This is a genomic window from Mesorhizobium sp. M0048 (assembly GCF_040323405.1).
In the GTDB taxonomy this organism is placed as follows: Bacteria; Pseudomonadota; Alphaproteobacteria; order Rhizobiales; family Rhizobiaceae; genus Mesorhizobium.
In genome coordinates this window covers 227,519-285,189 of the sequence record NZ_JAMYUV010000002.1, presented here as the reverse complement: position 1 = coordinate 285,189, position 57,671 = coordinate 227,519, and the positions used below count along the sequence as shown (strand labels likewise).

Sequence of the window (57,671 nt, the reverse complement as noted above, 5' to 3'; positions counted from 1 at the left end):
CTTGCGCATCGCACCGACTAGCGTCGCGGCGGCTTGCTCATCCAGATCGCGTACAGCATACGGAAGCGCGATCGCACCTTCGACGATCAGCCGCTCCATGAGACCGGACAGCCGGTTCGTCTCCGTTTTGCGGGCCTCGCCGTAACGGATGATGTCGGCGAGGGGCGGCACAGACGCCAGGATCTCCAGGCATTCGCTGCTGCGCGCCGCTCGCGCCTCCAACGCCGCAAGGCCGGCAGTCGATGCTTCCGACAGGCTTGCCGTGATCGCGTTCTCCACCAATGCCGCAAGCGTATCGAGCGTCGCCGCCGTTTCGATCATCTGGATCAGGCGGGCATTGGCAGCCTTTTCGATGGTCGGCCCGTAGATCAGGTTCTCGACCAGACGAACGGCATATTCCGGTTCCCACGCCAGGGTCCACCGCTCGCGGAAGGTGCCACGGCTGCGACCGGCATCGGTCAGTCTGCCCCAATGCACACCAAGCACGCTCAGCCGATGCAGCAATGTCGAGCGAAACAGTCCGCTTTCGCTGCGCAGGTCGACGGACAGTTCGCGCTCCAGCGCCTCGGGCTTCAGCCGCGCCGCCTTCTGGTTGCGCTGCAGATCCTCGATCAATGGCGCCAGCGGCGTGTCGGGCGGAATTTCACCGACGTCCGCACCCAGAAGCAACTCGGCCTCGACCAGCCCCCACAGCAACGCTTCGCCATTGAACAGGGCCGCGATCGCGGCGTCGCGCAATTCCTCGAACCCGGGCTTCGGCCGTTCGCGAATGGCGGCGAGCGCGCGGGCGAGCCGCTCCGCTTCGATCAGCGAAGCGGTCGAGACCAGATGGCCCTTCGCCCGCAGCAGCGCCGCGATCATGGCAAGCCACAGGGTTGCCGCATCGCGCCGACCGCGCGTGCGCCAAAGATGCTTGCACCAGCCGGGCGCGACGACGCCCGCGCCATAGCCGTATCCCAGCGCCAGGCGCGGTCCGGTCCACGGTGCCCATGTCATTGTGCTCTTGCGCCGGGCAATTCCCTTGATCAGGACCTGATCGTTTTTCTGAGTGTGGGTGGCCTGCAGCGCCGGCACATGCCATGCTCCGCAGACGACGGCGATCGGCCCCTCGAACTGCTTACGCGCCTTGGCGATTTCGAGCCGCATATGCGCCTCGCGCTTGGCTTCGAACTGCGCGATCGGACCCTCACCATTCCGCAGTGTCGTCATCGCATCGGCGATGGCCGCAAATATCGGGCCGGGTTCCGGGTTCTGTTCAATGATGTCCGACCACCAGCTTTCGCCGTCCTCATAACCGGCGGCGTGCGCCAGCATGGCAATCGGATCACGCGGAAGCGCAGCCGCGTCACCATCCTCGGGGGCTTGGGTAGCTTCGGTCACATCGGTGTCCTCCGCGCCACCGATCGCAGCAGTGGTGAACCGTGCCGACGATGGCAGGTCGATAAACTGCAACGTCGCCTTATTGCCCACAGCCCAAAGCGCCGCCTGGTATTCGGGCGAGAACTCGGCAAAAGGCCAGAAGCTTGTCGAAGCCGGATCGTCTTCCGGATAGCAAAGGAGCGCCACCGGCGGCTGCATTTCGGGGCGGGCCAGCATGGGCAGAAGCTCAGAGGCGTCGATCGGCCCCTCGATCAGCACGGCGACCGGGTTCAAATCCTGCAGTGCCTGCACCAGGCTGTCGGCGGAACCCGGCCCGTGATGGCGTATCCCGAAATAGGCAATGTCGCCGTGGCTCATGGCGTCAGATCGCTGCGTTCAGCGCCGCGTAATAGCCGGCATAGTCGGGGCGCTTCTTGAGCACCGTTTCCAGATATTCCTCGAGCACCACCTTATCCTGCACCGGATCCTTCACGATCGCGCCGACAAGGCTGGCGGCGAGACCTTCGGCGCCGAGCTTGCCACTGTCGAACCACGCCGCCTGGCTGAGCCCGCCAACCATCGTGGCGATCGCTTCTGCGGTCGACAGCGAGCCGGAAGGAGTCTTCAGCGTCACCTTGCCGTCGGCAGTCGCGCCGGAGCGCAATTCGCGAAAGATGGTCAGCACACGGGCGATCTCCTCGCCGACATTTTTTGGCACCGGCAGGTCGAGTCCGCCAGCCATCTCATCGACCCGTTTGGAGACGATCGCCACCTCTTCGGCCATGTCTTCCGGCAATGGCAGCACCACGACATTGAAGCGACGCTTGAGCGCCGAGGAGAGCTCGTTGACACCTTTGTCGCGGTTGTTTGCCGTGGCGATAATGTTGAAGCCGCGCTGGGCGTAGATCGAGGTGTTCAATTCCGGAATCGGCATCATCTTTTCGGAAAGCACGGTGATCAGCGTGTCCTGCACGTCCGAGCCCATGCGGGTCAGTTCCTCCAGCCGGCAGAGCTTGCCGTTCTGCATGGCTCGGTAGAGCGGCGTCGGCACCAACGCTTCCTGGCTCGGGCCTTTTGCCAGCAGCTGCGCATAGTTCCAGCCATAGCGGATCTGGTTCTCGTCGGTGCCGGCCGTGCACTGCACGATCAGCGTCGAGTCGCCCATGATGGCGGCGGCAAGATGTTCAGATACCCAGGACTTGGCGGTTCCGGGAACGCCGAGCAGCAAGAGTGCACGGTCGGTAGCGAGCGTCGCTACCGCGGTTTCCATCAACCGGCGGCGACCGACATATTTCGGGGTTATCAGTGTGCCGTCGCTAGCCTTGCCGCCGAGCAGATAGGTCAGCACAGACTGTGGCGACAGGCTCCAGCCGGCAGGTTTTTGCCTGTCGTCACCGCGCGCCAGCGCCTGCAATTCAGAGGCATAGGCCTGCTCGACCGGGAGACGGATGGCAGCGTTCATATGAATTCTCCGGATTGATCATGTGTCGGTTCGAGACTGATGTTCGGCCAGCGCCGCGTTGAGACGCAGGACACTGAGTGATGGGGCGGCGGGCGGCATACCGGCAGCGACGACCTCGTCGATCAATTTGGCTGCTGTGGTCGCTGTGGCAAGGTAGCCGATCGTTTCCAGTATATCGTCAGCGCCCCGCCGCACGGCTTCGTCGTTTCCCGCAACGGCGGAACGCAAAGCGGGAAGAGCTGACCCGTTCGAAAGATCGTCCCATTCCAGCCAGCCAGCATCAATGCCTTCCGCCAGATTGATCGCGCTGAGGTAATTTGCTTGCTTGAGGATCAGCCGGACGAGAGCCCGTTTCCTGCGGCTGTCCAGACGCGGCACAAGGTGCAACACGAACAGCGCCGGTTTGCCGCCTTCGGTGACAAGCATGTCCGCCATATGCGTCACCGCCGCGTCGCTCCCAGAAGCGGCGACCATTCGGGCGATCAGGATATCAGCGTTGTTGTCGGCGCCGAACTGCCAGGCTCCGATGAATTCGGGTTCCGTGATGCCGAACCGTCTGGCGAGGTCGACCAGATTGCAGGTCTCGAACAATTCGGCGCGGCGCTTTTCCTGCGCCGGGGATTTGAGTTTCGCCGGCGTGTAGGTGGTCCGGCGGCGGATGAAGCCGGATTTGCCTTCGCCGATGAAGACGGCGAGTTCGACTGCTGGATCCTCCGCCCCGCCTTCGCTCGAATGGCCGTGCTCGCCCAACCTTGCCAGCAACCGGCCAGCCAGGTCCTGCACCTTGCCGGAACGGTCGGTGGCAAGGCTTTTCAGGAACGGCGCGTCCTCGGCATTGAGGCCGAAGCGCATAAGTTCGATGAGCGCAAGCCTGACCTCCGCAGGTTCGCCCGAGGCCTTGGCCTCGATCAGCATTCGCGCCGCGGCCGGTTCGCGCCGGCGCATATCGGCCAGCGCGATGCGGCGCGCGGCGGGATAGAACTCATCCCAATTTTCCGCCGTGAGTTTCTCTTGCGGGGTATGTCTTTCTCCATCCACGCTGGCTTGCCAGTCGATCCATGGAGCGTAGACATCCGGGCTGTTCTGATCCGACGAGGGCATCCAGTCCATTGGGTGGAGCACGAAGCCGCGGCTGGCGACAAGCGTCACCACGCGCGTCTTGCGCCTTGCGTCGGCGGCTTGTTTCAGGGCGGCGCGCAAAAGCGGCCGCAACCGCTCCGGCAGCAGTGGCAAGGCAAGCCCGGGCAGCGGCGGCCGCCGCTTGAGCGTCTTCGGCGCCGCCGGCCGCAAGGCGACGCCGAGCGCTTGCGCTGCAATTGCCAGGAGCCGGCGCTCCTGCTCGTCGGGACTTGCGCCGCCTGCGATTGCCTTCCAGGCGGCCGGAGCCAGATCGAAGGTGGCTCCGCCGGTGATCCAGCAATCGCGCATGGTCGCCAGGCCTGTTTGCTCGCCCTCATTCACGACAGGTCAAGCCTCCCGAACCCGCTTTGAGCCGCCAGAAGGTCAAGCCGAGCGCCGTCCCAGAGCGCTGCCGTGGCGGCAAGGTCGAGGCCGAGCAATGTCTGATTGACGGCGCCACTGATCGGCAAGGCGAGCCCTTGCGGATCATCGGCGGCCTGCCACCAGGCTGCGCCCCGATCGTCGACCAGGATCGCACCAGGCGGCAGCATGAGAGGGCTATCTGTGAGCCAGGGAGCGGCATCCTGATGGCACACATGCGCAGCCAGCGGATCCTTGGCGACGCCCAGGGTAAAATCGGGCCACGGGCCCGATGCGACGTCGCCCATGCGTTCTGCCACCAGCGCCCGGAGTGGCCGGCGTGATGGATAAAAGACCAACCGGGCATTGAAGCGATCGCCTGGCGAGAAGGCGTTGGATCGGCGTCCGGCCGAGGCGGGAAAATAATCGAGCAGCAGGGCAAATTGTGGTGTGGAGCTTTTCAGATCGAGCAGCCATGTCGAATGGCTGACCAAACCATCGCGCCGGGTCTCGATCTTCTCGCCGACAACCTCCCAGAGACTTTCGACTTGCATTGCATCGGGATTGGCCAGCACCTGTTCGCGGGTTTCGGATGTCGATACAAGCCGCTTCAGCTCGGGATCGTCGGGCGCCGACCGCCAGGCCTTGGCCAGCAGCACGAGCTTGCCGAGTTCGCGGATCGCCGCATCCGGTCGTTCTTCGCTGCGCAGCGCCATCAGCCGCGACGGAATCTCGTCGATACGGCCGGCGAGCGCCGCTGCCTTCATATCGACCAGCCGCGCAGCAATCCGCCGGCAACGGTCGCTGCTGGCGTCGACAAACCCGGAAAGACCGAGCCGCAACTGGTCGGCAATCCACTGGTCGAGTTCATCGAGCGCCGCCGACACTGTTTCTCGTGTGCTTTCCGCCCGCTTGCGCTGCGCCGCCTCGCGACGCTCGACCGTTGCGTTATCTTCAACGGCGGCGCTCTCGTCCGCCCGTGCGGCTTCGCCAATGCTCTTGGCTTCCGCGCCCGGTGCCGGTTGCTGCACCGGCTGTGACGCCGTCTTCCGGCGCCGGCCAAGCCAGTCATTCACCCATTCCGGCGTGGTATCGGCAGCGGCAAAACTGGCTGGCGCGGTGGCGGCGATCCACATCAGGGCCAGCGTGTGCTTGCATGGGAATTTGCGCGAAGGGCAGGTGCATTTGTAGCCGTGATCACCCGTGTCGACCACCACTCGATAAGGATTGGAGCCGGAACCCTGGCATTCGCCCCAGATGAGCGCCTGCTGCTCATGCTTTTCGAGCCGCGGCCAGTTCGTTCGTTTGGTGAGCTTGGAGGCGGCGCTCAGCGACGCCTGATCGGGAGCAAGCGCCTCAATGGTCTTCAGATCGAATTCCAAGCCGCGCTTCTCCCCGCCCCGACGCAGTATAGATAGCGGTTTGTGACGAATTATTATAGCTCTGGCATGGTGAAGATTGGGCATGCCTTGGCCCTGTTTGATGGGCCAGGACATGCCTCAGACGCAAATGGGGTCGACTGTTATTCGGCAGACAGAACGGGCTTTGGTAGCCGGCGGCCTAGGCGGAAGCGTTCAGGCTCTGCCCTTCAGGAACTCGATCACCATCGCCGCGGTCCAGGTAAAGCGATTGCCGCCGAGCGGCTCGCCGCTGAGGGGATCGTAATATTCGGCAAAACCGCTCTCGGCGATCAGGTCGAGACTGGATTGCGTGATCCGTTGTGCGATTTGGCTGTGGCCGGCGGCGGCAAGGCCGTCGGCGATCATGTAATTGACCACCAGCCAGACCGGGCCGCGCCAGTAGCGCTTTGGGTCGAAGCGTCCATCGCCAGGATCGTGCGAGGGGACGATGTAACGCGCTTTGCCAGCGATGCGCTCGATCGTTGCAGCGATGGCGGCTGCCCGGCTTTCCGGAATGGCCGAAAACACCGGCAGGATGCCGCCGACCGACGCGCTGTTAACGAGCTTTCCGGCCACTCGGTCGAAACAAATGTACTGGCCATGTGTGTCGCTCCACAGCCGTTCCATCGTCGAAAGCCCCTTTTCGGCACGGGCGCGATTGGCTTCTGCGATTTCAGTTTCGCCAAGTGTATCGGCGAGATCGGCAAGGTCGGCGGCGGAACGGATCAGGATGGCGTTGAAGCCGGGATCGACGACCTGGAAGGGCGAGGCATCGTGCAGCCGGGTGTTGTCCCAACCAAGTTCGCGGAAATGCTGCAGCAGCCAGATATAGCGATCGTACTGGGCCCTGGTCGGTCGATGCGCAGGGTCGGCGTGCAGGATGTCGCGGCGGGTGTAGGGCTCGACGCCTTCGGTCGGCACGCGCTCGAACGCCTCGTCCCAGTCGATCGAGTTGTCGCGGCCGGACTCCCATGGGTGAATTATGGCGACCAGCCCTTCGCCGTTCGGGTCGCGATTTTCGTAGAACCAGCGGTGCCAGGCGTCGATCTTCGGCAGCAGCGCGCGGGCGCGCTCGGCCGCCAGTTTCTTGTCCTTGGCCTGGTCGAACAGGCGGCGCACGGCAAAGCCGGCGACTGCCGGCTGGGTGATGCCCGAGGTGGCGGTCGGGCGGTCCGTTCGCCAGACCCCCGGCCCGGGGAAATAGCCGTCGTTCCAGACGTGGAAGACGATGTGCGGCACCATGCCGTCCGGCCACTGGTGAGCGAACAGCGTGTCGATCTCGGTCCAGGCTCGGGCCTCGTCATAGTGGGCAAGACCGAGGGCGGTCAGGCAGGAATCCCAATTCCACTGGAACGGGTAGAGGCCCTTGGTCGGTATGGTATAGGTGCCTTGGTCATTTTCCCTGAGCACCTCGACGGCGCGGGCGATAGTTTCGTCAATGGCAAGAGATATCATCGGGGCGTTCGTACTTTCAGGATCGAAGGGAGGATCAAAGGGCGTTCGTGGTTTCGGGATCGAACCAGCGGATGCGATCGGGTTTGGGCGAAAGCCGCAAGTGATCGCCGACGGCGACCGTGGCGTTCGATTCGAGAATGGCGCGAAACAGGCCGCCCTCGACATCGCAGGTGACCAGCGTGTGCGGTCCGAGCGGCTCGACGACGCGCACGGTGGCGTTAATGCCTTCGTTACCGGCGTCCACATCCTCGGGGCGAATGGCGAATTCTATCGTCTGCTTGTCCGATTTGGGGCCAGGTAGCGTCAGGCCGGCGACGATCCAGCTGCCGTTCGCAGTCTTCGTCGCCGGGATGAAATTCATCGGCGGGTTGCCGATGAAGGAGCCGACGAAGCGGGCCGCCGGATTGCGGTAGACCTCTACCGGTGAGGCGGCCTGGACGATACGGCCCTGATGCATGACGGCGATGCGGTCGGCAAGGCTCATCGCCTCGACCTGGTCGTGGGTAACGTAGATGGTGGTGGTCTTGGACGCCGCCAGCACGCCCTTGAGCTCGGCGCGCATTTCGAGCCTGAGCAGCGCGTCGAGGTTCGACAGCGGCTCGTCCATCAGGATCACATCGGGCTCCATGGCGAGCGCGCGGGCGACGGCCACACGCTGGCGCTGGCCGCCGGAAAGCTGGCCCGAATAGCGCTTCAAAAGTTGCTCGATATGCATGAGCTCCGCGGTGCGGTTGACGCGCCCGTCGACCTCCTGCTGCGGCAGCTTCTTCATGCGCAGGCCGAAGGCGATGTTCTCGAATACCGTCAGGTGCGGAAAGACCGCGTAATTCTGGAACACCATGGCGATGCCGCGGGCGCGCGGCGGCAGATGGTCGACGCGACGGCCGCCGATCCAGACCTCGCCCTGGCTTGGCGTTTCCAGCCCGGCGACGATCCTCAGCAGCGTGGTCTTGCCGCAACCTGAGGCGCCAAGCAGCACCATGAATTCCTGGTCGGCGATGGTCAGGTCGATCGAATGCAGCGCGGTGAAGCCGCCGAAACGTTTTGCCACCTGCTTGATGACGATCTCAGCCATCGGCGTTCTCTTTTGTGCGCGTCATCGGTTGGCGATCCCCCACATGGCGAACAGATATTTGCGGACGGCGAAGATGAAGATCAGCGCCGGGATAACCAAGGCAGCACCGCCGGCGAATTTGAGGTAGAGCGGCGATTCGCCAAGGCTCTGCAGCAGGAAGGCGGTCAGCGTCCGGTTCTCGATGGTGAGCACGGCGGCGGCAAACACCTCGTTCCAGGAGATGGTGAAGGCAAACACCGCCGACGCCGCGATGCCCGGCAGCGCCAGCGGCAGAATGACTTTTCGGAATGCCTGCAATCTCGTGCAGCCGAGTGTCCAGGCAGCTTCCTCCAGCTCGACTGGGATGCCGGAGAACAGCGAGAAGGTAATCAGCACGGCAAACGGCAGCGCCAGCGTGGTGTGGACCAGCGCCAGCCCGATCGCGGTATCGTCGAGGCCGGTGCGGATGAACATCACCGCCAGCGGTAGCGCCAGCAGCGGCAGCGGGAAGGCGCGGGTCATCAGCACGAGGAAACGGAACGTTTCCTTGCCCCGAAATTCGAAGCGCGACAGCGCGTAGCCCGCGGGTGCGCCGAAGCCGATCGAGAGGAGCATCGTCAGCGTGGCGACGAGAACGGAGTTCCACAGCGCCTTGGCGACGCCGGCGAAATTGATGAAGAAAGAAAGGCTGCCGAAATCGAATGACGGGAAGAAGCGCTTGGGAAAGGCGGTCACCTCTTCCGGCGACGACAGCGCGTTGACGATCAACAGATAGATCGGCAGCAGCACCCAGACGCAAAGCAGGATGACGGTGGCGACCAGCAACCAGTTACCGGCTTTGCGGGCCTCAGGCGCGGCGATCGAGAGTTCCGCGACCGTGCTCATATCCGCGCCTCCTTCGGCACACGCAGCACCCGCAGGAAGAACAGCGTGAAACCGATCGAGATGGCGAGGATGAACAGCGCCATGGCGGCGGCGACATTGCGGTCCTGCAGCGTGAACTGCCAATTGTAGGTCTCGCCCATCAGCACCGGCAGATTGGTGCCGCCGAGTGCTGCAACCACGGCAAAGACTTCAAAGGCAAGGATGACGCGCAGGATGATCGCCGTCTGCAGGCTTGGGCGCAGCAGAGGCAGCGTGATCTTGATGAAGCGCTTCCACGGGCTAGCGCCAAAAACCTCCGCCGCCTCGTAGTATTCCCGGGGGATCAGCCCCATGCCGGCGACCAGAATGACCATCATGATGGCGGTCGCGCGCCAGATCTCGGCCAGCGCCACGGCGATGAAGATCGTCAGCTTGCTCTGATAGCCGAGGAACATAACCGGCCTGTGGATGACGCCGAGATTGGAGAGCAAGGTGTTCAGGAAGCCGGACTGGTCGAAGATGGCGAGCCAGATCAGCCCGGCGGCGAGATCGGAGATGCCGAGCGGAATAGCGAAGATGTAAAGCGCAGCGCTGCGCCCGGTTTCAAGCCGCGACACCACCGTTGCCATCAGCAGCGCCATCACCAGTTGGATCGGCACGACGATGGCGCTCAGCAGCAGCGTATTGCGGACAGTGACCGGAAACTTCCAGCTGCCCGCCATGGTGCGGAAATTGTCGAGCGTAAAACCGCCGTCGCGGGTGAACGCCTCGAAGGCGACCAGCGCGAACGGGTAGAGGAAGAAGACGCAGAGGAACAGCGTCGCCGGCATCAGCAGGAGATAGGGAAGGGCCTTGCCGTGCATGGAGCGCTCTCTATTCGACGCTTGTAAACGGGTGGGCGCCCGGCGCGCTGGAAATCCGGACGCCCAGGGAGGATTCCTAATCGACCGGGCAGGCGCCTTGCGATGGTTTGTCGGGCGCCCAGCACGGCGCCTTCGCCTGTTCGATGATCGCTTTCAGCGCCGTCGCCTGTTCGTCGAGCACGCCGTGCACATCCTCGCCGCCGAGCACGATGCGCTCGAAGCTGTCGGTGTAGATCTGATTGAACTTGCCGCTGAGGCCGCCAAGTCCCATCGGCAGCAGCGCCGGCAACGCATCGGGAGCTGCTGTCATGGTGGCGATCACTGGGCTGAAAGCCTTCACCGAGGCCGGCATGTCGTCGGGCAGCTTGACGTTGACGATGGGGAAGAAGTTTGTCGCCTTCAGCGTCGCGATCTGGGTTTCCGGTTTCAGCATATAGGCGACCAGCGCCTTGGCCTTGTCCATGTCAGGGGAGGTCTTCGGGATAGCGACACCGGCCACCACCGGCATGTAGCCGCGGCCTGCCGGGCCAGCCGGCGCCGGAAAGGCGACGAAGTCATTGGGTTTCTGGTTAAAGGCGTCGGCAAGCCGCGCCACGTGGTCGAATGCCACCCAGACTTCGCCGGTCAGCAGCGGCTCCTGCATGAAGGCATAGTTGGTCGAATTCGGGTTGGTGTACTGCCACAACTCCTTGAATTTGTTCCACGCCGTCTCGGCCTCCGCCGAGCGGAACTTGGTCACCATCGAACCGGTATAAGACGGAAGGAGAAAACCCTCGAAGAAACGATGCTTCAGCCCTTTCGGGCCGGCCGGAAAACCGAACTTGGGTGAACCAGTCTTTTCCGCGATGTTTTTCGCCCACTCGATCAGTTGGTCATAAGTGATGGTGTTGAGATCGGTGCCGGCCGGCAGATATTGCAGCGCCTGTTTGTTGGCCGCCATCAGAAAGGTGGCCTGCATCCATGGCAGGTACTTCTGCTCGCCGGTGCCGAGCATGCCGAGCTTCTTGTAGGTCTCGTTGACCTTGACGCCACCGAGATCGACGCCGGACAGATCGACAAGGTTCGCGCCGACGGTGGAGAAGTCTCCGTGCAGGCCGCCGAGCACGCCTATGGTGCCGGAGCCGGCCTGCAGTTCGGCCTGAAGGCGGGTGAGCCAGGGCCCGTCCTCGGCGACCTGATAGTCGACCTGGCCGTCAAACCCCTTCAGCACTTCGCTGCGCATCTTCTGTGTCTCTTCCACTGGTCGCGCCTGTGTCGACCAGAACAACACTTGCTGGGCTTGTGCTGCGCCAGCAGCAAGCGACAACGCCAGCACCGCACCTGCCAATGTCCTCAACGCATTCATCGTCATCTTCCTCCCTGGTTGTGCGCCGCTAAGGCGTCAGTTCCGTCCTGTAGGTGTCGGGCCATGGCTTGCCCGCGAGACAAGTATCGGCCGCACCAGCCGCGTCAGCGGCTTGGTCGGCCTGTCGCCGATGACGGTCAGCAGCATCTCGCCGATCTCGCGCGCGCACTGGCGGATCGAGGCGTCGAAAGTGGTCAGCCCCGGCGGCGCATAGGCGGAGGCGGCTATGTTGTCGAAGCCGATCACCGACAGGTCGTGAGGAATGGCAAGTCCGGCGCGCCCTGCCTCTTCCATGACCGTCAGCGCCAGCTCGTCGAACAGCGCGACAATGGCCGTCGGCCGCTCGGCAGCGTGCAGCAGCCGGTTGATCGCCTGGATGCGGGCACCGCGATCGAAACGCGGCGCCGTCGCCACATCGAGCCTGACCGACGGATCGCCCCGGCGGGCGATCGCGGCGGCGAGCCCATCCTGCCTAAGATGGCGAAACGTCATCGGCTCGGAAATCGTCACCAGGCCGAAATGGCGGTGTCCGAGGTTGTAGAGCATGTCGAAGGCTTCGCCGAAAGCATGCGCGCCATCGGTATCGAGCCAATGGTAGGCAAAGTCGCCGTCGAGCAGCCTGCCATGCGCGACGAACGGGAAATTGCGTTGGCGCAAATAGGCAAGCCGCTCGTCGACCTCGGCGATACGGGTGACGATGACCCCGTCGGCGCGGCCCGATTCGACGACATGGCGAAGCACGGAAAGTTCCGACTGGCCCTGCGCCGCTGCGGCCAGGATCAGGTCGGAGCCGTGCGAAACCAGCCCTTCGCCGAGCCCTGTGACGAATTCGCCGAGGAAGGAATCGACCAGATTGGGGCCGCGGATCGGCAGCACCATGCCGACAAAGCCGCTGCGGCCGGAGACCAGCGTGCGGGCTGCGGTATTCGGCACATAGCCGGCCAGGCGCGCGGCCTCGGTGACACGTTGGCGCGTTTTCAAGGCGATCTGCTCGTGGCCGGCAAGGGCCCGCGAAACGGTGGTGATTGACAGGCCGAGCTGCGCAGCAAGTTCCTTGAGGGTCGTAACGCGGGCCGGCATCGTTCCTCCCGAACGAAGTTTGAAACGTTTGTAATCACTTCAAGCGAAATTGCAAACGTTTTAAATGGTGCGCGGTCGATGTGATTTCTTGCCCGTTGGGTAGCGCGGCCCTATCGACCCCGGCCCGCAAGCTCCTAGTCGGCGATTTAAACGCAGCGGTTGCTTGACTCGGGCGACGCCTTGTGAAAAATTTTGCAGCAACTGATAAAAATATCAAAGGGCGGAAATGGTTGGTTTTGGCAACGGCCTGCTGCGCGACGATGAGACAGGTATGGCAGCCCGTGCCGCCTGGCTTCACTATGCCGGCGGCCTGACCCAGTCGGAGGTCGCCAAGCGGCTCGGCCTGACCAGCCTCAAGGCGCATCGCCTGATCACCAAGGCCAATCAGGAAGGCCTGGTCAAAGTCTATATCGACGGCGAAGTCTCCGAATGCGTGGAGCTTGAGGACGAGTTGTCCGGCTGCTACGGCCTCGACTATTGCGAGGTAGTTCCGGACTTCGATGCCGAAGACCTGCCGCTCAAGGCGCTCGGCATCGCAGGCGCGCAGTTTCTCAAGCGCGAGATCGAACGCGGCGAAGAGGCGCTGATCGGCGTCGGCCACGGCCGCACGCTTGCCGCCTGCGTGGAGTATCTGCCGCGCATATCGGCCGGCCGGATCCGTTTCGTCTCGCTGCTTGGCGGCCTGACGCGCAAGTTCTCGGCCAATCCGCATGACGTCATCCACCGCGTCGCGGAACGGACCGGTGCGGAGGCCTATGTGATGCCCGTACCGATGTTCGCCAACACGGTCGAGGATCGAACCGTGTTGCTCGGGCAGAAGGGCGTCAGCGATGTCTTCGACCTCGCCAAGTCCGCCGACTTGCTTATCGCCGGCATCGGCACCGCCGAACGTGAGGCCTCGCTTGTCGCCACCGGTATGATCGAGAAGGGCGAGATGGAGGAGATCCGCCGCAATGGCGGCGTCGGCGAACTGCTCGGGCATTTCTTCGACAACGCCGGAAAGGCCGTTGCGACGACGCTTTCCGACCGGGCGCTGGCGCTGGCGCGCGAAGACATCAGCAACCGCAGGATTGTCGCCGTTGCCGGCGGCAAGGTGAAGGTTCGCGCCATCAAGTCAGTGCTGGAGGGCCGCTATCTCAAAGGCTTGATAACCGACGAGCGGACGGCGCGATCGCTCGTGGAACAGACGCCGGTCGGGTAGCCGGCAACCATTTCGTTGAAACTACCCTGTGGAGGAGAAGAGAAATGCGTGAGAAAGAGAAAGACCTCATCGACGCGTTCCTGCGTGGACAAGTCGACCGCCGTGGGCTGATCAAGGGCCTCGGTACAATGGGCCTTGCCGCCAGCACCGCCGGCACACTGCTCAATTTCGGGCAGACCCGCGCCCTGGCGGCTGATTTCGACTGGCAGGCGCATAAGGGCAAGACCATCAAGCTGTTGCTCAACAAGCATCCTTACGCCGATGCGATGATCGCCAACCTCGACAATTTCAAGCAGTTGACCGGCATGAATGTCGTCTATGACGTGTTCCCCGAAGACGTCTATTTCGACAAGGTTACCGCCGCGCTGTCGGCCAGCTCGCCCGAATACGATGCTTTCATGACGGGCGCCTACATGACCTGGACCTACGGCCCGGCCGGCTGGATCACCGACCTCAACGAATGGATCAAGGATCCGGCCAAGACCAACCCGAAATATGCCTGGGACGACTTCCTGCCCGGCGTCAGGAAGTCCTGCGCCTGGAACGGCCAGCCTGGCGGAGTGCTCGGTTCCGACGACGCCAAGCAGTGGTGCATTCCGTGGGGTTTCGAACAGAACAACATCACCTACAACAAGGGCATGTTCGACAAGGTCGGCGTCAGCGTTCCCGGCAATATGGATGAGATGGTCGCTACGGCGGCGAAGCTCACCAAGGACGTCGGCGGTGGCGTCTACGGCATCGGCGTGCGCGGCTCGCGCTCCTGGGCGACGATCCACCCGGGCTTCCTGTCGGCCTACGCCAATTTCGACCAGAAGGACCTGAACGTCTCGGCTGACGGCAAGCTGTCGGCCGCGATGAGCACCGCCGAATCCAAGGCTTTCCACAAACAGTGGGTCCAGATGATTCAGGAGAGCGGCCCGAAGGACTGGTCGACCTACACCTGGTACCAGGTCGGCACCGATCTCGGTGCAGGCGCCTCGGCGATGATCTACGATGCCGACATTCTCGGCTACTTCATGAATGGCGGCGATAACAAGATGGCCGGCAAGCTCGCCTTCGCGGCGTTCAAGGCCAATCCCGCCGCCAAGGCACCGACGCCCAATATCTGGATCTGGTCGCTGTCGATGTCCAACTTCTCCAAAGACAAGGACGCCACCTGGTACTTCATGCAATGGGCATCCGGACCCGAGCATGCACTGTTCGGTGCGACCAAGATGGACTTCGTCAATCCGGTCCGCCAGTCGGTCTGGAACGACCAGATGTTCCGGGACAAGTTGAACAAGAGCTATCCCGGTTATGTCGAGATGTTCGACGTCTCGGCGCCGGGCGCCAGCATCAAGTTCACTCCGCAGCCGCTGTTCTTCGATCTCACCACCGAATGGGCGGCGACGCTGCAGAAGATGGTGGCCAAGGAAGTGCCGGTCGACGAGGGCCTCGACAAGCTGGCCGAGAGCATCAACGGCCAGCTCAAGGAAGCCGGGCTCGGCTAAGGGGCGGCAAAGGCTGGCCCGTCGCGGGCCAGCCTTTGAGATGTGATACGTTTGCGACGCGGTCCCGAAAGGTGCCGCCTGCTCGCCCGCCCGGCCGCCTTGCTCCCTTGGGCGGCCGGGACGGCGAAGCAACAGGATGACGGAGCAGCAGATGACTGCGGCGACAATACAAAGAAACACGCCGTCGGGCTTCAGGATCAGCAAGCGTGTGCTGCCTTACCTCCTCAGCCTGCCGGCCCTGCTGGTCTGCATCGGAATCCTGATCCCGTTCCTGACCTCGGTGGTCTATTCGTTCCAGCGCTACCGGTTGAGCCAACCCTGGGCGCGGCAGTTCAACTGGGGCGACAACTATATCTCCTTCTTCACCGACCCGAAGTTCTGGAACACGCTGGAGATTTCGCTGCTCTACGCCGGCATCACCGTCGTGCTCGAGCTGCTTCTCGGTCTCGGCATCGCCATGCTGCTGCAGAAGCGCTCGACGCTAAACAACTTCATCTCGATAATGCTGTTGATGCCGCTGATGACGGCGCCGGCGCTCGCCGCGCTGATGTGGAAGCTGATGACCAATCCCGGCTTCGGTGTGCTCAGCTATCTCGCTAGCCTGATCGGGCTGCAGGATTTCCGCTGGGCCTCGTCTCCGTCGACGGCATTGCTCACCGTCGTCCTTGTCGACATCTGGGTCTACACGCCTTTCATCATGATCCTGCTGCTTGCCGGACTGCGCAGCCTGCCGACGCAGCCCTTCGAGGCGGCAGCACTCGACGGCGTGCCGCGCAGCTTCGTCTTCTTCCGCATCACCCTGCCGATGCTGACCCCCTACATCCTGACAGCGACGCTGTTCCGCCTGCTCGATTCAATCCAGCAGTTCGACATCATCTACGCCATGACCCAAGGCGGGCCGGGCGATACGCTGACCGTCTTCCAGGTGGAGGCCTATCTCAACTTCTTCCAGTCGACCAATGTCGGCCGCTCGGCAGCACTGATGATCATCCTGTGGGCGATTACCTATTTCCTCTCGAACATTTTCATCAAGAACTGGCTGCGGCTGCGCGAACGCGCCCGCGGCCATGCATAGGAGGCTGGCATGGAACACACCTCCCTTCTCGAACGCATCCTGCGTGGCATAGCCCTGGCACTGGTCGTGATCTTCTTCATGTTCCCGATCGTCTGGATCCTGATGATGTCGTTCCAGACCAACGAGACAATCCTGCGGATCCCGCCGCAGCTTGTCTTCGAGCCGACGCTCGCCAACTACACCGCCTTGATCACAGGCAAGCTGATGACGGCAGCCGGCACGCTCGACATCGCCTTCATGCGCAATCTCTGGAATTCCGTCTTCCTGTCGGTCACCTCGGTTGCCGTCGCGCTGCTGCTCGGCGTTCCCGCAGCCTATGCCTTTGCCCGGCACAAATTCCGCGGCTCGGAGGACATCGCCTTCACGCTGCTGTCGTTCCGGTTCGCGCCGGCGCTGCTGGTGCTTTTGCCGCTCACCCTTTATTTCCAGAAGCTCGGGCTGGCCAACACCTATATCGGGCTGATCTGGGTCTACCAGCTGATCTGCCTGCCGCTGATCCTGTGGATCGTGCGCGGCTATTTCGAGGATATTCCGGCCGACATCGAATACGCCTACCGCATCGCCGGCCATTCCTGGTTTGCCACCTTCCGCAAGATCGCGCTGCCGCTCGCCGGGCCGGGCATTGCCGCTGCCGGCCTGCTCGCCTTCATCTTCGCCTGGAACAATTTCGTCTTTGCGCTGGTGCTCGCTTCGGCCGACAAGCAGCCGGTGACGGTCGGCGCGCTGGCGTTCATCACCTCCTCCGGCATCCAGTACGGCCAGATCTCAGCCGCGATCGTGCTGTCGATCACGCCGACGCTGGCGCTCGCGCTTTATGCGCAGCGCTATCTCGTCGAAGGCCTGTCGCTTGGCGCGGTGAAAGGATAGTCCGATGGCAAGCCTCGAACTGCGAAACATCGTCAAGCGCTACAAAAGCCAGACCGTTCTCGACAATCTGTCGCTGACCGTCGCCGACGGCGAAACGCTGGTCCTGTTCGGGCCGTCCGGCGCCGGCAAGACGGTGCTATTGCGGCTGGTCGCCGGCGTCATCGACCCCGACGAGGGAAAGATCCTCATCGGCGGCGAGGACATGACCGACGTCGACGCCGAGTTCCGCGGCGTCGGCATGGCGTTCCAGAACTTCGCGCTGTTCCCGCATATGACGGCGTTCGACAACATCGCCACGCCGCTGCAGGCGAAGCATTCGTCGCAGGGCGCGATCAAGGCCGGCGTCGAGAGCGTCGGCAAGCTGTTGAAGATCGGCCATGTGCTCAGCCACAAGCCGCGGGCGCTGTCCAACGGCCAGAAGCAGCGCACCGCGCTTGCCCGCGCCCTGGTCGGCTCGCCGCCGCTTCTGCTGCTCGACGATCCCTTGCGCAACGTCGATGCCAAATTGCGCTTCGAAATGCGGCTCGAACTGCCAAGGCTGCTCGCCGATCGTGGCGCAACCGTTGTCTACGTCACCCAGGACTACAAGGAAGCGATGGCGCTTGGCGATCGCATCGCAGTGATGTCGCAAGGCGTCGTGAAACAGCTCGGCACGCCCGAACAGATCTATCGCGAGCCGGCCAACGTCGAGATCGCCCGACTGTTCGGCGACCCGACCATCAACCTGCTCGACGTCAAGCCGTCCCGGGATGCCAAGGGCGTCTATGTCGGCCTGTCCAATGTCCAGGTCCATCTGGCCGGCGCGCATGAGGCGGCGGTCGGCCGTGACTGCGTGATAGGCTTGCGGCCGGAGGCGCTGGCCTTTGTTGACGAAGGCACGTCCGGCGCCATCCCGGTGACGGTCGAGGCCGAGACGCCGCTCAACGAGAAGATCGTCACCCTGGTGCGCACCGTGCGCGGCCGTGAAATCCTGGTTTCGCGTCCGTCCGGGATACCGGGTCAATCCGAGGGTAGGGCGCATATCGCTGTCGACAGCAAAAGCGCCCTGCTGTTCGATCGTGCAAGCGGCGAGCGCATCGGCTCGAAAAATGTCGTCAATTTGCGCAGTGGAGAAGCGGCATGAGCCCGAGCGCAATCACCATTTCGGGCGTCGACAAGTTCTACGGTCCGATCGACCGCGGCGTGCACGCCGTCAAGAACCTGACGATGGAAATCGCCAAGGGCGAGATCGTGGCACTGCTCGGCTCATCCGGCTGCGGCAAGACCTCGACATTGCGCATGATCGCAGGCTTCGAAGAGGTCTCGCGCGGCACAATCTCGGTTGCCGGCCGCAAGGTGCACACGTTGCCGCCGGTCAGGCGCAACGTCGCAATGGCCTTCGAGGGCTATTCGCTCTACCCGCCGCTGACCGTGCGCGAGAACATGGCCTTCGCCCTCAAGGCCGCCAGGCTGGCGAAGAGTGCGGTCGATGCAAAGGTTGCCAACATCGCCAAGCTGCTCGAGATCGAGGACATTCTCGAGCGCTATCCGAGCTCGATCTCCGGCGGCCAGCAGCAGCGCGCCAGCCTCGGCCGGGCGCTGATCCGCGAGGCCGACCTGCATCTGCTGGACGAGCCGATGGGCCAGCTCGAGCCGCAGCTTCGCGCCGTGCTGCGCGGCCGCATCAAGCATTTCATCAAGGAGCGTGGCCTGACCGCGATTCTGGTCACCCACGACCAGACCGAGGCCAATGCGCTGGCCGATCGCATCGCTGTCATGGAGGGCGGCGTGCTGCAGCAGTTCGATACGCCTGACAGGCTCAAGGAGCGGCCGGCAAACCTGTTCACCGGCACCTTCGTTGGCGAGCCGCCGATGAATGTCTTCGAGGCCTATGTCGGCACGGCTGCCGGCAAGATCAGTCTCAAGCTGCCCGACGGGCTTTCGCTCGACTACGACAAGGATGCGTTCAGCGGCCCGGTTCGCGACGAATTGCTCAACCGGCAGCGCGTCGTCATCGGCGTCAGGCCCTATGCGGTCCGCCGCTCGAAGGATGGTGTGCCGGCGACGGTTTCGGCCAATCAATGGCTCGGCGACCAGACCCATATCGCCGCCGATTTCGCCGGCGGTTCGCTGGTCCTGGTCGAACATGACCGAACCCGCTTGGAGCTTGGCGCGCCGATCAAGATCAGCATCGATCCGAAAAACCTTCACGTCTTCGATCAGGCGAGCGGCAATGCCATTTCGCACGGCACGGAGCTTGCTTGATGCAGGATGTGCTGATCGGCATCGACGCCGGCACGTCTGTCATAAAATCCGTCGCCTTTGACACGGCGGGCAGGCAGATCGCGTCCGCCGCGCTGCCCAATAAATACGAGACACTGCCGGGCGGCGGCGCCGAGCAGGACCTGACACGCACCTGGGCCGATACCGCGACGACCTTGCGCGAGCTTGCCGACAAGGTGCCGGATCTCGCCAGCCGGACCATTGCCATCGCCGTGACCGGGCAGGGCGACGGTACCTGGCTGATCGACAAGGATGGCGAGCCGGTTGCCAAGGGCTGGCTGTGGCTCGACGCGCGCGCTGCCGCGGTCGTCGAGGAGATCCGCGCGCGGCCGGAGGACCGGCTGCGCTTCGAAAAGACCGGCAGCGGACTCGCTGCCTGCCAGCAGGGATCGCAGTTCGTGTTCATGAAGCGCCACATGCCCGCGATGCTTGCCAATGCAGCGACGGCGTTCCACTGCAAGGACTGGCTCTATTTCAAGTTGACCGGCCATCGCGCCACCGACCCGTCCGAGGGCACCTTCACCTTCGGCGACTTCCGCACGCGCGGCTATTGCGATGATGTGCTCGAGGTACTCGGCGTCACCGATCTCCGGCATCTGTTGCCGCCCATCGTCGATGGCACCAGGCAAAGCACCTCGCTGTCGGTGGCAGCAGCCGATGCGACTGGCCTGCTCGCCGGCACACCGGTCGTTCTGGCCTATGTCGATGTCGCCTGCACGGCGCTCGGCGCCGGCCTGTTCGATCGCGAACGCAAGCCGGGATGCTCGATCATCGGCTCCACCGGAATGCATATGCGGCTTGCCGAAACGCCGGACGAGGTTCTGCTCAACGAGGCTGCAACCGGCTACACGATGACGATGCCGGCACCCGGCGTCTTTGCGCAGATGCAGTCGAACATGGCGGCAACGCTCAATATCGACTGGGTCCTTGGCCTCGCCTCCGGCATTCTCGCCTCGCAAGGTATTACGCGGACCAATGGCGAGATGATCGCGCTGGTCGACCAGTGGATATCGTCGTCCGAGCCAGGCTCGCTGCTCTACCAGCCCTATGTCTCGGAGGCCGGCGAGCGCGGCCCGTTCGTCGATGCCAATGCCAGGGCCGGCTTCATCGGCATTTCGTCCAGGCACGGCTATGCCGACATGGTCCGCGCGGTGTTCGAGGGGCTGGCTTTCGCGGCACGCGATTGCTACGCCGCCATGGGGCCACTGCCCAAGGAAATCCGCCTGACCGGCGGAGCGGCCAGGAGCCCGGCTCTGCGCAAGATCCTGGGTGCTGCGGTCGGCGCCGACATTCGCACCAGCGAGCGCGAGGAGGCCGGTGCTGCGGGCGCCGCAATGATTGCTGCGGTCTGCGTCGGCCAGTACGCATCGATGGACGATTGCGTCAGTGAATGGGTCACTCCTTTGCTCCGTGCGGCCGAGCCCAGCGACCGGAAACTTGCCGGTGCCTATGAGGCGATGGCTCCGTCCTACACATTGGCGCATGAGGCGCTGCGGCCGGTCTGGCGTTCGATGGCCGCGTCCAGGCAAACCGACTTGAATTGAGAAGAGCATGCCCAAGAAAATTGCGATCATCGGCGACCGCTTCATGCTTCCGGAAGTGTTTCGCGAGAAAATCGAGGCGGCCTGCGGCGACAACCTCGACATCCGCAGCATTGAGACCGCTTGGCCCGACGAGCCGATGCAATTCGGCAATGCCGCGCTTGGTCTGGGCAAGGTCAAGGAGTATTTCGGCGATCCCGACGAGGTGGTGGACTTCATCGGCGACGCCGAAATCTTCGTCACCCAGCTTGCGCCGCTCTCTGAAAGCATGATGCAGCGCCTGCCCACGCTCGAGCTGGTTGCGGTATCGCGCGGCGGGCCGATCAACATCGACATGGCGGCCGCCAAGGCCCATGGCATTACCGTTGTCAATGTGCCCGGCCGCAACGCCAGCGCCGTGGCCGAGTTCACCATCGGCGCCATTCTCGCTGAAACGCGGCTGATCCGCGTCGGCCACGAAGCCTTGCGCAAGGCCGAGTGGCGCGGCGATCTCTACCGCGCCGACCGCACCGGCCGCGAGCTCAACGAAATGACCGTGGGCGTCATCGGCTATGGCAATATCGGCACCAGGCTGGTTCGGCTGCTGCGTGCTTTCGGCTGTCGCATCCTGGTCTGCGATCCCTATGTGCAGTTGAGCGTCGAGGACCGCAATGCCGGCGTCGAGCTGGTAGCGCTGGACGATCTGCTGTCGCGCTCCGATGTGGTCACGCTGCATTCCCGGGTCACCGAAGAGACGCGCGGTCTCATCGGCAAGGACGCCATTGCCCGGATGAAGCCAGGCGTAATCTTCGTCAATACAGCGCGCGGACCGCTGGTCGACTACGATGCACTCTACGAGGCGCTCGTCTCGGGACAGATCGGCAGTGCCATGTTGGAGACGTTCGCCGTCGAGCCGGTGCCTGCCGACTGGCCCTTGCTGCAGCTGCCGAACGTGACACTGACGCCGCATATCGCCGGCGCGTCGGTGCGCACGGTGACTTATGCGGCCGAGCAGGCGGCCGAGGAAGTGCGCCGCTTCATCGCCGGTCTGCCTCCGGTCAATCCATGCTGACGACAGGGCATAGAGCGAGATGAACGGTGAAACCGAAATCGTCGACCTCTTCGTCATCGGCGGTGGCGTCAATGGCGCCGGAATCGCGCGCGATGCGGCGGGCCGGGGCCTGTCGGTCATTCTTTGCGAAAAAGACGATCTCGCCGAGGGCACCAGTTCGCGATCGGGAAAGCTCGTTCATGGCGGTTTGCGCTATCTCGAATATTACGAGTTCCGCCTGGTGCGGGAGGCGCTGATCGAGCGCGAGGTGCTGCTCGAATCCGCGCCGCACATCATCTGGCCTATGCGCTTCGTGCTGCCGCACAGCCCCGATGACAGGCCGGCTTGGCTGGTCCGGCTCGGCCTGTTCCTCTACGATCATCTTGGCGGCCGCAAGCGGCTGCCGGCCACCCGCACGCTCGACCTGCGCACCGCACCCGAAGGCGCGCCGATCAAGGACGCCTTCAAGCGCGGCTTCGAATATTCCGACTGCTGGGTCGACGACGCCCGCCTGGTCGTCATCAACGCGCTCGACGCCGCGGAGCGTGGGGCCAGGATATTCACCCGAACCGCCTGCATTGCCGCCCGTCGCGAAAGCGGCCTGTGGTCGGTGGAGATGCGCGACGGTCGAACCGGCGTCAGGACCACAGTCCGGGCACGGGCGCTGATCAACGCCGGCGGTCCCTGGGTCAACGACATCGTCAACCGCGTGGCCGGCCAGAACTCCAAGCGGAACGTGCGCCTGGTCAAGGGCAGCCACATTGTCGTGCCAAAATTCTGGGAAGGGCGACAGGCCTATCTCGTCCAAAACAGCGACAAGCGCGTGATCTTCATCAATCCCTACCAGAACGATCTGGCGCTGATCGGCACCACCGACATCCCCTATGACGGGCGGCCGGAAGACGTGACCGCGGATGCCGGCGAGATCGATTATCTGATCAAGGTGGTCAACCGCTACTTCAAGCGCCAGCTTGCGCGCGGCGACGTCGTTCATTCGTTTTCCGGCGTCAGGCCGCTCTATGACGACAATGCCGACAATCCGAGTGCGGTGACCCGCGATTATATTTTCGAACTCGACGCTTCGGCAGGGCAGGCGCCGCTGCTTTCCGTCTTCGGCGGCAAGATCACCACCTTCCGCAAATTGGCCGAGCACGCGCTGGACCGCATCGCCCCGTTCTTTCCGAAGATGGGCAAGCCGTGGACCTCGAAAGGGCATCTGCCGGGCGGCGATATCGCCAATGCCGATTTCGAGCAGTTCCTCGGTGACCTCGGCCACGAATATCCTTGGATGCCCGCCTCCCTGGTCAAGCATTATGGCCGGCTCTATGGCACAAGGACGCGTGATCTGGTCGGCGCGGCCGGTTCGCTCGCCGAACTGGGCCGGCGCTTCGGCAAGGATTTTTTCGAGCGCGAAGCTAACTACCTGCTCGAGCACGAATGGGCCGAGACCGCGGCCGATATTCTCGAACGACGCACCAAGCACGGCCTGCATCTGTCCAGCGCGGAAAGAGAAGCGTTCGAGGACTGGTGTTCGAATCGGCTGGCGAAGGCCGGCTGATGGCCTTTACGCTGTCCCTCAACACCAATCCGCTGGTCAACCGTTTTGCCGAACCGGACGACCTGATCGATACGATCGCCTACGACATCGGCATCCGCGACGTGCAGCTCACGCATGAGTTCATCAATCCCGGCTGGCCGGCGGCAACGATCGCTAAATTCACCCGCCTGTTCCGCTCCGCTCTCAACCGCACCGGGGTGCGCGTGACCTCGGCGATGACCGGCCCTTACGGCCGGCTCAATCATTTCGGCCATCCCGATGCCGACGTGCGACGCTACTACGTCGACTGGTTCAAGACCTTTGCCGAAATTTCGGCCGAGCTCGGCGCCGGCGGCATGGGTACGCAGTTCGCGATCTTCACCCATCGGGATTACGACGATCCTGAACGTCGCGCGCGGCTTTTCGACATCGCGCTGGCGTGCTGGCGTGAGGTTGCCGAGCATGCCCAGGCCGCCGGCTTGATCTACCTGTTCTGGGAGCCGATGTCGGTCGGCCGCGAGTTCGGCCATACGATCGAGAGCTGCCGGACGCTGCAGCGCGAGATCGATGCCGCCGGCATGGCGATCCCGCTCAAGATGATGGTCGACATCGACCATGGCGACGTGACGTCGAGCAATCCGGACGACATCGACCCTTATGCCTGGGCCGAAGCCTTTCCAAAGCAATCGCCGATCATCCACGTCAAGCAGTCGTCGATGAACAAGGGTGGCCATTGGCCGTTCATTGCCGCCCACAACAAGGACGGCCGCATCACACCGGAAAAGCTGCTGGAGACGATTCGCCGTGGCGGCGGCGTCGACAACGAGATCTGCCTCGAATTGTCGTTCCGCGAGCGCGAGCCCGTCGACCACCAGGTCATCGCCATGATCCGCGAGTCGGTCGGCTATTGGGCGCCCTTCATCGAGGCCGGCAGGGCCGATCTTTTGCCGCGAGCATGATGGATGAGCAGGAGCCGATGCGGCCCCTGCTCATCCAGAACACATCAGCCGAATTTAGGGTCGAGGCTGCCGGATTTATAGCGCCTGGCCATTTCCGATAGCGGCAGCGGCTTGATCTTCGGTGCGTTGCCGGCGGTGCCGAATTGCTCGAAACGCTCCTTGCAGAGCTTTCGCATGGCGGCCATCGCCGGCGTCAGATATTTGCGCGGGTCGAATTCGCTCGGGTTCTCGGTCAGCACCTTGCGAATGGCGCCGGTCAGCGCCATGCGGTTGTCGGTATCGATGTTGATCTTGCGCACGCCGTGCTTGATGCCGCGCTGGATCTCCTCGACCGGCACCCCCCATGTCGGCTTCATCTGGCCGCCATATTTGTTGATGATCTCCTGCAGCTCTTCCGGCACCGAGGACGAGCCGTGCATGACGAGATGCATGTTCGGCAGGCGGCGGTGAATTTCCTCGATGACGTTCATGGCGAGCACAGCGCCGTCCGGCTTGCGGCTGAACTTGTAGGCGCCGTGGCTGGTGCCCATGGCGACGGCCAGCGCATCGACACGGGTGTCGCGCACGAATTGTTCGGCCTGCACGGGATCGGTCAGCAGTTGGTCGTGGCTGATGACGCCCTCGACGCCATGGCCGTCCTCCTGCTCGCCGCCACCCATCTCCAGCGATCCGAGAACGCCGATCTCGCCTTCCACCGAGACGCCGCCCCAATGCGCCATGTCGACGACGCGGCGGGTGATGCCGGAATTATAGGCGTAGTCGGCCGGCGTCTTGCCGTCTTCCTTCAGCGATCCGTCCATCATCACCGAAGTGAAGCCGTGCTGGATCGCAGTGACGCAAGTGGCTTCGTTGTTGCCATGGTCGAGATGCATGCAGACCGGGATATCGGGATGGATTTCGACCAGCGCGTCGATCAGCTTGGCCAACACCACATCGTTGGCGTAGGCTCGCGCGCCGCGGCTCGCCTGCAGGATAACCGGCGATTTGGTCTCCTCGGCTGCCTCCATGATGGCGAGACCCTGTTCCATATTGTTCATGTTGAAGGCAGGCACGCCATAGCCGTATTCGGCGGCATGGTCGAGCAATTGTCTCAGTGTGATGCGAGCCACTCAGTAGTCTCCCGTATCCGGTTTCGGGCCAGTGTTTGCGGGCTGTTCGGTTGTCGTCGAGCCCCTGATGCTTCTGGCCGGATTTCCGCGGCACCGCAACCGCTGGGCGCTCGGCCGGCAGCAATTCTTGTTACAGCACGCGACCAGAAGCGTCATGATATCCCATAGAGATATAACATTATCACAAAAAATTTGGTGGCTTGTGCGACGTTTGCTGTTATATCTCGGACGCGGGGTGTACGAGGAAACCGCGGAAATGAAGAGCGACGGCCGTCGGCAAGGCATCATGGATTTTCTGATGGACATCGGCACCGCCAGTGTCGACGATCTTGCCTCACGTTTCGGCGTGTCGAAGATGACCGTCCACCGCGACCTCGACGAGCTCGAGGAAAGCGGTTTTCTGCGCAAGGTGCGCGGCGGCGCCTCGATCCAGCCGAGCAGCCTTTTCGAGAGCGATTTCCGTTACCGCCAGAGATTGGCTGGCGACGAGAAAAAGCGCATCGCCGTCGCCGCCGTGAGGATGATCGAGCCGGGCCAGACGGTGATTATCGACGACGGCTCGACTGCGGGCGGCGTTGCTCGGCACCTTGCCGATCTGCGTCCGCTGACGGTGATCTCGAACAACCTGGCTGTCATCCAGGATTTGGCGGGCGTTGCCGGCATCAACCTGATTGCGCTTGGCGGCCAATACAGCAAGAAGTTCCACGGCTTCTTCGGCCTGCTCGCCGAAGACACGCTGAAATCTTTGCGCGCAGATGTCGCCTTCCTGTCTTCATCGGCCATCCATGGTGCCTCAGCCTTTCACCAAGATCAGGAAGTGGTCCAGACCAAACGGCTGATGATGGCTGCAGCAGCGCGCAAATATCTGCTGGCCGATCACGGCAAGTTTGGCCGCACCGCCTTGCACTTCCTGACCGATCTTAAGGCCTTCGACATGGTCTTCACCGGCCGCGAGCCGCAGCCGCAGATGCGCGCCGCGCTGGATGGCGCTGGCGTTTCGCTGACCGTGATCGCAGAGTAGGAGGGCGCGTATGGTTTATTGGGTTGGCACCAGCTGGAAAATGAACAAGACGCTCGCCGAGGCGATGGCCTTCGCCGAGGCGCTGGCGAAGTTCGTCCCCGGTTTCGACGAGCGCATTCAGCCTTTCGTCATCCCGCCCTTCACGGCGGTCCGCGAGGTCAAGAAAGCGCTGTCGCCGACACGCATCAAGGTTGGCGCGCAGAACATGCATTGGGCCGACGCCGGTGCCTGGACCGGCGAGATCTCGCCGGTAATGCTGAAAGACTGCGAACTTGATATGGTAGAGTTGGGCCACAGCGAACGGCGCGAGCATTTCGGCGAGACCGACAAGGCTGTCGGGCTGAAGACTGCAGCGGCGGTGAAGCACGGTCTCGTGCCACTCATCTGCGTCGGCGAGACCTTGGCTCAACGCAACAGCGGGCAGGCCGCTGCGGTACTGGCCCTGCAGGTGCACGGCGCACTGCAGTTTCTCGAAGGGGCGGCGAAGGCGGCGACGATCCTGTTCGCCTATGAGCCGGTCTGGGCGATCGGCGACAAGGGCGTGCCGGCAAGTTCTGCTTATGCCGACAAGCAGCAGGCGCTGATCAAGAAAATCGCCCGCGACCTGCTGCCCGTGGTGCCGCCGGTGCTTTATGGCGGCAGCGTCAATCCGCAAAATGCCGCCGAATTGGTCGGCCAGCCCAATATAGACGGCTTGTTCATCGGCCGTTCCGCCTGGCAGGCGGAAGGCTATATCGACATCCTCAAACGCGCCTCGGCGGCGATCTGAAGCATCGACCAGGAAGGAAACCGAACATGAAAATAGCCATTGGAGCCGACAGCGCCGGCAAGCCGCTGCTCGACGTCATTGCCGCTCACCTTGCCACCAAGCCCGGCCTCACGGTCAACGATCTCAGCCAGGCGGGCTACTATGCCGACCTGTCGCAGAAGCTCGCCCAGACCATCCTGGACGGCGAGAACGATCGCGGCATCCTGTTTTGCGGCACCGGCATCGGCGTATCCATTTCCGCCAACAAGGTCCCCGGCATTCGCGCCGCACTCACCCACGACACCTATTCGGCCGAGCGCGCGGCGAAATCCAACAACGCCCAGATCATCACCATGGGCGCGCGCGTCATCGGCCCGGAACTGGCCAAGTCGATCGTCGACGCCTGGCTCGCATCGGAATTCGATGAGAAGGGACCATCGGCCGGCAATGTCCAGGCCATCGACAGGCTCGACGCGGCGAAGCGGGGCTAAGCCAGACTGTTCCGCATCGCCCTGACGATCGTCACGGCCGACGCGGCGCCAGGATCGACGTGGCCGAGCGAGCGCTCGCCGAGACGCGAAGAGCGGCCCTTGGTGGCGATCATGTCCTTGGTCGCCTCGGCGCCGCTTTCGGCCGCGGCAAGTGCCGCATCCAGGCTCTCGGACAGGCTCTTGCCGGCTTCCTGTGCGACACCCGCTGCCCGCGCTGCCGGCAGCCATGCGTCGACCATGGTCTTTTCGCCGAGCTCGGCCTTGCCGCGATCCTGGATGCCTTGTGCCATCGCCCGGAACATGGCGATGACGTCAGCGTCCTCCAGAATTGCCTTGCCTTTGACGGCGGCGGCACCGCGCATGAAGGCGGTCGCATAGAGCGGGCCCGACGAGGCGCCGACTGCGTTGAGAAACGACTTTGCCGCGGTGTTGAGCAATGCCGTCGGCTCGGTCGACGCATCGATCTGGTCCAGCGCGTCGCGCACAGCGCCGAAGCCTAGTGCCATGGCGATGCCATGGTCGGCGTCGCCTATGACGCCGTCGAGCCGGCAGAGCCTGTCCTTGTCGGCGTCGATCGCTGCGGCGATCGCATCGAACATTTTTTTCAATTTGGCCGTATCGGTGGATGTCATGATGCTCTCTCAGCCGGCGCGGAACATGGCGCAGTCGCAGGGATGGTCGAGCATCTCCTGCAATTCGCCATCGAGATGCATCAGCGTCACCGAGGCGCCGGCCATTTCGAGCGACGTGCAATAATTGCCGACCCAGGTCGCGTGGACGGAAACGCCGATGTCGTCGAGCCTCTGCTTGACGCGCCGATTCATGATGTAAAGCTCCATCAACGGCGTTGAGCCGAGTGAATTGACGAGCACGGCGACCTTATCGCCGCGCGCCGGTGCCATCTCGTCGAGCATCTTGTCCAGCATCTCGTCGGTGATCTCGTCGGCGGTTTTCAACTTTCCACGCGCGATGCCTGGTTCGCCATGAATGCCCATGCCGATCTCCATCTCGTCCGGGCCGATCTCGAAATTGGGCCGGCGGGTCTGCGGCAGCGAGCAGGGCGACAGCGCCACGCCCATGGTGAAGGTGTGATCGTTGGCCTTCCTGGCGATACGCTCGCATTCATCGAATGACAGCATCTGGTCGCATGCGGCACCGGCGGCCTTGAAAATGAAGAAATTGCCGGCGACGCCGCGCCGCTTCTGCCTCTGGTCGCGTGGCGCCGAGGCGACGTCGTCGGTGGTCAGCACGGTGCGCACTTCGATGTCGTCCATCGCCGCCATCTCTGCGGCCATGTCGAAGTTCATCACGTCGCCAGCATAGTTGCCGTACATGAACAGCACGCCGGCGCCGCCGCTGGCCGCCTTGGCGCATTCGAGGATCGGGTCCGGCGGCGGCGAGGCGAAGACATTGCCGATTGCGGCGGCGTCGGCCAGCCCCTTGCCGACGAAGCCGAGGAAGGTCGGCTCGTGGCCCGAGCCGCCACCGATGACGAGACCGACCTTGTCGGGGCGTGGGCCGTCGCGGGCGATGATGGAGCGCGGACTTCCCTCCGCACTTCTGAGATGGCGCGGATGCGCAGCCAGGATGCCCTCCAGCATCTCGTCGACGGAGCGGTTACCGTCATTGATGATCTTCTTGGTCTGCACCAGCATCCTCCCTGGTTTTCGTGAGATACTACAGCGCCTTACCGGGATTTCCACCCGCGACGGAGATTTCATGCCGCGATGCGTTCGCGTGCCGCCAGCAGTTGCACGCAGGCACTGGCCGCCTCTTTGCCCTTGACCTTGAAATGCTCGAAGAAGAAGCGGTGATGGTCCGCGCTGTCATGGTAGTTGTGCGGCGTCAGCACCGCCGAAAGCACGGGCACGCCAGTCGACAATTGCACGTTCATCATGCCGTCGATGACAGCGCCCGCCACGAATTCATGGCGGTAGATGCCGCCATTGATGACAAACGCCGCGCCGAGGATCGCCGCATAGCGACCGGTCTGGGCCAAGGTCTTTGCATGCAGGGGAATCTCATAGGCACCCGGCACGTCGAAGACATCGACGGCAAAGCGTTTCTCCCCGAGAACCGCCAGTTCCGCCTCGAACGCTTCAACGCATTGGTCGACGATGTCGGCGTGCCAGCGCGCCCGAATGACGGCAACGCGGATCGTTTCATAGTTTTTCCGGGAATGCTGATTCATGGGTCCATCCTTCCGTTTCGAACCAGAATCAGGACGCACGATACGGAATCCGAACCGCGAAAGCGGACCGTCTTCCATTCGTTCTCTTCCATCCGGACTTTGACCGTCGGCTCCGGAATCACACCGGATCTGCTGACCCTTCCGATCATCTGGAAGGCGCTCGCGGGCTTGGGCCGAAACCCTTCACCGCCGGTGGGAACTTTCACCCCGCCCTGAGAACATTGACGGCAGATGTATGGGAGGGCAGGATGACGCTGTCAATCGCGGCGCCGACGGCGGATCATCCGCGCTCGGGAAACATCGTCTTCAGGCCTTCGCGCGAGGCCGTAGCGACACCGCGTTCGGTGATCAAACCGGTGACCAGCCGCGCCGGCGTCACGTCGAAGGCCGGATTGGCCGCCGGCGTGGCTTCCGGCGACACGCGGACCTGGGCGATCTCGCCGGACGCGGTCTTGCCCCAGACCAGCGAGACCTCGTCGGGCGAGCGCTGTTCGATCGGGATTTCGGCCAGCCCGTCGCCCACGGTCCAGTCGATCGTCGGCGACGGCAGCGCGACATAGAACGGCACGTCGTTGTCGGCGGCGGCCAGTGCCTTGAGATAGGTACCGATCTTGTTGCACACATCGCCGTCGGCGGTGGTCCTGTCGGTGCCGACGACGACCATGTCGATCTGGCCACGCTGCATCAGATGGCCGCCGGCGTTGTCGACAATGAGCGTATGCGGCACGCCGTGGCCGGCCATCTCCCAGGCGGTCAATTGGGCACCCTGGTTGCGGGGTCGCGTTTCATCGACATAGACATGGACTGGAATGCCGGCTTCCGTCGCCAGATAGATCGGCGCGGTGGCGGTGCCGTAGTCGACGGTGGCCAGCCAGCCGGCATTGCAGTGGGTTAGGATGTTGACTGGTTCGCCCGGCTGCTTGCGCGCCGCGATCGCCTTGATGATTTCGAGCCCATGGGCGCCGATGGCGCGGTTGAGGCCGACATCCTCGTCGGCGATCTCGCCGGCACGCCGATACGCAGCCGCGGCACGTTCTGCCAGGGGAAGCGTCAGCAGGAAGCGCTGCATTTCGTTCAGCGCCCAGCGCAAATTGATCGCCGTCGGGCGCGTTTCGTGCAAGGTTGCCCAGACGGCGTCGAGTGCTGCATCCGACGGGTCGTCGGCCATCTGCATGGCGACGCCATAGGCCGCGGTGACGCCGATCAGCGGCGCCCCGCGCACCCACATGTCGCGGATTGCCGTGGCGATGCCGGCGACGGTATCGATCTTTTCGATGCGGAACTCATGCGGCAGCCAGCGCTGGTCGATGATCTCCACCGAACGCCCGTCGTCACTCGGCCAGATGGTGCGGTAGTGGCGGTCGCCGACGTTCAAATCCTGCTCTCCCGTTCGATCAGCGCGGCCAACCGGTTGACCTCGTCGATGCTGTGGATCTGGCGCCGGTTGACGGCGAGGTGACGGCCGAATTTCAGCGCCTTTGCCTCACATCTGGCGCGCAGATCAGGATCGGCAATGGTCTCGAAATCGGCATTATGGGCAAGGCCGAGAATGCGCCGGTGAACCTCGACGCCGGCAAAGCCGAGCAGATCGGTCCAGATCGACTGCAGCATGTGGTCTAGCGCCTGCTCGGCGCCAAGCCTGTCGCCCTGATCCTCGAACAGACTCTTGTGGTAGAGCATGCCGGTACGCTCGGTTCGCCACAGATGCGAGAACTCGACGCGGAATACCGACCATGTCTCGACCGTAACGCCGAGCAGATAGTCGCGCATGGCATCGCGGCTTCCGCCCTGTTCATGGCCGCGCTGCGAGAAGAACGCCATCCAGAAATTGGCGAGCAGCATGCCGACGTCGAAGGCGATCGGGCCGTAGAAGGCGAATTCGGGATCGATCATCCGCGTTTCGGTGTCGGTGACCATGATCGAGCCGGAATGCAGGTCGCCATGCAGCAGCGTCTCGGCATTGGCAGCGAAGATGTGCTTCATGTGCTGCGCCTCGACCTTGAGGTCGCGGTCGGCGCGCAGCTCGGCGACAATGCCGTCGAGCTGCGGGCTGGTGTGCCGGTTCATCTTGGCATCGAAATACGGATCCGAGAAAACCAGGTTCTCGGTGATGTCGCAGAGTTCGACATTGTCGGCGAACAGCGCCAGATCGGCCTTGCGATCCTTGGTCGCCATATGCAGGTCGGAGCCGCGAAACAACGTGCGGGCCATGAACAAGCCGATGTCTTTCGCGATGTTCGGCAATTGCCGGCCTTCGATCAGTGCCCGCCGCAGGATGATGTGCGGCGACAGGTACTCCATGATGATCAGCGCCTGGCCTTCATCGAAGTGGTAGATCTCAGGCACCGAACCCGGCGCCCGTGCCTGTTGCCGCGTCAGCGCATGGTATTCGAAAAAGGAGCGTTTTAACGGCAGCGGCCAGCTGTCGCCGACCAGCCGGACGTAGGGCAGGGCCTGCTTGACGACGGCCGCACCCTCAGCACCTTCGACGATGAACACAAGGTTCAGATTGCCGTCGCCGACTTCACGAACCTTCCACTGGCTCGTATCCTTGCCGATCTGCGAACACAGGGCCTCGTTGGCACCGAGACGGCCCGCCAGTGTCTCGACCGACAGTGCTTCGAACGGCGATTTCCCAGTCATCCTCACCTCCCGCTTATGTGCTCCGATGATAGCGGAGCCATGGCGGCCGGGCCAAGCTAGGAAGCCTTCTGGCAATTGTCAATCGTGTTGACAATTGCCGATATAGCCCATAGCGTCACGGTCAGGGAGGAACGAATGGGCAATGATGCCGTGTTCCGCGTCGACGGCCTGAGGAAATCCTTTGGCCATATCGAGGTGCTTGGCGGCGTCTCGCTCGAATTGCATGCCGGCGAAGTGACCGTGCTGATGGGCGCCAACGGCGCCGGCAAATCCACCCTCGTCAAGATCATCAGCGGCGTTTACGACCATGGCGGCGGCTCGATGTCGCTTGCCGGGCATGAGTTCGACCCGAAAACGCCGGCGGAGGCGATCCGCGCCGGCGTCGTTACTGTCCACCAGAACATCAATGACGGCGTCGTCGCCGACCTCGACGTCGCAACCAACCTTACCCTCGACAGGCTGAGCGGCAGCGGCGTGCCGACGCTGTTCAATCCGGGCCGAGTGCGTCGCGAGGCAAAGGCGGTGGCCGACCGTATGGGACTGGCCATCGACCTCAAGGCCCGGATCAGCGATCTCTCTCTGGCCGATCGCCAGATGGTGGCGATCGCCCGCGCCATGGCGCACCGGCCGAAAGTGCTGATCCTCGACGAGCCGACCTCCTCGCTGTCCAGCGCCGAAGCCGACCGGCTGTTCGCATTGCTCGACCGGCTCCGCCGGCAAGGCGTGGCGATCCTCTACATCTCGCACCGTATGTCGGATATCAGACGGCTTGCCGATCGCATCATTTCAATGCGCGATGGGGTTATCTCAGGTATCTTCGACAAGAAGCCGCTGGATTACGAAGGTGCGGTCAACGCCATGCTCGGCCGTAAGATCCAGCTCGAGCGGATCGTCGCCAGGAATTCGGCCAAAGCAATTTTCACTGCCGATGCGTTGCGGATTGCTGAAGGCGCCAGGCCGATTTGGCTGACCCTCGGCGACGGCGAGGTCGTCGCCATCACCGGCCTCGTCGGCGTCGGCAAGACCGCACTCGCCGAGACGCTGTTCGGTTTGCGCAAGCCGCTGTCCGGGACCATGGTGCTGAACGGGAAACCCTATGCGCCGGCGTCGACCGGCGAAGCGATTGCCGCCGGCGTGTTTCTCGTCGCCAAGGACCGGGGCGAAAACGGCATCGTCGGCGACTTCAACATCCAGGAAAACATCAGCCTGCCGTTCCACAGTCGCATGTCGCGTCTCGGTGTTCTCAAACGCGGTATCGAACGCGCTGTTGCCCGCCAGCAGATCCAGGAGTTGGGCATCGTCTGCCGCTCCGAGAGGGACGAGATGGCGTCGCTTTCCGGTGGCAATCAGCAGAAGGTGATGGTCGCCCGCTGGATGTCGCAGGCGGCAAGGCTTTTCATCCTCGACGAGCCGTTTCAAGGTGTGGACATCTCGGCCAGACGCGATATCGCCGCAAAGCTGCGGGCGAGCGCCCACGGCCGCGCGACGCTGCTGTTCGTCACCGAACTCGACGAAGCCCTGGAGACAGCCGATCGCATCCTGGTGATGTCGGAGCAGACGATCGTCGGCGAGCACCGCAATACCGATGTCGATCTCGAGCGTCTGCTGGCCGAAGTGGCGGGCGGGCCGTTGCACAGTGCAGCCTGACAGCGGGAAGACGATGAGAATTGGAATGGAGAGGGCATGAATTCGGGTCGGATAAAGACGGTGCCAGCGTGCGGGAGCGCTGAATGATCCTGCGCGACCATGCTATTCGCTACGGCTTCATCGTTCTGTTGTTCGGGCTGATCGCCTATTTCGCCGTCGCCGCCGATGGTTTCGTCTCGCCGCAAAGCGCCGTCTTCATCTTCCAGTCGGTCGCCATCACCGGCGTTCTGGCGCTCGGCGTCACCGCCACGCTGGTCGTCGGCGGCTTCGACCTGTCGATCGGCTCGGTCGCCACCAGCGCCATGATGGCGGCTGCCTATGTCATGGTGGTGCTGGAACAGAACGCCGTCGTGGCGGTCGTCGTCTGTCTTGTGATCGGCGCCGTCGTCGGCCTCATCAATGGCTGGCTGATCGTCTATATGCGGGTGCCGGACCTTTTGGCGACGCTCGGCATGATGTTCCTGCTTATCGGCCTGCAGCGCATACCTACCGAGGGCCGTTCGATCGCCACCGGCATGACCATGCCCGACGGCTCGGTCGCCAACGGCAGCTTCGGCGCCGCGTTCCTGGCGCTTGGCCGCCATCGCTTCGACTTCTTCATCCCGAACCTCATCCCGGTGTCGGTCGTCGTCCTGCTCGTGCTGGCCGTACTGATCTGGTTCTTTCTAGAATACACGCGTTTCGGGCGCATGATGTATGCGGTCGGCAGCAACGAACGCGCTGCCGAACTCGCCGGCGCGCCTGTCAAGGCATACAAAATCTGGGCCTACGTTATTTCTGGGGTTTTTGCCTCGATCGGCGGCATTTTGCTCGCCGCCCGGCTTGGACGTGGCGACATCGCCTCGGGTAATAATCTGTTGCTCGACGCGGTGGCTGCGGCACTCATCGGTTACGCGGTTCTCGGCGCCGCCAAGCCGAACGCCTTCGGCACGGCTGTCGGCGCGGTGTTTGTCGGCGTGCTGCTGCAGGGCCTGACGATGATGAACGCGCCTTACTACACGCAGGATTTCGTCAAGGGCGTGGTTCTCGTGGTCGCCCTTGTCTTCACCTTCGCCCTGTCCGGCAGGGGCAGGAGATAGGTTTCGACCGGTTACATTTTGGGTTCAACAAGTGGAGGAAGCGACGTGAACATCACAAGAAGACTTTTGGGGAAGGCAGCGCTCGGGCTTGCCGGCGCAACATTGCTGATGCAGTTGCCAGCGATGGCGCAGGATCGGCCAGCGCCGTTCGACAAACCGGGCGCCGTCAAGATAGCGCTGGTCCGCTATCTCTCGACCGGCGACTTCTTCCAGGCGTATTTGTCCGGCGTCGAGGCGCAGGCCAAGGCGCTCGGCGTCGACCTGCGCGTGCTCGACAGTCGCCAGGACGCAGCGCTTCAGGCCGACATGGTCGACCAGGCCATCGCGCTCGGCGTCCAGGGCATCATCATCCAGCACGGACTGACGGAATCGATGAAGGACGCCGCCCAGCGCGCGGTCGATGCCGGCATCAAGGTCGTCGCCTTCGACGTCAATGTCGAAAACCCCAAGATCCCGCAGATCGAGCAATCCGACCGCGACCTCGCGCGCCTCGCACTCGAACAGGCGGTCAAAGACAATGGCGAGAGCTGGAAGGCCGGCTATGTCTATGTCGCCGGCATCGCGCCGCTCGACCGCCGCAACGAGACCTGGGTCGAATTCAAGAAGAAATATTCGGGCATCAACGAAGTCGCCATGTTCGGCACGCTCGACAATCCGATCGCCAATTCGGTCGCCAACCAGGCTCGCTCGGTGTTGTCGGCTCATCCCGACATCAAGGTGATGTTCGCGCCCTATGACGAATTCGCCAAAGGCGTGAAGATCGCCGTCGACGAGGCCGGGTTGAACAAGGACATCAAGATCTATTCGGCCGACATCTCTACCTCGGACATCGCCGCGATGCGCGAGCCGGACAGCGCCTGGGCGGCAACCGCCGCCACCAACCCGGCCGTCGTCGGCCAGGTCTCGGTGCGTGCGCTGGCGCAACTCTTGGCCGGCGAAGACCCGGGCCACAACGTCATCGTGCCGCCGACGCTGATCACCCAGAAGGATCTGATCGACAAGGACATCAAGAACATGGAGGACCTCTCGGCCAAGCTGCCGCAATTCGCCCATGCCGATGTCGCGATGCCGGCCTGGATGCCGAACCCGAACGCGAAGTGACTTTCGGCACGAGCAAAACAATAGCCGTCTGCCGCAGCTTGTTGCAGGCGGCCTTTTTGTCGAAGATGTCTGGCGTGCCGGACCACCGAATTCAATTGTCGCAGCCACCGGCTTTGCGGGCCGATTGGACAACCGAAATCCAGGATTGACGGGTACATGGAGGTGCGGGCGGTAGAGGAAAGTCTTACCGGCGCTGTCGCCGGAACATGTTTTCGATGCTTGACGGCCACCACGGGCGTTGTGGTGTTGGGTGGATCGAGTGGCCGTGTTGATGTTGGGCGCGCGCGGCTCTTTGCAAATGCGGGTACGTCGGCCTTGGCGCTGCAGTGGTTTGGCGGTGAAGGCCAGGTTCCCGGAATATGTCTTTGCGGCAACCGATTATCTCATTGAAACAGGATGCCGTCGTATCGTCTATGTGGACACGTCTAAGGGTGCCGAGGCGTCATTGCTTGCCGCGGTCCATGACCAGCGAATTGATGCGGTGGTCGCGATTAGCCCGTCATCCGTAGTTTGGGGAAATATCGGTGCGGGCCGCGATGGTGTCAGCTGGCCTGAACGATCCTCATGGTCGCTCGACGGCATCGCGCTGCCGTTTGTGCCGACAGATCCAGATTGGACACCAGAGTACGTCGATGGCCAGGTGTCCTACAGGGGGCTTTTCGAAAGTTGTTTGAAAACGCTCAAGCGGGAAGCGAATGCGGCGACCATCCCTGTTGAGACCGCATCGGCCGAGATTCTGCTCGTCGCCGGCGGCGACGATGCGCTGTGGCCTTCCCTATCGTTCGCCCGAGATATTGTTAGGCGGTGCGGCGAAGCAGGTAAGGTCATTCATCTCATTTCGTCGCCGGACGCGGGACACCGCATTCTCTTGCCAGGCGAGAACACACCACGCTCCGCATTGCACGCACACGGAGGCAATGACGAGACCGATCGAAAGCTGGGCAGCAAGGCTTGGGAAGACATCCGAGGCCTGCTGTAGCAGCCGTTCGAGAATGTCTTCCATGGCCGTGTCGCAAAATTCCGAGTTGCGTGCCTGTCTCGGCCGGTTCCGCCTACCTCAATGCCGCCGCGATGTTGCCGCCATCGACCGTCGTCACATCGGCGGTTGTCCGCTCGGCCAGCGCTTGATGCAGAAAGGCCTGGGCGACGTCTTCGGCCGTCACTTCCTGCCCGAGCAGGTTGCCGGACATGTACTCCTTCTCCGACACGCCGCGTGCGCCCGAGCGGCTGGCGATCATGGCATCGGTCAACAGCCCCGAACGGATGCGGTCGGCGTTGACGGCATTGGAGCGGATGCCATGCGCGCCGTAGTCGAGGGCATATTGCCTGGACAAAAACAGCGTTGCCGCCTTGGGAATGCCGTAAGCGCCGAACTTCGGCCCCGGATTGACCGCCTGCTTGGAGGTATTGAACAACAGCACGCCGCCGGTGCCCTGTTCGAGCATGATGCGCACGGCATTCTGCGCCGCCGACTGGTGGGCGAAGAAATTGAGTTCGAAACTCCTGCGCAAGGTGGCGTCGTCGAGCTCGCCGATCCGGCCCTCCCAGGCGGCACCGGCATTCGAGACGAGAATGTCGAGGCCGCCGTAGACGTCGACCGCCTTGTCGAACGCAGCGCGCATCTGCGCCGGATCGGTGATGTCGGCGCCAATGCCGATCGAATTGTTGCCGGCTTTTTTTGCCGCCTCGGCAGCCCTTGACGCATCGAGATCGACGACGACGACATGGGCACCGTTGTCGGCGAACAGCTTTGCCGTGGCAGCACCGATCGCGCCGGCGCCGCCAGTGACCAGCATCACCTGGCCGGTCAGCGGCTTCGGCTTGTTGGAGGCGAGTTTGGCCTGTTCCAGCGACCAGTATTCGAGCGGGAACAGGTCGGCTTTAGAGAGCGGGCGGAAGTCACCGACGGCTTCGGCGCCGCGCACCGCCTCGATCCACATTTCGCCGACGTCGGAGGCGATCTTCGCGTCCTTGAGCGTGCGGCCGTGGCCGAACATGCCGAGGCCGGGCACCAGCGTCAGCCGCGGCATCGGATCGAGCATGGTGCGCTTCACGTCGTCGAGCGCATCATTGGTTTCGAAATAGGCGCGATAGTCCTTGGCGAATTTCTCGACATGCTGGCGGATGACGGATTTGTAGTCGCCTACCTTGTCAGCGTCGGGCGCCGGCAGTGCCATCGGTCCGGTCTTGATGCGGATCGACAGGTCGGGTGTCGACACGCCGCGCCCGGCATAGTCGGCAATTTTTGCCGAATTGATGAAATCCACGATCGCATCCGAGGTGCGGAAATCGCTGATCATGCGGTCGAAGCGGCCTTCACCGCGCGCCACCGCCACCGCGCCGCGCAGCATCGGAGCAATCTCCGCGGGCTTGGCCAGCCCGGCTGGCAGTGCCAGCTTTTCGGTGCGCGGCTTGCCGTGGCTGGCGATGAAATCCTCGGCGACGTTCACGTAATGGATCATCCGGTCATAGGCCTGTTTGGCATCGTCGCCGAAGGTGAAAATCCCATGCTTGTCGAGGATCAGGCCTTCGACCATCGGATCGGCGTCGAAAACATCGGCGGCCGCCTTCGCCAAATCGAAGCCCGGCATGATGTAAGGCACAAAGCCCATCTTTTCGCCGAACACCTTGCGGCTCAGCGCCTCGCTGTCCTCCTGGTCGACGATGGCGAGGATTGCGGTCGAATGCGTGTGGTCGACGAATTTGTGCGGCAGAAAGGCGTGCAGCAGCGTCTCGACCGATGGATTTGGCGAGGACGGATCGATGAGGTTCGCCCGCTGCAGCGCGACCATGTCCTCGTCGGAGAGCTTCTTCAGCGACCGCGCCTTCAACAGCGCGCCGAGCTTGACCGCCGGCAGCCCCTGCGGCTCGATGACGCCCATGTCCCAGCCGCTGCCCTTGACGCAGAGCACGTCCCACTCGTCACCGACAAGATCGGTGGCCTTGGTCTTGCACGAGGTGTTGCCGCCGCCATGTAGGACGAGCCGCGGCTCGCCGCCCAGCAGCCTGGTCGTGTAGACGCGCAACGCCAGGTCGCGGGCCACACCCTTCTTTGCATAGTCGGCGACCAGCTTCTCCGCCTCGCCGTCATTCCATAGGTTCTTCATGTCAGCTTCGTCCGATTTCTCTTTGTTGTGAACAGGAATGCCGCGACGCCTTGATGACAACGCACCGGCGGCTATCAGGCTACCTTTTCTGCTGCCGCTCCGGCATGGTCGAGCAGCCGTCGTGCCATGCGCGCGCCGACGACGAGATGGGTGCAGAGCCCGCCGGCGATCGCCGCGACGAGCGGTTCGAACTTGCTCTCCTCCTGCACCACCACAAGGCGCTTTTCGATCTGGCGCAGCGATGACAGCTCCGCCGAAATCAGCCGGCGGTTGTAGCTGCAGTCGAGCGCCTGGCCCTGGGCGTCGATGATTTGCCCGGCAATGACGCCGGCCGCACCCGCCTTGCGCAATGTAGCCATTTCGCTTGGCGTCAGCGCGCCGCATTTGACCAGATGGCTGTCGGTGTCCACCGAGCCGACCGAGTATAGCGCCAGGTTGCAGTCACCGATGCCCGACAATTGCTCGCGGATCACCGGCTCGGCGCGCAGGCCGCGTGCCAGTTCTTCCGTCGTCAGCACCAGCGGCGCGTAAAAATTCAGTCCCTTGGCGTTGAGCCGGCGCGCGATTTCCATGGTGCATTGGTCCGGCCGGTACGAATAGGGGGCGCCCAGATTGCCGCAGAGCTGCACCACGGTGACGTCCTGCAGATCGGCATAGGACATGATATCGGCGATGGTGTAGATGGTCCGCCCCCAAGCGACGCCGATGCGGTCGCCCTTCCTGACCAGCTCGAGAAAGACGCTTGCCGCAAGTACCGCGATGTCGGTGGACGGGTCGGCGACATAGCCGTTTTCCGGCGCGATCCAGACGGCCTCGAGCTTCAGCGCGTCTTCCAGCTCGCGCGCCAGGACGTCGTCGGTGAAAAGCTGGGTCGAGGTCGAGATGTTGACGATGCCGGTCTCGCGCGCCTTGCGCAGATACATCGCCACCGAGGCACGCGAAATCTTGAGCTGGCTGGCCACCTGATCCTGGCGCAAGCCGTGTGCGTAGTAAAGCCACGCGGCCTTGTGGATAAGCTGTTCTGCCGGTCGGATCGCCATGCCATCTCCTCGCTGACATTATTCACGGCTCTCGACAAAAGTCAAACTACGCGCGGGCAGGTAATGCTCTCGCGCCGGTCGAATCTAGACCGTCATTGTGCCAAATGCGGTCTGTCGCGGCATCGTTGGTGGTGACGGACCGCAAACCTGTAGCTAAAGTTCTGGACGAACATCGGGGAGGACGGGATGGGCAATCCCTACGAACAGGATCTCGACAGGAACCCGGCCAACCATCAGCCGCTGACGCCGCTCACCTATTTCGAGCGGGCGGCAAAAACCTTTCCCGACCAGGTCGCCATCATTCATGGCCGCCGGCGCTCGACTTATCGCGATTTCTGGAAACGCTCGCTGAGGCTTGCCTCGGCCCTTTCTAAGCGCGGCATCGGCAAGGGCGACACCGTCACCGTCATGCTGTCCAACACACCGCCGATGCTGGAAGCGCATTTCGGCGTGCCGATGACCAAGGCGGTGCTGCACTCGCTCAACACCCGCCTCGATGCCGCCGTCATTGCCTTCCAGCTCGATCACGCCGAAAGCAAGGTGCTGATCGTCGACCGCGAATTCGCCGGCGTGGTCCGGCAAGCGCTGACGCTGGCCAAGGTCAGGCCGTTGCTGATCGATTACGACGATCCCGACTATGCCGCCGATGCGCCCTATCCCAAGGGGGAACGGATCGGCACGCTGGACTATGAGGCGTTTGTCGCCGACGGCGACGAGGATTTCGCCTGGTCGATGCCGGACGACGAATGGGATGCCATCTCGCTCAACTACACCTCCGGCACGACAGGCAATCCGAAGGGCGTCGTCTGTCACCATCGCGGCGCGGCACTGATGGCCTATGCCAACACCATCCATGCCGGCATGGGCAAGCACCCGGTCTATCTGTGGACGCTGCCGATGTTCCATTGCAACGGCTGGTGCTTTCCCTGGACGCTTGCCGTGCAGGCTGGCACCCATGTCTGCCTGCGCTGGGTGCGGGCGAAGCCGATCTACGACGCCATCGCCGATCACGGCGTCACCCATCTGTGTGGCGCGCCGGTGGTGATGTCGGTGCTGATCAACGCCAGGGACGAGGACAAGCGGCAGTTTCCGCAGACCGTCACCTTCAACACCGCCGCGGCGCCGCCGCCTGAGGCGGTGCTGTCGGGCATGGCCGATGCGGGCTTTGCCGTCACCCATCTCTACGGCCTGACCGAGACCTACGGCCCGGCCGTCGTCAACGAATGGCATGGCGAGTGGGATCGGCTGGAGAAGGGGGCGAGGGCGGCGAAGAAGGCGAGGCAGGGCGTGCGCTACGCCGCGCTCGAAGGCCTGACGGTGATGGACCCGCAGACGATGCAAGAGACGCCGGCCGACGGCGAGACCATCGGCGAGGTGATGTTCCGCGGCAACATCGTCATGAAAGGCTATCTCAAGAACCGCAAGGCGAGCGACGAGGCCTTCGCAGGCGGCTGGTTCCATTCGGGCGACCTCGGCGTCATGCATCCGGACGGCTACATCCAGCTCAAGGACCGTTCCAAGGACATCATCATCTCCGGCGGCGAGAACATCTCCTCGATCGAGGTCGAGGAGGCACTCTACAAGCATCCCGCCGTTGCCTCCTGCGGCGTTGTCGCCCGATCCGACGACAAATGGGGCGAGGTGCCCGTCGCCTATGTCGAGCTGAAGCCGGGCAAGGCGGCGACTGAGGCCGAAATCATCGAGCACTGCCGCGCGCTGCTCGCCCGCTTCAAAGTGCCGAAAGCGGTGATCTTCGCGGAGATCCCGAAGACTTCGACAGGCAAGATCCAGAAGTTCCGGCTGCGGGAGATGACAAAGCAGCCTTAACGCCCGATCCGAAACGGAACCGTTTTTCGGAAAGCATCATTTCAAATTCCTTTGCGTCAAAAAACACGGGGCGGCGTTGCAGGCGCACCCGGCGTGAACCACATGCGCTTCATGGGCCAACTCCGTCCAGAGATGTCACCCTCTGTCGTCAGCGCCCAAAATCGTGCCTTGACAGGTGACGGTTTTCAATTTACGAGTGACGAAATTCTAAATTCGTCAGTCGTAAATTTTGGCCAACGAGATGCTTGAAACCCTAGACGCCACCGCCGATTCCGCCCGCCAGGAAAATGTCACGCGCATCCTGGATTGCGCGGAGCGATTGTTCCGCCACTACGGCTACGGCAAGACCAACGTCGCCGACATAGCGCGCGAACTCGGCATGTCGACCGCCAACATCTATCGCTTCTTCGCCTCCAAGGTGGAAATCCACCAGGCGGTTTGCGGCCGTATGCTCGAGACCTGCTACCGGTTGACCTACGAAGCCTGCCATAGCCCCGGCACCGCCAGCGAAAAGCTCCGCCGCTACGTGCGTACGCACTATCAGTGGACGCTCGAGACCATGATCGACCAGGAGAAGGTCCACGAGATGGTCATCGTCGCCATCGAGCGCGACTGGCACGTCATCGAAAAGCACATCGACAGCATCCATGAACTGGTCGCGGAAGTGATCCGCGAGGGCATCGCTACCGGCGAGTTCGTCGATCAGGATCCGGTGATCGCTTCCCGGTGTTTCGGCGCTGCCATTATCAGCCTCTGTCATCCGCAGATGGTGGCCCAGTGCCTCGCCAAGAAGAACCGGGCAACGCCGGACGAGCTTGCCGACTTTGCCATCAGAGCCTTGAAGAAATGACCGTTGCCGCCCGTCCGGCGGCGATGCCGAGAATTCATCTCCACAGTTCGGGAGTACGAAAAGTGTCTTTGTCCAAGTCCATCACCAACGGGCGACCGGCCGCCGGCCTGGCATTGATTGTCGTTGCCGCCCTCGGCCTCGCCGGCTGCTCGCAGGAGAAAGCCGAGGTCACCGAGATCATCCGCCCGGTCAAGGTGGTCGAGATCGCCAAGGCGAGTGATACCCGTCAGCTTTCCTATTCCGGATCGGTGCGTGCCCGCACCGAGATGAATCTCGGCTTTCGCATCAACGGCAAGATCACCGAGCGCCTTGTCGACATCGGTGACCGCGTCAAGCCCGGCGACGTTCTCGCCCGCATCGATCCCACCGACTACGAGCTTTCGGTGAGAAGCGCTCAGGCCAGCCTCGATGCCGCCGACCGTCAGGTCGAGACAGTCGAGCTTACGCGCAAGCGCGCCGAACAGCTCTACGCCAAGAATTTCGCGCCGAAGTCGCAGCTCGAGCAGGCGACGCTCGCCTATAATCAGGCGGTCGCCACGCGAGACTCCGCCCGCTCGCAGCTTGCCCAGGCGCAGAACCAGGTCCGCTATACCGATCTCAAGGCGGACAAGAACGGCATCGTCACCGCCGTTGCCGCCGATGTCGGCCAGGTGGTCGGCTCCGGCACGCCGGTGGTGACCGTTGCCATCGACGGCGAGAAGGAAGTCCTGATCGCTGTTCCGGAAACCGATATCGCCGAATTCAAGCCGGGCAAGACTGTCAAGGCTGGCTTCTGGTCCGACGAGGCGCTGACGCTCGACGGCAAGGTCCGCGAAGTCGCCGGCAGCGCCGATCCGCAGTCGCGCACCTTTGCCGTTCGCGTCAGCCTGCCCAACGATCCTCGCGTGCTGCTAGGCATGACCGCCTCCATCGAAGCCGCGGCGGACAACCGGCAGCAGCTGGTGTCGATCCCGCTGGCCGCGTTGGCGCAAAAGGACAGCCAATCGATCGTCTGGACCGTCGACCGCAATGGCGGGACCGTCCACGCGCATCCGGTCAAGGTCGCCGCCTTCACCCCCGACGGCGTCAGTGTCGCCGATGGGCTGAAGCCGGGTGACGTGGTCGTCGCCGCCGGCACGCAGTTCATGACCGAGAATCTGAAAGTCAAGCTGACCGGTGATGCAGCGCAACAGTCGGCGTCGGCCGATGACGCTGCAAGACGCTTGCGCTGACGGCCAGGCAATTCACGGTTTCCGGGCGGCAGGCGCCCCCGATTTTCGAGATCTCAGGTCGATGTAACCCCCACGTCGATCCTCGTGTCCCACCGCGATGTAGATCTCTCACTCGGAAAGCCACGCCGCCCGGAAGCCCACATCGGAAGTTCCTTGGGCATGCGAAAGCGCGTGCTCTGTTGATCAAATTGAAACGGACTGACGCCGATGACCATCGACACCAACGAAAAGCGGTCTTTCAATCTGTCGCGCTGGGCAATCGGCCATCCGAGCATTGCCCGCTTCCTGTTCGGGCTGATCATCGTCGCCGGTGCGCTCGGCCTGATGCGCATGGGCCAGAAGGAAGACCCCGATTTCACCTTCCGCGTCATGGTCGTCCAGGCGATCTGGCCAGGCTCCTCGATCAAGGAGATGGAGGACCAGGTCGTCAACAAGATCGAGCGCAAGCTGCAGGAGACGCCGCACCTCGATTTTGTCCGCTCCTACACCCGCGCCGGCAGCGCCATCATCACCTTGCAGGTCAAGGGCGACACCAATCCGGCGCAGGTCGCCGATGCTTTCTATCAGGTGCGCAAGAAGGTCGGCGATATCGCCAACGAACTGCCGCAGGGGCTGCTCGGGCCTTACTTCAACGACGAATTCGGCGACACGTTCATCACCCTGCATTCGATCAGCGGCGACGGCTACAGCTATCCCGAGCTGAAGAAATTCGCCATCCAAGCGCGTGACATGCTGCTGACGACGCCCGGTGTCGAGAAGGCCGTGATCATCGGCGACCAGCCGGAAAAACTCTACATCGACGTTTCATCCAAGGCGCTTGCCGAACGCGGCCTGACGTTGACCGACCTGCAGAATGCGATCCGAGGCCAGAACAATGTCGACCCGGCAGGTTCTGTCGACACCGGCCAGCGTTCGGTGCGCATTTCGGTCGAGGGCGATGTCACCAGGGCGGCCGACATCCGAGAGCTTCGCCTGCGCGCCGGCAACCAGGTGACGCGCCTCGGCGACATCGCCACCGTGACCTCCGGCCTCGAGGATCCGTACCAGCGCAAGTACCGTTTCAACGGACACGACAGCGTCCAGCTCGGCGTCGTCATGGCCAAGGGCTTCAACGTCACCGACGTCGGCAAGGACGTCGAAGCGACCTATAAGCGCTTCGAAGAGGCACTGCCCTATGGCGTTTCGGTCGATCAGATTTCCGACCAGCCGCATGTCGTGAAGGAGGCGGTGAGCGAGTTCATGGAAGCGCTGGGCGAAGCGCTGCTGATCGTGCTTTTCGTATCGTTCCTGTCGATCGGCTGGCGCTCGGGGCTGGTGATCGCGATCGTCATTCCGCTGGTCCTGGCGGCCACCTTCGCGATCATGTACGAGCTCGGCATCGACCTGCAGCGCATTTCGCTCGGCGCGCTGATCATCGCCCTTGGCCTCTTGGTCGACGACGCGATGATCGTCGTCGAAATGATGGAGCGAAAGCTCGAGGAAGGCTTGGTCAAGGTCGAAGCGGCGAGCTTCGCCTACTCCTCGACCGCTTTCCCGATGCTGACCGGCACGCTGATCACGACGGCCGGCTTCATTCCCGTCGGGTTCGCTGCCTCGACCGCCGGCGAATATGTGCGCACCCTTTTTTACGTCGTCGGCATCGCGCTGGTCGTGTCCTGGTTTGCGGCGGTCTATTTCACGCCGTGGCTCGGCCACATGATCCTGAAGCAGCGCAAGCACGCCGGCAACCATCACGATGTCTTCGACACGCGCTTCTACCGCCGTCTTCGCTCGACCGTGGCATGGGCAGTGCGCCATCGCATCATCGTCCTGGTGATGACGCTGATGACCTTTGCCACCAGCCTGTGGGCGTTCCAGTTCATCCCGCAGAATTTCTTCCCGCAATCGTCGCGTCCGGAAATCCTCGTCGATCTCTGGCTGCCGGAAGGCACCAGCATCAAGGAAGTCGAGACCCAGGCCAAGGCGCTCGAAGCCAGGATGATGGGCGACAAGGACAAGCGCTTCATAGCCACCTATATCGGCGAAGGCGCGCCGCGCTTCTTCCTGCCGCTCGACCAGCAGCTTCGCAACCCTAACTTCGCCCAACTTCTGGTGATGGCCAATGACGAACCGGCCCGCGAGCGGCTGATCGTCAAGCTGCGCACCATCCTCGCCGAAGATTTCCCGTCCATCCGCGCTAAGGTCGACCGCCTGTTCCTCGGTCCGCCGACCGGCTGGCCGGTGCAGATGCGCGTCATGGGTCCGGATCGCCAGGAGGTGCGACGCATCGCCGACGAGGTGAAGGCGAAGTTCCAGGCAAATCCGCTGCTCGGCGCCATCCACGACGACTGGCTCGAGCCGGTGCCGGCGATGAAGCTGGTGATCGACCAGGATCGTGCCCGTGCGCTCGGCGTCACCTCGCAGCGCATCCGCCAGATGCTGCAGGCAAGCATGTCGGGAGCGCCGCTCGATGACTTCCGCGACGGCGAGGAGACGGTTTCGATCGTCGCTCGTGAGCCGGAGGCAAGCCGTCACCTGCTGTCGGCGGTCGACTCCGTCTATATCCCGACCGATTTCGGTGGCTCCGTGCCGCTGTCGCAGGTCGCCAAGATCGTCCCGGTGCTGGAGCAAGGCGTCGAATGGCGGCGCGACCGCTTGCCGACCATCAGTGTACGCGCCACGCTTCCGGATGGCGTGCAGCCGAACGATGTCGCCATGAAAATGTACAGCGAGATGCAGGGCCTGCGCGCCAGCCTCGCCCCCGGCTACAAGATCGAGATCCAGGGCGGCGCCGAGGATGCGGCCGAAAGCCAGGCCTCGATTGCGGCGAAAGCGCCGATCATGCTGGCCGTCATCGTCGTGCTGCTGATGATCCAGCTGCAGCATTTCGGCAAGGCGATGCTGGTGCTGGCGACCGGTCCGCTCGGCATTATCGGCGCGGCCGCGGCACTTTTGATCAGCGGCGCGCCGTTCGGCTTCGTCGCCATCCTCGGTGTCATCGCCCTGCTCGGCATCATCATGCGCAACTCGATCATCCTGGTCGATCAGATCGACCAGGACATCGCCGCCGGCGTGGAGCGTTCCGAGGCCATCATCGGCTCGGCGGTGCGCCGGTTCCGGCCGATCGTGCTGACGGCGCTGACGGCGGTGCTGGCGCTGATCCCGATCTCGCGCGGCGTCTTCTGGGGGCCGCTCGCCTACGCCATGATGGGCGGCATTCTCGTCGCCACGGTGCTGACCATCCTTGTCCTGCCGGCAGCCTATGCGCTGTTCTTCGGCAGGGAGCCCAAGAAGGTGGTGGAGCAGCCGGCCGAGACGGAAGAAAAGAACGAAAGGCCGCAACTGGCCCTGGCGGCCGAATAGCGCTGTTGGCAAATGTGACCTCCGGCGGTTTAATCCGCCCACCAGGCGTAGGCGCCGGAGGAGGACGTTATGACCATGCCTCAGACAGCGGCGGCGCTGCGGCTGCCGATCGACGGGCGCCATCGCCGGATGTTCATCGGCGGTGGCTGGGTTGATGCCCGCTCCGGTCGGACCATGGAGAGCCGCAACCCCGCCACCGGCGCGGTCATCGCCACAGTGCCGCGCGCCGACCGCCAGGACATCGATTTGGCGGTGACTGCCGCCCGCAAGGCGTTCGAGGGGCCATGGAGCCGGTTCAAGCCTTATGAGCGGCAGGTGCTGCTGCTGAGGATCGCCGACCTCTTCGAAAAGCACTGGGAAGAGATCAGCCGCTCCGACACCACCGACATGGGCATGCCAATCGTGCGCACCCGTGCCAATCGCAACCGCGTCATCGGCATGCTGCGCTACTATGCCGGCATGGCGACGGCGCTGCACGGCGAGACCATCGACAACTCGCTGCCCGGCGAAATCGTCTCTTTCACCCGCAAGGAGCCGGTCGGCGTCGTCGGCGCCATCATTCCCTGGAACGCGCCAACGGCGGCGTCGATCTGGAAGATCGGCCCGGCGCTGGCGACCGGCTGCACCATCGTGCTGAAACCATCGGAAGAGGCGCCGCTGACGCCGCTTTTGATCGCTGACATCATGAACGAAGCCGGCGTTCCGGAAGGCGTCGTCAACATCGTCACCGGCACCGGCGACGAGGCAGGCGCGGCACTCGCCGAGCACATGGGCGTCGACAAGATCGTCTTCACCGGCTCGACGGCAACCGGCCAGTCGATCGTGCGCGCCTCGGCCGGCAACCTCAAGCGCGTCTCGCTGGAGCTCGGCGGCAAGTCCCCGGTCATCGTCTGCGCAGATGCCGATCTCGACAAAGCGGTGCCGGTGGCGGCGATGTCGGTGTTCGCCAATTCCGGCCAGATCTGCATCGCCGGCTCGCGCCTTTTCGTCGAACGCGCCGTCCATGACGAGTTCGTCGAGCGGCTGGCGGCATATGCCAAGGGTCTCAGGGTCGGCGACGGCATCAACCCGGCGACCGAGATCGGTCCGCTCGTCTCCGAAAAGCAGTTGCAACGGGTCACTGGTTACCTCGAGGCTGGCACCGCGGAAGGGGCGAAACTCGTCACCGGAGGCACCCGGCTTGTGGAAGGCGCGCTTGCCGCCGGCAATTTCGTCGCGCCGACTGTCTTTGCCGGAGTCTCGGACGACATGAAGATCGCCCGCGAGGAGATCTTCGGGCCGGTGATTTCGGCATTGCCGTTCGATGCTCTGGACGAGGCGGTCGAGCGGGCCAACAACACGCCTTACGGCCTTGCTGCAGGGGTCTTCACCCAAAATCTCGCTACCGCCCACCAGCTGTCGCGCAAGATCCGCGCTGGCTCGGTCTGGGTCAACACCTATCACGCCATCGATCCGGCCGTGCCCTTCGGCGGCTACAAAATGAGCGGCTACGGCCGCGAGGGCGGCGCCGAACACCTTGACGAATATCTCAACACCAAGGGCGTGTTCATCAAGATCGATTGAGCCTGGCGCCGGGCCTAAAACGAAAAACCCGCCTCAGCGGCGGGTCTCGGGGCGAATCAGCACCATAGTCAGTTTAGTAGCATAGCTGCCGGCACAAAGCAAGAACAAAAGCAGGGACCGGGCGCATCGCGCGCCCGATCCCTCAGATGACGAACAGCCAGTTGGCGAGCAGCATCACCGCGACGCCGGCGATCAGCGTCAGATAGGGCAGCATCCCGGCCTTTCGCACTGTAAGGTCGGACGAGTTCATGCCGAGATCGGCCAGCATGTGGTCGGGGAATTTGCCCTTGTCCTGGATGTAATGCCGGAAACAGAACACCGGGATGATCAAGGCTGCCGTGATCAGCCCGGCCCACAATGCCATCGGGTTCCAGACCTTGGCTCCGGCGCCCATGAAGACAGCGTTGACGTAGGCAAAGATCGCGCCGAGGCCGAGCAGCCAGCTCGGGGCCTTCCAGGGCCGCGCGATGTGGCCATTGTCGATGCGGTGGATCCAGCCGGCATTGAGATTGAGGAAGTTGAAGATGATATAGCCGCAATTCGACACCGCGAGGATGAAGAAGAAGCTTGTCGCGTCGGCCGAGGCGATGGCCAGCACGATCAGGTTGAAGACCAGGTCGGTCCACATCGCCCGCGTCGGTGCGCCATGCTCGTTGACATGGCTGAGGTAGCGCGGCAGCCAGCCGTCGACCGAACCTTGGTAGAGCGTGCGCGAAGAGCCGGCCATCGCCGTCATGATGCAGAGCACCAGCGCCAGGATCATCAGCATGACCAGCAGGCTGTGGATCAGCTGTCCGCCGCCGACCATGCCGGCCAGCGCATCGGCAACGCCGGAGCCGTCGACGATCGGCGTCGCCAGCATGCCGTTCAAGCCGAGCACGCCCTGAAAGGTGAATGGCACCAGGATGAACAGCAGCATGCACAACAGGCCGGAGTAGAAGATCGCCTTGAAGGTATCGGTGCCGGGGTTCTTGAATTCGGAGGTGTAGCAGACGGCGGTCTCGAAACCGTAGGTCGACCATGCCGCGATGAACATGCCGCCGAGCACCAGCGTCCAGCCGGCGATGTTCCATGCGCCGGGCTCCGGCGCATAGGCTGCCGCGAGCGGCACCAGCGGCGAGAAATTTGCCCAATCGATCTGGCCGGTGACGATCGGCACCACGCCGACGATCAGCATCGGGATGATGACCAGCAGGCCGATATATTTCTGCACGTTGGCCGTGCCCAGGATGCCGCGGTGCTGGATCGAGAAGATGATCAGCATCAGTACCGCGCCGATGAAAAAGGTGGCGTTGAAAGTAAAGGAAACCGGACCAAGCGTGTGACCGTAGAGCGTCCAGCTGCGGATCGCCGGCGTCGCCGCCGCGGTGACCGCGGTGATGGCGTCAGCGGCGCTGGTTCCGGCATGGGCCGCAATATAGGCGGCGACTTCCGGCGAAGTGTCGGTGAACAGCGGCACCGGCGCCAGTGCGTTGAGGATGTAGGCTGCGGCGATCGAGCAGCCGAGCGACAGCACCGGCGACCAGGCGAACCAGTTGCACCACACCGAAAGCGGCGCGATGAATTTCGAATAGCGCAGCCATGCGGTGGCGCCATAGATCGAGGCGCCGCCGGATTTATTCGGGAACAGCCCGGCGATTTCCGCATAGGTGAAGGACTGCAGGAAGCCCATGACCATGGATACGGTCCAGATCAGGAAGGCCAGCGTTCCGGTAGTGCCGGCGATGCCGCCGATCGAAAACAGGACAAGGGCCGGAACGCCGCTCGCGACCCAGAAGGCGCCGCGCCAATCGATGTTCCGGTGCAGCTGCCCTTCGGCAGGCGGCACCAAGGTGGTGACTATCGTGCTCATTTACGTGGATTCCCCATTTTTGATGTTCCCATCGGCAACAGCCACAGTCTCGCGAGGCGTCATCGACGCTCACGTTGAACGGCCCCAGGCGTTTTCCGCTCAGTAGTATTTTTTTCTTAGCAGTGAAGATTGACCCAACGCGCTTTCACGTCAAGCGCTTTGTGACGCTGTGCACATTGCGTTTGTGGAACAGTCGAGCTTCGTTGGCGCTGCCAACGGGTGCGGTCTTCCTTCTCCCACGACAGCAACGGGAGAAGGGAAGAACCAGACAGCATCGATCAGGAGCGCGGCCTGGTCTTTTGCGGGTCATAATGGGCAAAGGCGACGACGCGCGCCGGCAGCCGCTTGCTGTGGCCGTCGAGCTTGCCGATCTCGACCTCGGTGCCGACCGCCGAATGCGCGACGTCGAGCCTGGCCAGCGCGATGGTCTTGCTTAGCAGCGGCGAGCGCATGCCGGAGGTGACCACGCCGATCTGGGCGCGGCCGACATGCACGCAATCGCCGTGGCCGACGGCGACATTGGCGTCGATGTCGAGGCCGACCAGCTTCCTCTGCGGATTTTCCTTGCGCCGGATCAGCGCCTCGCGGCCGATGAAATCGTCGCTCTTGGTCTTCAGCGGTACGGTGAAGCCGATGCCGGCCTCGAACGGATCTGTCTGGTCGGAAAATTCGTAACCGGCAAAGATCAGCCCGGCCTCGATGCGCACCATATCGAGCGCCTGCAGCCCCATCGGCTTCAGGCCGTGCGGCTGGCCGGCCTGCCAGATCGCGTCGAAGACCTTGTCGGCGTCGCGCGGGTGGCACCAGATCTCGTAGCCGAGCTCGCCGGTGTAGCCGGTGCGCGAGACAATGACGGGAATGCCATTGCCGCCGCCGATGCGGGCGACCGCGAAACGGAACCATTCAAGCTCGTCGATCGACGGCTGCAGCGGCGAGGTCCAGACGATCTGCCGCAGGATGTCGCGGCTTTTCGGTCCCTGCACGGCGACATTGTGCATCTGGTCGGTCGACGAGCGCACCAGCACGGTGAGGCCGAGTTTTTGCGCTGTTTCCCGCAGCCATTCGCCGGATAGATCGTCGCCGCCAACCCAGCGGAAATTATCCTTGCCAAGCCGAAGCAGCGTGCCGTCGTCGATCATGCCGCCGTGCTCGTAGCACATGGCGGAGTAGACCACCTGACCGACGCCGAGCTTCTTGATGTCGCGGGTCAGGGTATATTGCAGCAGCGCTTCGGAATCCGGCCCGGTGACCTCGAACTTGCGCAGCGGCGACAGGTCCATGATCACGGCGTCCTGCCGGCAGGCCCAGTATTCGTCGATCGCGCCTTGCCTGGCGAAGGAATTGGCCAGCCAATAACCCTTGTACTCGACGAAGTTGCGGGTGTGCTTGGCAAAGCTCGAATGAAAGGCGGTCTCGCGGGTCATTTTCGGTTCCGAATCGGGCGTCATGCGTCTGGCGATTGCTCGCGAGAATTTGTGCTGGCCGGAATAGGTTCGCACATGGATGTCGGTCAGGTTCCAGCCATTGGCCGGCGTGGTGTCGTCGGGGCAGGCGGACGAGACACAGACGATGTCGGTCAAGGCGCGCAGCAGCACATAGTCGCCCGGCCGCGACCACGGCTCGTCCGAAACCACGACGCCCTGCGCGTCGATCGCCGTGTTGAAGAAGAAGTTGATCGCCATCCAGCCGGCGCGGGGCGTGACGCCCTTGTCGGCCAGCGCGCGGTTGAAATTCTCCGAGCAGTTGGGATGGCCGGGATAGCCGATGTCGTCGTAATATTTGGCGGCGCAGGCGAGCGCGAACGCATCGTGCCGGCCGCAAGTGTCCTGCACCACCTCGACCAGCGGCTCCATGTCCTGGTCGTAGTATTTCGAATGCAGGCCGGGCATCGGATAGCTCGAACCCATCAGCGTGCGCGTCGTCGTCACGTCGAGCGGATGATCGCGGCCCTTGTCCAGCTTGCGCGCCGAAAAGCACTGGAAATCCGTGCATTGGCGCCCGTCGACATCGATGATCTGCAGATAGTCGCCCGCCTTGACGAAGTAGGCCTCCGCCGTCGCCGAATGGACGCGCAGGTCGAGCACGGGATCGGCCAGCGGGTCGGCAAGCCTGGATTTCGCCGCCGGGCGGATGGTGGCGCGCCGGACGATGACGCTAAGCGGCGTCGCGGTATCGTGGCCGTCGACCAGCATCGGCCCGCCGGGCGCGGCAATCAGCATCGAACCGTCGCGGGCGACCGTAAAAGCCTGTTCGGTACCGGCAGGGGTGGCGCCGCCGAAAACGCGAACCCCCTTTGCCTGATCGAGCTGCACCTCGCGCCGCTCGAGGCCTCGGCGCAAGGAAGCGAGGCTATCGTCGCCCTCGGCCAGCATCGCCTTGATGCCGGCGGCATTGCTGTTCGATTGCTCTCCGAGAATGCCGGGATCGGTCGCGCCGCTGCTGTCCCATGCCAGCAGCTCGCAAGCCTGCCCGCCCTCGACATTGCGCACGCTGATCGTATCGCCGGCCTCGACCTCGATTAGCACCGCGCCGTTGCCGTGGACGGTGTAGCGCTCCATCCCGGCCGGCAGCGCGATCTGGCCTGGCCGCAGGATCAGGCTCGGCCGCGGCGGTCCGGCGACGACGGCGGGGTAGGGCGACTGGCTCATCTCAACCCTGGTTTCGAGAAACAAGTTTGCCTGTGTGTGAAATTATTTTAGCGGGAAGAATAGGGCAGAAGAGCCGGAGTTGGCAAGGTGAAGGTGGAGCGCGCGCCTCTTCCTTCTCCCCTTGTGGGAGAAGGTGTCGCCGAAGGCGACGGATGAGGGGTGTTCCAGGGAACGCCAGCCTCTCACTCCGCTGGAACGCCCCTCATCCGTCTCGGCGCTGCGCGCCGATCCACCTTCTCCCACAAGGGGAAAAGGAAGGCCCGCCAAGGCTATGCCAACCCCTCGCTGTGGCTGATCTCGACGCCATGCTCGGCGGCAGCGTCGAGCATCGTGTGCCACAGGCTTTCCGCGAATGTCGCGAACACCAGAAGATTGAACACCGCCTGCCCATCCGGCCGGTCATTGCCACGCCAGAGATTGATACTGGTGTGATCGACCGCGGTCGCCGCAGCGGTGCCGGCCGGGAACGCCGCCGGGTGCAGGTCTAGTGACAACAATTTCGCCAACATCGAGCGCGCCTTGGCTCCCGAGACGCTGATCAAGGCGCGCTCATGCGACTGATCGGAAAGCGAGGCGGACTGCGAGAACGCCTGGCTCAGCTTCTCCATCGCGTGAATGCCGCCCTTCGACAAGACGAGGAACTGATCCGGTCCCGACCAGATCAGCGTGGCGTCGGGAACTCGGACCGTGTTGGGCGCATTCGGGGCGGCAACGCCGAAGCGGGTTTCGGCAGCCTTCGCCAGTTCTGCCGCCTTGCCGCGCCGCGCCATCACCTGGATCAGGTCGAAATTGCGGATCTCGGTGAGCGATACGCCGGCCGCCGTGCCGCGCGCGCCGTAGCCGCCGACAACAAGCGCTTTCTCCAGCGGACTGCGGGCAATCCAGGAAAACTCAGCCACGCTGGCGCCCTCCATCCGGATCGTAGAAGACAGGACTGCAGAGCTCGACATCGTAATCTTCGCCACGCAGCGGATCGTGCGCATGGACGATCTCGCCGATGCGCTCGCGGCCGCGCTCGACCAGCCCAAGCCCGATCCACTGGTCGAGCATCGGCGAAAAGCAGACCGAGGTGACATAGCCCTGGTCATTGTCGGGACCGGGCGTCTCGCCCTTCGGGATAATATGCGCGCCGGAACGCAGGCGGCGCGTCTTGTCGACCGGCTTGATGCCGACGACGACCTGGCGGTCCGGCGCGACCAGCGCCTCGCGCCCGGCCATGACGCGGCCGATGAAGTCTTTCTTGGTCGACATCATCTTGCCGAGGCCGAGGTCGGCGGCGGTCGTCGTGCCGTTCAACTCCGGTCCGGCGACATGGCCCTTTTCGATGCGCATGACGCCGAGCGCCTCGGTGCCGTAGGGCGTAACCCCGAATGGCTTGCCGGCCAGCATCAAATTGCGCACCAGCGCGTCGCCATAGCGGGCGGGAACCGAAATCTCGAACGCCATTTCGCCGGAGAAGGAGATGCGGAACAGCCGCGCTCTGATGCCACCGCGCAACGCGACTTCGCGCGCCCCCATGAACGGGAAACCTTCGTTCGACAAATCCTCGGATTCATCAACGACCTGTTTCAGCAACTCCCGCGCGCTCGGCCCGGCGATCGAGAATTGCGCCCACTGGTCGGAGACCGAGGTCAACTGCACGTCGAATTCCGGGAATAGCACCTGCCGGCAGAATTCGAGATGCTGCATCACCAGCCCGGCCTTGGCGGTGGTGGTGGTCAGGAAATAGTGGTCCTCGGCGAGCCGCGACGTCGTGCCGTCGTCATAGACGATGCCGTCCTCGCGCAGCATCAGCCCGTAGCGGGCTTTGCCGACGGCGAGACTGGAGAAGGTGTTGATGTAGACGCGGTCGAGAAAGGCGCCGGCATCCGGGCCGTGCACGTCGATCTTGCCGAGCGTCGAGACGTCGCAGAAGCCGACGCCTGAGCGCACCGCCTTGACCTCGCGCGTCACCGATTCCAGCCAGTCCTTTTCGCCGGCGCGCGGATACCATTGCGCCCGCTTCCACAGGCCGGTGTCGACGAACACCGCGCCCTGTTCGGCTGCCCAGTGATGCGACGGCGTCAGTCGTGTCGCGTGGAAGTTTTCGTCGCGATGATGGCCGGCGAAGGCGCCGATGGCGACCGGCACATAGGGCGGGCGGTAGATCGTCGTGCCGGTCTCGGGAATGGACTTGCCTGACAACGCAGCCATGATGGCGAGGCCGGCGACATTCGAGGTCTTGCCCTGGTCGGTGGCCATGCCGAGCGTCGTGTAGCGCTTGAGATGCTCGACCGATTCAAAACCTTCGCGCTGCGCCAGTTCGATGTCGGACGCGGTGACATCGTGCTGGTAGTCGACAAAGGCCTTGCCCTTGCCGGCGACGTGCCAGAGCGGGGTCAGCGAAAAGGCTTCTTCGTCGGCGACCGGCGGCGTGCCGGCATTGCCGCCGCGGCCGGCGCTTTGTGCTGCTGCGGATCCGGCGGCAAAGCCCTGGCGCAGGCAGTCGCCTAGGCCGAAGGCGCCGTTGGCGGCGCCGGCGGCCACCATGCCGGGCGGCGCGCCGTCCGGCACGAAGGCTGCGATATCGTCCTGCCATTTCGGCCGGCCGCGATGATAGGAGGTCAGCCCGACCGCCGGATTCCAGCCGCCCGAGACGGCTAGCCCGTCGGCCTCGACCTCGGCGCGCGCCCCACCGGTGAGCGATACCGCGATTTTCCGGACCCCGTCCTTGCCGCCCTCGACCCCACTGACGAAACCGTTGAGCACGGCAAAGCCGCCTTTGGCGGCAAGCGCGCGACGTTCGGCGGATACGTCCGGGCGTGCATCGACGACCGCTGCGATCTGCAATCCGGCGCCAAGCGCGGTCTCGACCGTGCGCCAGCCATCCTCATTATTGGTGAACAGCGCGATCCTCTTTGCAGGGGTAACCGCGTAGCGCGCGACATAGGTCCGCATTGCCGAAGCCATCATCACGCCGGGCGTGTCGTTGCCGGCAAAGACGATCGGCCGCTCGATGGCGCCGGCGGCGACGACGCAGCGCTTGGCCACGATCCGCCACAGCCGCTGGCGCACCTGGTGCTCGGGCGGCGAGTGCAGGTGGTCGTTGACCCGCTCGATGGCGCCATAGGTGCCGCCATCATAGACGCCGAACAATGTCGTGCGGGTCATGATGCGGACATCGGGCAGTGCGGCGAGTTCGGCCAGCGTGCGCGTAATCCATTCGGCCGCCGGCGTGCCGTCGATCGTGCCGCCGTCGGCAAGCAGGCGGCCGCCAAGCGCGAAATCTTCCTCGCACAGGATGACGCGGGCGCCGCCGCGCCCGGCCGCCAGTGCCGCAGCCAGCCCGGCCGGGCCGGACCCGGCGATCAGCACGTCGCAATGCGCCCACGCCTTGTCGTAATGGTCGGGATCGGCGACGCCTGCAGCGCGACCGAGGCCGGCGGCGCGGCGGATCGCCGGCTCGTAGACCGCTTCCCAGAATTTCGCCGGCCACATGAAGGTCTTGTAGTAAAAGCCGGCGACGAAGATCGGCGCAAACAGCTGGTTGACCGCCATCAGATCATGGCGCAGCGACGGCCAGCGGTTCTGGCTGGCCGCTTCCAGACCGTCATAAAGCTCGGCCGTGGTCGCCCTAGTGTTGGGCTCGCGTCGCGCTCCGCTGCGCAGTTCGACCAGCGCGTTGGGCTCCTCCGAACCAGCGGTCAGGATGCCGCGCGGCCGATGGTATTTGAACGAGCGGCCGACCAGCTTGACGCCATTGGCGATCAGCGCCGAGGCCAGCGTGTCGCCTTGGAAGCCGGCAAAGCTCTTGCCGTCGAAGCGGAAGCCCAGTGGCGCGGCGCGATCGATGAGACCGCCTGATACGAGACGATAGGGCTGGCTGGAGGTCACGATCG

At 63.5% G+C, this 57,671-nt stretch carries 43 protein-coding genes, 1 pseudogene and 1 riboswitch (1 of these 45 cut by a window edge); of the genes and pseudogenes, 22 read left to right on the top strand and 22 right to left on the bottom strand.

Annotated elements, in window-relative coordinates; all coding sequences use genetic code 11:
* From NKJ84_RS03560 to NKJ84_RS03515, 10 genes are all read right to left on the bottom strand, one after another.
* Positions 1-1,737 carry the 5' portion of a DUF5682 family protein gene (locus NKJ84_RS03560; protein WP_352505350.1) on the bottom strand. 513 nt of this gene lie to the left of the window's left edge, so the window shows 1,737 of its 2,250 coding nt (coding positions 1-1,737); its start codon is at positions 1,735-1,737; its stop codon lies beyond the left edge, outside the window.
* A 4-nt stretch (positions 1,738-1,741) separates the two neighbouring features.
* Positions 1,742-2,821 (bottom strand): ATP-binding protein, encoded by a 1,080-nt coding sequence (locus NKJ84_RS03555; RefSeq protein WP_352505349.1) that lies wholly within the window; start codon positions 2,819-2,821, stop codon positions 1,742-1,744.
* Between the two features lie 18 nt (positions 2,822-2,839).
* The gene (locus tag NKJ84_RS03550; RefSeq protein ID WP_352505348.1) at positions 2,840-4,282 is read right to left on the bottom strand and encodes a DUF5691 domain-containing protein; all 1,443 of its coding nucleotides are present in this window, start codon (positions 4,280-4,282) and stop codon (positions 2,840-2,842) included.
* Complete coding sequence (locus NKJ84_RS03545; RefSeq protein ID WP_352505347.1) at positions 4,279-5,682, bottom strand: SWIM zinc finger family protein; 1,404 nt, start codon at positions 5,680-5,682, stop codon at positions 4,279-4,281. The genes NKJ84_RS03550 and NKJ84_RS03545 overlap by 4 nt, the downstream gene beginning before the upstream one ends.
* A 192-nt stretch (positions 5,683-5,874) precedes the next feature.
* Positions 5,875-7,155, bottom strand: coding sequence for an amylo-alpha-1,6-glucosidase (locus NKJ84_RS03540; RefSeq protein ID WP_352505345.1), 1,281 nt, complete (start codon positions 7,153-7,155; stop codon positions 5,875-5,877).
* 34 nt (positions 7,156-7,189) lie between these two features.
* On the bottom strand, positions 7,190-8,230 hold the full coding sequence (locus NKJ84_RS03535; RefSeq protein ID WP_352505344.1) for an ABC transporter ATP-binding protein: 1,041 nt from the start codon (positions 8,228-8,230) through the stop codon (positions 7,190-7,192).
* Between the two features lie 21 nt (positions 8,231-8,251).
* A complete protein-coding gene (locus tag NKJ84_RS03530; protein ID WP_352476534.1) occupies positions 8,252-9,094 on the bottom strand; it encodes a carbohydrate ABC transporter permease in 843 nt (280 codons plus the stop codon).
* The gene (locus NKJ84_RS03525; protein ID WP_352505343.1) at positions 9,091-9,936 is read right to left on the bottom strand and encodes a carbohydrate ABC transporter permease; all 846 of its coding nucleotides are present in this window, start codon (positions 9,934-9,936) and stop codon (positions 9,091-9,093) included. Before NKJ84_RS03525 ends, NKJ84_RS03530 begins: the two co-directional genes overlap by 4 nt.
* Before the next feature lie 76 nt (positions 9,937-10,012).
* Positions 10,013-11,287, bottom strand: coding sequence for an ABC transporter substrate-binding protein (locus NKJ84_RS03520; RefSeq protein WP_352505341.1), 1,275 nt, complete (start codon positions 11,285-11,287; stop codon positions 10,013-10,015).
* A 30-nt stretch (positions 11,288-11,317) separates the two neighbouring features.
* Complete coding sequence (locus NKJ84_RS03515; protein ID WP_352505340.1) at positions 11,318-12,361, bottom strand: substrate-binding domain-containing protein; 1,044 nt, start codon at positions 12,359-12,361, stop codon at positions 11,318-11,320.
* Between the two features lie 226 nt (positions 12,362-12,587).
* On the opposite strand from NKJ84_RS03515, the gene NKJ84_RS03510 reads away from it, so the two are divergent.
* From NKJ84_RS03510 to NKJ84_RS03465, 10 genes are all read left to right on the top strand, one after another.
* Positions 12,588-13,562 (top strand): sugar-binding transcriptional regulator, encoded by a 975-nt coding sequence (locus NKJ84_RS03510; protein WP_352505339.1) that lies wholly within the window; start codon positions 12,588-12,590, stop codon positions 13,560-13,562.
* Positions 13,563-13,606: 44 nt separating this feature from the next.
* Positions 13,607-15,052, top strand: coding sequence for an ABC transporter substrate-binding protein (locus NKJ84_RS03505; protein WP_352505338.1), 1,446 nt, complete (start codon positions 13,607-13,609; stop codon positions 15,050-15,052).
* Between the two features lie 151 nt (positions 15,053-15,203).
* Positions 15,204-16,127: a carbohydrate ABC transporter permease gene (locus tag NKJ84_RS03500; protein WP_352505337.1), complete on the top strand. Its 924-nt coding sequence runs from the start codon at positions 15,204-15,206 to the stop codon at positions 16,125-16,127.
* A gap of 9 nt (positions 16,128-16,136) precedes the next feature.
* Entirely contained in the window at positions 16,137-16,994 is an 858-nt protein-coding gene (locus NKJ84_RS03495) for a carbohydrate ABC transporter permease (protein ID WP_023676025.1), read from the top strand.
* A gap of 4 nt (positions 16,995-16,998) precedes the next feature.
* Positions 16,999-18,117, top strand: coding sequence for an ABC transporter ATP-binding protein (locus tag NKJ84_RS03490; protein ID WP_352476539.1), 1,119 nt, complete (start codon positions 16,999-17,001; stop codon positions 18,115-18,117).
* On the top strand, positions 18,114-19,238 hold the full coding sequence (locus tag NKJ84_RS03485; protein ID WP_352505336.1) for an ABC transporter ATP-binding protein: 1,125 nt from the start codon (positions 18,114-18,116) through the stop codon (positions 19,236-19,238). The genes NKJ84_RS03490 and NKJ84_RS03485 overlap by 4 nt, the downstream gene beginning before the upstream one ends.
* Positions 19,238-20,800: an FGGY-family carbohydrate kinase gene (locus tag NKJ84_RS03480; RefSeq protein WP_352505335.1), complete on the top strand. Its 1,563-nt coding sequence runs from the start codon at positions 19,238-19,240 to the stop codon at positions 20,798-20,800. Before NKJ84_RS03485 ends, NKJ84_RS03480 begins: the two co-directional genes overlap by 1 nt.
* Before the next feature lie 7 nt (positions 20,801-20,807).
* Positions 20,808-21,848 (top strand): 2-hydroxyacid dehydrogenase, encoded by a 1,041-nt coding sequence (locus NKJ84_RS03475; RefSeq protein WP_352505334.1) that lies wholly within the window; start codon positions 20,808-20,810, stop codon positions 21,846-21,848.
* Between the two features lie 19 nt (positions 21,849-21,867).
* Positions 21,868-23,385 carry a glycerol-3-phosphate dehydrogenase gene (locus tag NKJ84_RS03470; protein ID WP_352505333.1) on the top strand — a complete coding sequence of 506 codons (1,518 nt, stop codon included), beginning with the start codon at positions 21,868-21,870 and terminating at the stop codon, positions 23,383-23,385.
* A complete protein-coding gene (locus tag NKJ84_RS03465; protein WP_352505459.1) occupies positions 23,385-24,323 on the top strand; it encodes a sugar phosphate isomerase/epimerase family protein in 939 nt (312 codons plus the stop codon). Before NKJ84_RS03470 ends, NKJ84_RS03465 begins: the two co-directional genes overlap by 1 nt.
* A 44-nt stretch (positions 24,324-24,367) precedes the next feature.
* Here the strand turns inward: NKJ84_RS03465 and fba are convergent, their stop codons facing one another.
* Entirely contained in the window at positions 24,368-25,432 is a 1,065-nt protein-coding gene (gene fba, locus NKJ84_RS03460; RefSeq protein ID WP_254818718.1) for a class II fructose-bisphosphate aldolase, read from the bottom strand.
* 256 nt (positions 25,433-25,688) lie between these two features.
* Between fba and NKJ84_RS03455 the strand changes: the two genes are divergently transcribed.
* From NKJ84_RS03455 to derI, 3 genes are read left to right on the top strand one after another with little or no spacing between them, the layout of a single operon-like run.
* Positions 25,689-26,453 (top strand): DeoR/GlpR family DNA-binding transcription regulator, encoded by a 765-nt coding sequence (locus NKJ84_RS03455; RefSeq protein ID WP_352505332.1) that lies wholly within the window; start codon positions 25,689-25,691, stop codon positions 26,451-26,453.
* Positions 26,454-26,463: 10 nt separating this feature from the next.
* Positions 26,464-27,222 (top strand): triose-phosphate isomerase, encoded by a 759-nt coding sequence (locus NKJ84_RS03450; protein ID WP_352505331.1) that lies wholly within the window; start codon positions 26,464-26,466, stop codon positions 27,220-27,222.
* Positions 27,223-27,248: 26 nt separating this feature from the next.
* A complete protein-coding gene (gene derI, locus NKJ84_RS03445; protein WP_352505330.1) occupies positions 27,249-27,692 on the top strand; it encodes a D-erythrulose-4-phosphate isomerase in 444 nt (147 codons plus the stop codon).
* On the opposite strand, the gene dhaL is transcribed toward derI, so the two are convergent.
* From dhaL to mtnK, 5 genes are all read right to left on the bottom strand, one after another.
* On the bottom strand, positions 27,689-28,324 hold the full coding sequence (dhaL, locus tag NKJ84_RS03440) for a dihydroxyacetone kinase subunit DhaL (RefSeq protein ID WP_352505329.1): 636 nt from the start codon (positions 28,322-28,324) through the stop codon (positions 27,689-27,691). The genes derI and dhaL overlap by 4 nt on opposite strands.
* A 9-nt stretch (positions 28,325-28,333) precedes the next feature.
* The gene (locus tag NKJ84_RS03435; protein ID WP_352505328.1) at positions 28,334-29,341 is read right to left on the bottom strand and encodes a dihydroxyacetone kinase subunit DhaK; all 1,008 of its coding nucleotides are present in this window, start codon (positions 29,339-29,341) and stop codon (positions 28,334-28,336) included.
* Between the two features lie 68 nt (positions 29,342-29,409).
* Complete coding sequence (locus tag NKJ84_RS03430) at positions 29,410-29,883, bottom strand: 6,7-dimethyl-8-ribityllumazine synthase (RefSeq protein WP_352505327.1); 474 nt, start codon at positions 29,881-29,883, stop codon at positions 29,410-29,412.
* A gap of 76 nt (positions 29,884-29,959) precedes the next feature.
* A riboswitch (FMN riboswitch) is annotated at positions 29,960-30,107 on the bottom strand.
* A gap of 56 nt (positions 30,108-30,163) precedes the next feature.
* The gene (gene mtnA, locus NKJ84_RS03425; protein WP_352505326.1) at positions 30,164-31,258 is read right to left on the bottom strand and encodes an S-methyl-5-thioribose-1-phosphate isomerase; all 1,095 of its coding nucleotides are present in this window, start codon (positions 31,256-31,258) and stop codon (positions 30,164-30,166) included.
* A complete protein-coding gene (gene mtnK / locus NKJ84_RS03420) occupies positions 31,255-32,526 on the bottom strand; it encodes an S-methyl-5-thioribose kinase (RefSeq protein ID WP_352505325.1) in 1,272 nt (423 codons plus the stop codon). Before mtnK ends, mtnA begins: the two co-directional genes overlap by 4 nt.
* A gap of 135 nt (positions 32,527-32,661) precedes the next feature.
* On the opposite strand from mtnK, the gene NKJ84_RS03415 reads away from it, so the two are divergent.
* The 4 genes and pseudogenes from NKJ84_RS03415 to NKJ84_RS03400 all read left to right on the top strand — a co-directional run bounded on the left by NKJ84_RS03415 (position 32,662) and on the right by NKJ84_RS03400 (position 37,332).
* Positions 32,662-34,173 (top strand): sugar ABC transporter ATP-binding protein, encoded by a 1,512-nt coding sequence (locus NKJ84_RS03415; protein ID WP_352505324.1) that lies wholly within the window; start codon positions 32,662-32,664, stop codon positions 34,171-34,173.
* Between the two features lie 83 nt (positions 34,174-34,256).
* A complete protein-coding gene (locus NKJ84_RS03410; protein WP_352505323.1) occupies positions 34,257-35,252 on the top strand; it encodes an ABC transporter permease in 996 nt (331 codons plus the stop codon).
* A 45-nt stretch (positions 35,253-35,297) separates the two neighbouring features.
* Positions 35,298-36,353: a substrate-binding domain-containing protein gene (locus tag NKJ84_RS03405; protein ID WP_352505322.1), complete on the top strand. Its 1,056-nt coding sequence runs from the start codon at positions 35,298-35,300 to the stop codon at positions 36,351-36,353.
* A 156-nt stretch (positions 36,354-36,509) separates the two neighbouring features.
* Positions 36,510-37,332, top strand: a pseudogene (locus NKJ84_RS03400) (acyl-CoA thioester hydrolase/BAAT C-terminal domain-containing protein).
* Positions 37,333-37,405: 73 nt separating this feature from the next.
* Here the strand turns inward: NKJ84_RS03400 and NKJ84_RS03395 are convergent.
* Together NKJ84_RS03395 and NKJ84_RS03390 are read right to left on the bottom strand one after the other, a co-directional pair.
* Positions 37,406-39,460: a bifunctional aldolase/short-chain dehydrogenase gene (locus NKJ84_RS03395; RefSeq protein ID WP_352505321.1), complete on the bottom strand. Its 2,055-nt coding sequence runs from the start codon at positions 39,458-39,460 to the stop codon at positions 37,406-37,408.
* 74 nt (positions 39,461-39,534) lie between these two features.
* Positions 39,535-40,500 carry a sugar-binding transcriptional regulator gene (locus NKJ84_RS03390; protein ID WP_352505320.1) on the bottom strand — a complete coding sequence of 322 codons (966 nt, stop codon included), beginning with the start codon at positions 40,498-40,500 and terminating at the stop codon, positions 39,535-39,537.
* A 186-nt stretch (positions 40,501-40,686) separates the two neighbouring features.
* Here NKJ84_RS03390 and NKJ84_RS03385 point away from each other — a divergent pair, with 186 nt between their 5' ends.
* The 5 genes from NKJ84_RS03385 (at position 40,687) to NKJ84_RS03365 (ending at position 49,293) form a co-directional block, all read left to right on the top strand.
* Positions 40,687-42,327 carry an acyl-CoA synthetase gene (locus NKJ84_RS03385; RefSeq protein WP_352505319.1) on the top strand — a complete coding sequence of 547 codons (1,641 nt, stop codon included), beginning with the start codon at positions 40,687-40,689 and terminating at the stop codon, positions 42,325-42,327.
* A 241-nt stretch (positions 42,328-42,568) separates the two neighbouring features.
* The gene (locus NKJ84_RS03380) at positions 42,569-43,177 is read left to right on the top strand and encodes a TetR/AcrR family transcriptional regulator (protein WP_352505318.1); all 609 of its coding nucleotides are present in this window, start codon (positions 42,569-42,571) and stop codon (positions 43,175-43,177) included.
* 62 nt (positions 43,178-43,239) lie between these two features.
* Positions 43,240-44,388 carry an efflux RND transporter periplasmic adaptor subunit gene (locus NKJ84_RS03375; RefSeq protein WP_352505317.1) on the top strand — a complete coding sequence of 383 codons (1,149 nt, stop codon included), beginning with the start codon at positions 43,240-43,242 and terminating at the stop codon, positions 44,386-44,388.
* A gap of 207 nt (positions 44,389-44,595) precedes the next feature.
* The gene (locus NKJ84_RS03370) at positions 44,596-47,730 is read left to right on the top strand and encodes an efflux RND transporter permease subunit (protein WP_352505316.1); all 3,135 of its coding nucleotides are present in this window, start codon (positions 44,596-44,598) and stop codon (positions 47,728-47,730) included.
* A gap of 69 nt (positions 47,731-47,799) precedes the next feature.
* Positions 47,800-49,293, top strand: coding sequence for an aldehyde dehydrogenase family protein (locus NKJ84_RS03365; RefSeq protein ID WP_352505315.1), 1,494 nt, complete (start codon positions 47,800-47,802; stop codon positions 49,291-49,293).
* 142 nt (positions 49,294-49,435) lie between these two features.
* On the opposite strand, the gene NKJ84_RS03360 is transcribed toward NKJ84_RS03365, so the two are convergent.
* The 4 genes from NKJ84_RS03360 to NKJ84_RS03345 all read right to left on the bottom strand — a co-directional run bounded on the left by NKJ84_RS03360 (position 49,436) and on the right by NKJ84_RS03345 (position 57,666).
* Positions 49,436-51,145, bottom strand: coding sequence for a trimethylamine N-oxide permease (locus NKJ84_RS03360; RefSeq protein WP_352505314.1), 1,710 nt, complete (start codon positions 51,143-51,145; stop codon positions 49,436-49,438).
* Between the two features lie 278 nt (positions 51,146-51,423).
* Positions 51,424-53,793 carry a trimethylamine N-oxide demethylase gene (locus NKJ84_RS03355; RefSeq protein ID WP_352505313.1) on the bottom strand — a complete coding sequence of 790 codons (2,370 nt, stop codon included), beginning with the start codon at positions 53,791-53,793 and terminating at the stop codon, positions 51,424-51,426.
* 269 nt (positions 53,794-54,062) lie between these two features.
* On the bottom strand, positions 54,063-54,692 hold the full coding sequence (locus NKJ84_RS03350) for a sarcosine oxidase subunit gamma (RefSeq protein WP_352505312.1): 630 nt from the start codon (positions 54,690-54,692) through the stop codon (positions 54,063-54,065).
* Positions 54,685-57,666 (bottom strand): sarcosine oxidase subunit alpha, encoded by a 2,982-nt coding sequence (locus NKJ84_RS03345; protein WP_352505311.1) that lies wholly within the window; start codon positions 57,664-57,666, stop codon positions 54,685-54,687. The genes NKJ84_RS03350 and NKJ84_RS03345 overlap by 8 nt, the downstream gene beginning before the upstream one ends.
* Positions 57,667-57,671: the final 5 nt, after the last annotated feature.

Excerpts from the sequence above, each read along its gene's own strand:
- NKJ84_RS03475 (WP_352505334.1), top strand. The coding sequence starts at position 20,808 with ATGCCCAAGAAAATTGCGATCATCGGCGACCGCTTCATGCTTCCGGAA.
- dhaL (WP_352505329.1), bottom strand. The coding sequence starts at position 28,324 with ATGACATCCACCGATACGGCCAAATTGAAAAAAATGTTCGATGCGATC.
- NKJ84_RS03480 (WP_352505335.1), top strand. The coding sequence starts at position 19,238 with ATGCAGGATGTGCTGATCGGCATCGACGCCGGCACGTCTGTCATAAAA.
- NKJ84_RS03395 (WP_352505321.1), bottom strand. The coding sequence starts at position 39,460 with ATGAAGAACCTATGGAATGACGGCGAGGCGGAGAAGCTGGTCGCCGAC.
- NKJ84_RS03515 (WP_352505340.1), bottom strand. The coding sequence starts at position 12,361 with ATGCCGGCCCGCGTTACGACCCTCAAGGAACTTGCTGCGCAGCTCGGC.
- NKJ84_RS03360 (WP_352505314.1), bottom strand. The coding sequence starts at position 51,145 with ATGAGCACGATAGTCACCACCTTGGTGCCGCCTGCCGAAGGGCAGCTG.
- derI (WP_352505330.1), top strand. The coding sequence starts at position 27,249 with ATGAAAATAGCCATTGGAGCCGACAGCGCCGGCAAGCCGCTGCTCGAC.
- NKJ84_RS03470 (WP_352505333.1), top strand. The coding sequence starts at position 21,868 with ATGAACGGTGAAACCGAAATCGTCGACCTCTTCGTCATCGGCGGTGGC.
- NKJ84_RS03355 (WP_352505313.1), bottom strand. The coding sequence starts at position 53,793 with ATGAGCCAGTCGCCCTACCCCGCCGTCGTCGCCGGACCGCCGCGGCCG.
- NKJ84_RS03555 (WP_352505349.1), bottom strand. The coding sequence starts at position 2,821 with ATGAACGCTGCCATCCGTCTCCCGGTCGAGCAGGCCTATGCCTCTGAA.
- NKJ84_RS03390 (WP_352505320.1), bottom strand. The coding sequence starts at position 40,500 with ATGGCGATCCGACCGGCAGAACAGCTTATCCACAAGGCCGCGTGGCTT.
- NKJ84_RS03455 (WP_352505332.1), top strand. The coding sequence starts at position 25,689 with ATGAAGAGCGACGGCCGTCGGCAAGGCATCATGGATTTTCTGATGGAC.
- NKJ84_RS03450 (WP_352505331.1), top strand. The coding sequence starts at position 26,464 with ATGGTTTATTGGGTTGGCACCAGCTGGAAAATGAACAAGACGCTCGCC.
- NKJ84_RS03520 (WP_352505341.1), bottom strand. The coding sequence starts at position 11,287 with ATGACGATGAATGCGTTGAGGACATTGGCAGGTGCGGTGCTGGCGTTG.
- NKJ84_RS03370 (WP_352505316.1), top strand. The coding sequence starts at position 44,596 with ATGACCATCGACACCAACGAAAAGCGGTCTTTCAATCTGTCGCGCTGG.
- mtnK (WP_352505325.1), bottom strand. The coding sequence starts at position 32,526 with ATGACTGGGAAATCGCCGTTCGAAGCACTGTCGGTCGAGACACTGGCG.
- NKJ84_RS03540 (WP_352505345.1), bottom strand. The coding sequence starts at position 7,155 with ATGATATCTCTTGCCATTGACGAAACTATCGCCCGCGCCGTCGAGGTG.
- NKJ84_RS03465 (WP_352505459.1), top strand. The coding sequence starts at position 23,385 with ATGGCCTTTACGCTGTCCCTCAACACCAATCCGCTGGTCAACCGTTTT.
- NKJ84_RS03365 (WP_352505315.1), top strand. The coding sequence starts at position 47,800 with ATGACCATGCCTCAGACAGCGGCGGCGCTGCGGCTGCCGATCGACGGG.
- NKJ84_RS03505 (WP_352505338.1), top strand. The coding sequence starts at position 13,607 with ATGCGTGAGAAAGAGAAAGACCTCATCGACGCGTTCCTGCGTGGACAA.
- NKJ84_RS03530 (WP_352476534.1), bottom strand. The coding sequence starts at position 9,094 with ATGAGCACGGTCGCGGAACTCTCGATCGCCGCGCCTGAGGCCCGCAAA.
- NKJ84_RS03485 (WP_352505336.1), top strand. The coding sequence starts at position 18,114 with ATGAGCCCGAGCGCAATCACCATTTCGGGCGTCGACAAGTTCTACGGT.
- NKJ84_RS03525 (WP_352505343.1), bottom strand. The coding sequence starts at position 9,936 with ATGCACGGCAAGGCCCTTCCCTATCTCCTGCTGATGCCGGCGACGCTG.
- NKJ84_RS03415 (WP_352505324.1), top strand. The coding sequence starts at position 32,662 with ATGGGCAATGATGCCGTGTTCCGCGTCGACGGCCTGAGGAAATCCTTT.
- NKJ84_RS03430 (WP_352505327.1), bottom strand. The coding sequence starts at position 29,883 with ATGAATCAGCATTCCCGGAAAAACTATGAAACGATCCGCGTTGCCGTC.
- NKJ84_RS03495 (WP_023676025.1), top strand. The coding sequence starts at position 16,137 with ATGGAACACACCTCCCTTCTCGAACGCATCCTGCGTGGCATAGCCCTG.
- NKJ84_RS03490 (WP_352476539.1), top strand. The coding sequence starts at position 16,999 with ATGGCAAGCCTCGAACTGCGAAACATCGTCAAGCGCTACAAAAGCCAG.
- NKJ84_RS03380 (WP_352505318.1), top strand. The coding sequence starts at position 42,569 with ATGCTTGAAACCCTAGACGCCACCGCCGATTCCGCCCGCCAGGAAAAT.
- NKJ84_RS03385 (WP_352505319.1), top strand. The coding sequence starts at position 40,687 with ATGGGCAATCCCTACGAACAGGATCTCGACAGGAACCCGGCCAACCAT.
- NKJ84_RS03410 (WP_352505323.1), top strand. The coding sequence starts at position 34,257 with ATGATCCTGCGCGACCATGCTATTCGCTACGGCTTCATCGTTCTGTTG.
- NKJ84_RS03500 (WP_352505337.1), top strand. The coding sequence starts at position 15,204 with ATGACTGCGGCGACAATACAAAGAAACACGCCGTCGGGCTTCAGGATC.
- NKJ84_RS03510 (WP_352505339.1), top strand. The coding sequence starts at position 12,588 with ATGGTTGGTTTTGGCAACGGCCTGCTGCGCGACGATGAGACAGGTATG.
- NKJ84_RS03535 (WP_352505344.1), bottom strand. The coding sequence starts at position 8,230 with ATGGCTGAGATCGTCATCAAGCAGGTGGCAAAACGTTTCGGCGGCTTC.